25 protein-coding genes and 1 pseudogene are annotated in these 42,805 nt (G+C 68.6%); 12 read left to right on the top strand and 14 right to left on the bottom strand.

All coding sequences use genetic code 11. The features are described 5' to 3' along the window. Positions 1–178 (bottom strand): DUF6262 family protein (locus tag ACWDKQ_RS18725; RefSeq protein WP_450140006.1); only part of this gene is annotated, 178 nt, incomplete at its 3' end. A 526-nt stretch (positions 179–704) separates the two neighbouring features. Here ACWDKQ_RS18725 and ACWDKQ_RS18720 point away from each other — a divergent pair. Beyond that, positions 705–947, top strand: coding sequence for a hypothetical protein (locus ACWDKQ_RS18720; protein WP_450140002.1), 243 nt, complete (start codon positions 705–707; stop codon positions 945–947). Next, positions 947–1,129, top strand: a complete 183-nt coding sequence (locus ACWDKQ_RS18715; protein ID WP_450140001.1) for a hypothetical protein — start codon at positions 947–949, stop codon at positions 1,127–1,129. Before ACWDKQ_RS18720 ends, ACWDKQ_RS18715 begins: the two co-directional genes overlap by 1 nt. 105 nt (positions 1,130–1,234) lie before the next feature. Here the strand turns inward: ACWDKQ_RS18715 and ACWDKQ_RS18710 are convergent, their stop codons facing one another. Next, positions 1,235–1,393: a hypothetical protein gene (locus tag ACWDKQ_RS18710; protein WP_450140000.1), complete on the bottom strand. Its 159-nt coding sequence runs from the start codon at positions 1,391–1,393 to the stop codon at positions 1,235–1,237. Between the two features lie 74 nt (positions 1,394–1,467). Here ACWDKQ_RS18710 and ACWDKQ_RS18705 point away from each other — a divergent pair, with 74 nt between their 5' ends. The 8 genes from ACWDKQ_RS18705 to ACWDKQ_RS18670 all read left to right on the top strand — a co-directional run bounded on the left by ACWDKQ_RS18705 (position 1,468) and on the right by ACWDKQ_RS18670 (position 19,425). After that, positions 1,468–2,235, top strand: coding sequence for an aldo/keto reductase (locus tag ACWDKQ_RS18705; protein ID WP_450139999.1), 768 nt, complete (start codon positions 1,468–1,470; stop codon positions 2,233–2,235). 329 nt (positions 2,236–2,564) lie between these two features. Further along, positions 2,565–3,215, top strand: coding sequence for an EndoU domain-containing protein (locus tag ACWDKQ_RS18700; protein WP_450139998.1), 651 nt, complete (start codon positions 2,565–2,567; stop codon positions 3,213–3,215). Positions 3,216–3,348: 133 nt separating this feature from the next. Further along, positions 3,349–3,930: a hypothetical protein gene (locus ACWDKQ_RS18695; RefSeq protein WP_450139997.1), complete on the top strand. Its 582-nt coding sequence runs from the start codon at positions 3,349–3,351 to the stop codon at positions 3,928–3,930. 507 nt (positions 3,931–4,437) lie between these two features. Beyond that, positions 4,438–15,819, top strand: a complete 11,382-nt coding sequence (locus tag ACWDKQ_RS18690) for an amino acid adenylation domain-containing protein (protein ID WP_450139996.1) — start codon at positions 4,438–4,440, stop codon at positions 15,817–15,819. Beyond that, the gene (locus ACWDKQ_RS18685; protein WP_450139995.1) at positions 15,816–16,019 is read left to right on the top strand and encodes an MbtH family protein; all 204 of its coding nucleotides are present in this window, start codon (positions 15,816–15,818) and stop codon (positions 16,017–16,019) included. The genes ACWDKQ_RS18690 and ACWDKQ_RS18685 overlap by 4 nt, the downstream gene beginning before the upstream one ends. Positions 16,020–16,208: 189 nt before the next feature. Beyond that, positions 16,209–18,068 carry a class I adenylate-forming enzyme family protein gene (locus ACWDKQ_RS18680; protein WP_450139994.1) on the top strand — a complete coding sequence of 620 codons (1,860 nt, stop codon included), beginning with the start codon at positions 16,209–16,211 and terminating at the stop codon, positions 18,066–18,068. Positions 18,069–18,070: 2 nt separating this feature from the next. Further along, positions 18,071–18,616 carry a cupin domain-containing protein gene (locus tag ACWDKQ_RS18675; RefSeq protein ID WP_450139993.1) on the top strand — a complete coding sequence of 182 codons (546 nt, stop codon included), beginning with the start codon at positions 18,071–18,073 and terminating at the stop codon, positions 18,614–18,616. Positions 18,617–19,224: 608 nt separating this feature from the next. After that, positions 19,225–19,425 carry a hypothetical protein gene (locus ACWDKQ_RS18670; protein WP_450139992.1) on the top strand — a complete coding sequence of 67 codons (201 nt, stop codon included), beginning with the start codon at positions 19,225–19,227 and terminating at the stop codon, positions 19,423–19,425. A gap of 194 nt (positions 19,426–19,619) precedes the next feature. Here ACWDKQ_RS18670 and ACWDKQ_RS18665 read toward each other — a convergent pair whose 3' ends face one another. The 3 genes and pseudogenes from ACWDKQ_RS18665 to ACWDKQ_RS18655 form a co-directional block, all read right to left on the bottom strand. After that, positions 19,620–20,225 carry a class I SAM-dependent methyltransferase gene (locus ACWDKQ_RS18665; RefSeq protein WP_450139991.1) on the bottom strand — a complete coding sequence of 202 codons (606 nt, stop codon included), beginning with the start codon at positions 20,223–20,225 and terminating at the stop codon, positions 19,620–19,622. A gap of 499 nt (positions 20,226–20,724) precedes the next feature. Further along, positions 20,725–23,049 (bottom strand): ATP-binding protein, encoded by a 2,325-nt coding sequence (locus ACWDKQ_RS18660; protein WP_450139990.1) that lies wholly within the window; start codon positions 23,047–23,049, stop codon positions 20,725–20,727. 69 nt (positions 23,050–23,118) lie between these two features. After that, positions 23,119–23,784: pseudogene (locus ACWDKQ_RS18655) on the bottom strand (FAD-dependent oxidoreductase); the annotation flags it as partial. Positions 23,785–24,267: 483 nt separating this feature from the next. Between ACWDKQ_RS18655 and ACWDKQ_RS18650 the strand changes: the two are divergent. Further along, positions 24,268–24,693, top strand: a complete 426-nt coding sequence (locus ACWDKQ_RS18650) for an SsgA family sporulation/cell division regulator (RefSeq protein WP_450139989.1) — start codon at positions 24,268–24,270, stop codon at positions 24,691–24,693. A gap of 639 nt (positions 24,694–25,332) precedes the next feature. Here ACWDKQ_RS18650 and ACWDKQ_RS18645 read toward each other — a convergent pair. From ACWDKQ_RS18645 to ACWDKQ_RS18605, 9 genes are all read right to left on the bottom strand, one after another. Continuing rightward, on the bottom strand, positions 25,333–25,821 hold the full coding sequence (locus ACWDKQ_RS18645) for a hypothetical protein (protein ID WP_450139988.1): 489 nt from the start codon (positions 25,819–25,821) through the stop codon (positions 25,333–25,335). A gap of 523 nt (positions 25,822–26,344) precedes the next feature. Continuing rightward, on the bottom strand, positions 26,345–27,262 hold the full coding sequence (locus tag ACWDKQ_RS18640) for an NADP-dependent oxidoreductase (RefSeq protein ID WP_450139987.1): 918 nt from the start codon (positions 27,260–27,262) through the stop codon (positions 26,345–26,347). A 397-nt stretch (positions 27,263–27,659) separates the two neighbouring features. Next, entirely contained in the window at positions 27,660–28,472 is an 813-nt protein-coding gene (locus tag ACWDKQ_RS18635) for an urease accessory protein UreD (protein WP_450139986.1), read from the bottom strand. Continuing rightward, positions 28,469–29,170, bottom strand: coding sequence for an urease accessory protein UreG (gene ureG, locus ACWDKQ_RS18630; protein ID WP_450140005.1), 702 nt, complete (start codon positions 29,168–29,170; stop codon positions 28,469–28,471). The genes ACWDKQ_RS18635 and ureG overlap by 4 nt, the downstream gene beginning before the upstream one ends. 13 nt (positions 29,171–29,183) lie before the next feature. After that, positions 29,184–29,843 (bottom strand): urease accessory protein UreF, encoded by a 660-nt coding sequence (locus tag ACWDKQ_RS18625; protein WP_450139985.1) that lies wholly within the window; start codon positions 29,841–29,843, stop codon positions 29,184–29,186. 10 nt (positions 29,844–29,853) lie between these two features. Continuing rightward, positions 29,854–31,785, bottom strand: a complete 1,932-nt coding sequence (gene ureC, locus ACWDKQ_RS18620; RefSeq protein ID WP_450139984.1) for an urease subunit alpha — start codon at positions 31,783–31,785, stop codon at positions 29,854–29,856. After that, positions 31,775–32,332 (bottom strand): urease subunit beta, encoded by a 558-nt coding sequence (locus ACWDKQ_RS18615; protein ID WP_450140004.1) that lies wholly within the window; start codon positions 32,330–32,332, stop codon positions 31,775–31,777. Before ACWDKQ_RS18615 ends, ureC begins: the two co-directional genes overlap by 11 nt. 2 nt (positions 32,333–32,334) lie before the next feature. Then, the gene (gene ureA, locus ACWDKQ_RS18610; RefSeq protein WP_450140003.1) at positions 32,335–32,658 is read right to left on the bottom strand and encodes an urease subunit gamma; all 324 of its coding nucleotides are present in this window, start codon (positions 32,656–32,658) and stop codon (positions 32,335–32,337) included. Between the two features lie 785 nt (positions 32,659–33,443). Further along, a complete protein-coding gene (locus ACWDKQ_RS18605) occupies positions 33,444–34,691 on the bottom strand; it encodes a cytochrome P450 (protein WP_450139983.1) in 1,248 nt (415 codons plus the stop codon). 253 nt (positions 34,692–34,944) lie between these two features. Between ACWDKQ_RS18605 and ACWDKQ_RS18600 the strand changes: the two genes are divergently transcribed. After that, a partial coding sequence (locus ACWDKQ_RS18600) for an SDR family NAD(P)-dependent oxidoreductase (protein WP_450139982.1) occupies positions 34,945–42,805 on the top strand: 7,861 nt, incomplete at its 3' end.

Below are 42,805 nucleotides of genomic sequence, written 5' to 3'. Positions count from 1 at the left end.
TAGTGCTGGTCTGGTGTCGGTGGTGTTCGATGACGGCGCGGAGGGTGGGGTTGCGGTAGAGGGTGGTGCGGCCCAGTCCGGTGCGAGCGGCAATGACGGTGAAGGTGACGGCGTGGCCGTCGTGGATGAGTTGGGTGCAGGCGCGTTCGACGTCGTTGAGGGTGCTGGTTTTGGTCATCCTGCTTGGGCCTTATTGATCAGGGTGTCGAGTCGGGCGATGAGGCGTTGGTGTCGTTGGATTGCGGCCCTGACCGGTTGGAACCACGCTGGACGCCCCGGCCTGGATGCGATGCCGCACTGCTAGGGGGCAACAGGCCACGGCGCAGCCGTTGTGCAGGGTTTGCTCGATTGATCCAATTGGGCGACGTTCGCGTGAAGTCCGCCTGGGGCTGGCCGCATTTCTCTAGCCTCCGGGCCGACCACGTTTTGATCTCAGGAGGAACTGGGCCTGTGGGGGCCGGATCCCGCGTCGATCTAGCTGCGCGAGACGCGGCGGACGGGGTGTCCGGAACGCTGGAGCAGGTGAGCCGCCGCAAGGTCAGCGACATCGACTGCGACAAGGCGGCAAAACCTCGCCAAAGACGCGCAGGAGATCTCCGGGCGGCTGACCGAGTGCGTCAAGTCGTAGGAGAAAGTGGATCAAGGGGCGCAAGCCCGCTTGGACCAGATCCTCCAGGGTGGCGGTCCCGATCCGGCGGGCGGTGATGGCGGAACTCGGCGAGACCAGCGACCCGAAGGCCCTCGTACCGGGCAACACCGACAGCATCCACAAGACCGCCTGGTCGATGACGATCTACGGTGATCTTCTGCACAGTGTCGGCATTATCGGAGTCAGCGGGCATCCCTGGCTTACCGACGGCCAATACAGACGACCGATTCTCGCGTTCAGCAACAACGACGAGGCTTCGGTGAAGCTCGACCTGCAACCGACTCCGGCGGTGATCTGATGCCCCAGCCGCCGGGCACTGGCACGCTCGCCGAGCACTTCCGTGCCCTCGAAAGCCGAATCGACGAGCTTGCACGCGGCAAAGCCAAGCTCCCCGCCTGCGTCGTCCGGCTCACCAGCAACGTCAACCTCGCCGCGAACGTGGACACCTGGTCGGCCTTCTCCGGGATGGTGCACGAGTAGTGCTGCCCCGTCCACTGGTCACCGCGCTCACGATCCTGATTTCCCTCGTGTGGGCCGGAAACGTCGTCGTCGGGTTCGTCTTCCCCGATCGCCACGACCCCACTCTCAGGCGCGATCTTCGCCCTGGCGGCCGACCTCTACCGAGAATCCAGCTACCGCGAATGCCGCTACTTCCGCGAAGCCGCCGAATACCTGCAAGAAGTCCGCAGGATTCAGGTCCTGCGGATCGACACGACACACCTGAATTCGCCCGATGTGGTTCACGTCGTCATGGACGAACTGAAGGACCCCGCAGACGCCGACTTCGAGCCCGAGATCGCTACGACCATGGAGCGCCTATGACGGCCACCGACACTGACATCTTCCGTCTTGGTGGCGAGCTGCCGGTCCGTCGAATCGGGCTCGGCACGATGCAGCTAACCGGGCCGGGGCACTGGTTCCACCCGGCCGACACGAACGCTGCCAAGGCACTGCTCCGGCGCGCAGTCGAACTGGGGGTCAACCACATCGATACCGCCGACGCTTATGGCCCCCACACCGCCGAGAACCTGATCCGTAAGGCACTTCATCCGTACCCAGATGATCTCGTGATCGCCACCAAGGGCGGGATGACCCGGCAAGGCCCCAACCAGTGGGCGCCCGTCGGGCGGCCGGAGTACCTACGCCAGTGGTTCGAAATGAGCCTGCGGCGACTGGAATTGGAGCGGATCGACCTGTACTACCTGCACCGCATCGATCAGCACGTGCCGCTCGCCGACCAGCTCGGCGTCCTCGCTGACATGCGCGAGGAAGGCAAGATCCGCTTCATCGGCCTCTCCAAGGTCACGGTGACGCAGCTCAAGCAAGCCCGCGAACTCACCCCGATCGCGGCCGTCCAGAACCGCTTCAACGCCGACGACGGCGACATCGTGGCCTTGAACTACTGCACCCAGACCGAGACCGCGTTCGTTCCCTACTCACCTTTCGGGCAGGGACAACTCCTCACGTCCGGGTTGCCTGCCCAGGAGGCACTGGCCTGGTTGCTGGACCTCTCGCCGGTCGTGCTGCCGATCCCAGGCACCGCGTCGATCAAGCACCTGGACGAGAACGTCAGCGCCTCCAGGTAGCCATGTGGCCCGGGCGGGCGGGATCGAACATCAACCCGGCCGCCCGAGACCGCACGACATCGCAGCAGTGAAAGGCCATCGCGGTACACGCCGGAGCGATCAGCTAAACGCTCCGACTGGGCCGCTCAAGCAGCCCGCATCGAGCCGTAGATGACCAGCTGGTCTGCTGTAGTGGCCTGTAGCCGTCCCGCTACAGCGCCTCGCCCCATCGAGCGCAGGAGGACCATGATCTGGACGAGGCGCTACAGAACAAGGAACTCTGCAACGAAAGGCGGGTCTGGGCGTAAAGAAGCGCGTCGGCGCCGGGGGCCTCGGGCACGATCATCGCTATGTCTGCCGTAGAGGACGTAGACAAGGCACTGAGCTTTGTGCTGGGCAAGCTCGCCGAAGCGACAGAACAGCTCAGTGCGGTGCAGGCCGCCCTGGAGGAGAGCGGCACCGATCTCTCGGTGCTCAACGGCACCAACGACGACGAGGCGCAACAAGCCCTTGCGTACCACGCAGAAAGCGGCGACCAGCTCACCCACGCCCAGCAGGTCCTGCGCCGCTGTACCGAACAGATCAAGCAATACCAGCCCCGCGTTGCGACGAGCTCAACGCCAAGTACCCCGCCGCGGGAGTCATCCGCCCGACCTGACGGCAGAACGCGATCATCCCTTCCACCGCCACCCCAGCCGGGGAAGACACAACCCACTGCCTGGGACAAGGTCGAAGGCGAGAAACCGAACCCGGCGGACATCCATACCCAGGATCTTGATCGGATCCACATCCTCGACGGCGAAGGCAACGGGAAAGGTGGCCACGTCGCAGGAACCGGAAACCCTGGCAAGACGGAGTTCCCCGAGTCTTGGGACGATGACCAGATTATCGAGGTCATTGAAGATGTTGCGAAAAACCCGGACCGGCCGCCCACTCTGGAGAGAGTGGGAACTACAAGTTCAACGGGACCAGAGACGGCGTGGAGATCGAGGGTTACGTGACACCGGAGGGCCAGGTCCAAACCGGCTACCCGTTACGTGGCAAAGGCGTCATGAAGAACGACGAGCTCGGCAATCCGCACCCGGTACCCTGAGCTAGGTGAGTGGAGATCACACGACGATGGATACAGCTCATGTGAACGAGGCGGTACGCCAACTGCTGGAGCAGTTCGCCGACCGGCTGCCCAAGCGTCGTCTGGCGTCGTACCGTGCCCTGGGTGAAGCGGGCGATTCGGCGTCGTTGCTCAACGAAATCTGCAAGATGCTGGTCGCCCGCCACACCGAAGTGACACCGGCGGAAAAGGAAACGCTGACCCGGCTACTTGATGCGGTTCCCGTCGGCGACTACGACTACATCAACAACCGTGAGCAGACACTTGCCGCAATCCAGGTCGCCGATCAACCGCGAGTGGTGACCAACGCCGACCTGAACTGGCTCAACACCAAATCCCAGGAGCTGTTGGAGCGATTCGCTGACCGGCTGTCGCTACACGATCTCGACAGCAACCGCACCCTGAACTTCGCCGGGGAACAGGCGATCATGCTCGACAATCTCTGCGCCAGCCTGGTCAAGGGTGAAATCCCAGTGACCCCGCAGGAGCAGCAGACTCTGACTGAGCTTCTGAACTGGTTCCGCCCGGCCACCGTTACCGACCTCCCGTACCTCCGCGACCGGGAGAACACGCTCGCCTCGCTGAACGTCACCGAGCAGCCCTGAGCGGCCTGGCCGCAGCTGAACCCCCGGCGCGCGCCGCTGCGCCGGGGGTTCTCGCTGATCGAGGCCCTCCAAGTTTGTGATCTTGTGTGGCCGATTGGGGTGGCTGGATCGTGCCCGCACTCAGGGGTGTGACCGGAAACATCACCCGGGAAGTCCAAATTGCGCCAATTGAGTGTTTTGGGTCGACTCGCGTGTGGGCGTGTGTAAGAGTCGGGCCGTGCTTGAGGAAGATCACCGCCCGCGAGGCGGTAGCTGCGGCGCGCGAGAACACATCTTGCGCAGGACCCGGGCTCGTGGCCTGGCCGTCGGGGTATCCGTCGGCCGCGGCGAGCTCCCGCCGAAGATCCGCTGATGCCGGTGAAGTGACACCCGGCCCGGGCGCAGCGCGCCACCGCGAACTTTGCTCGTAATCCGACGAAATCCACCGCGCCCGGTCGCGCCGCGAGGCGACCGGCGCCGATCGACGCTGTCAGGCGCGGGCTACCCCCTTGCCGGTGAGGACTGCCGATGACCTCGTACGACCAGGCCACCGAACTCCCCGTCTCCGAAGCCCAGCTCGGGATCTGGCTGGCCGAGCAGGCCGGTTCCCCGAGCTCCTCGCCGTACCTGTGGGGCGAGTACGCCGAGATCACCGGGCCGCTGGAGGTCGGTCTGCTGTCCACGGCGGTGCGGCTGGCCGCGCGCGAGGCCGAGGCGGTGAACGCCACCTTCACCGAAGGGCCCGACGGTCGCCCGCGCCAGCACCTGCGCCAGATCGAGCCCGTGGTAGCGGTGCACGACCTCAGCGGTGCGGACGATCCGCACGGCGCGGCGCTGGGCTGGATGCGCGCTAAGCTGGACCGGCCGCTGGAGCTGCGGGACGGGCCGGTCCACGGCGCGGTGGTACTGCGCCTGGCCGCGGAGCGGCACCTGCTGTTCCAATGGGCGCACCACATCGCCCTCGACGGTGTCGGCATGACGATGCTGACCACGCGGATCGCCGAGATATACAACCACCTGCACCGCGGGCTCCCCGTCCCGGCCGGACAGTGGGGCGGCCTGGCCGCGTTGCTGGCCGAAGAGGATTGCTATCGAAGTTCGGTGGAGTTCGACGCCGACCGGAGGTGGTGGCACGAGCACCTCGCCGATGGTCCCGGTTTCCTGAGCATGGCCGCCCGGCCGGCCGCTGCCGCGGCGAGTTCGCTGCGGCTGACCACCACGTTCGGCGAGGCGGAGTTCGCCGAGCTGCGCGCGGCTGCCGACCGGTTCGGCTGGCGCTGGTCGCGGCTGGTGATCGCGGCGACTGCCCTGCACACCCAGGCGATCTCGGGCAGCCGGGAGGTGGTGCTGAGCCTGCCGGTGCCGGGACGGTTCAGCGGGTTGAGCTGGACCGTGCCGTCGATGTCGGCGAACGTGCTGCCGCTGCGGTTGCGCCTGGACCCGGCGGCCACGGTGGCCGAGCTGCTCGGGCAGGTCTGTGACCGGGTGCGGTCGGTGCTGGCCCACCAGCGGTACCGAGGCGAGCGGCTGAGCCGGGAGGCCGGGTATCCCGAGGACGGTCGCAGGTTCTTCGGGCCGGTGGTCAACGTGCAGAAGTTCGCCTACGGGCTGAGCTTCGGCGATGGAACCGCGACCGTGCACAACGTGGCGGCGCCGCCGTCGGAGGACTTCTCCGTGGTCGCCTACGACCGAGGTGATGGGCAGCTGCGCTTCGACTTCGACGCGAACCCAGCCAACCACGACCGCGAAGTGCTCGCGGCCGCCCGTGACCGGTTCCTGCACCTGCTGGAGCAGTTGGTGCGGGCCGAGCCGGGCACCCAGATCGCGCGCCTCGAGACGACCGCCCCCGCCGAACGGTCCCGGGTGCGGTCCGCGGGCACCGGGGCGGCGGGGTCCGCTCCCGCACAAGACGTGGTGTCGCGGTTCGCCGAGCGGGTCGCCGCCGCGCCTGAGGCGTTCGCGGTGCGCTCACCCGCCACCGGTGAGCGGCTGACCTACCGCGAACTAGACGCCCGCGCCGAGGCACTGGCCGCGCGGCTCGTGGCGGCCGGGGCAGGTGCGGAGTCTCCGGTCGGGCTGCTCGTCGAGCGCTCGGTGGGCCTGGTGGTGGCGGTGCTGGCGGTGGTGCGGGCCGGGGCGGCGTATGTACCGCTGCACCGGGCCGACGGGGCGCACCGGTTGCGTTGCATCGCGGACAGGGCGGATCTCGCGCTGCTGATCACCGATGAGGCCACCGCACAGGACGGGTTCACCGACTGGTTCCGCGGCACCGGGACGGTCGTGGACGTGGCAGCGGGCGGCGGCACGGCCCAGCTGCCCGCTGCGGTGATCACGCCGGAGGGGTTGGCCTGCGTCATGTTCACCTCGGGTTCCACCGGCACGCCGAAAGGCGTCGCGATCACGCACGAGAACGTGGTGCGCTTGACCGAGGACCGGTGGTGGGCCGAGGGCGCTGCCGAGCGGGTGCTGCTGCACTCCCCACATGCCTTCGACGCGTTGACCTTGGAGCTGTGGGTCCCGCTGCTGACCGGTGGTGAGATCGTGCTCGCCCCGCCGGGCGAAGCGGATCTGCAGGTGCTGGGTGAGGTGGTCGCCGGGTCCGGGGTGACCGGGCTGTGGTTGACGGCGGGGTTGTTCGACGCGGTCAGCCAGGAGGCCCCGGGGTGGCTGCGCGGTGTCCGGCAGGTCTGGACCGGCGGCGACGTGGTCCCGGCGGCGGCGGTGCGCCGGGTCCGGGCTCTCGCCCCGGAGCTCGTGGTGGTCAACGGCTACGGCCCGACCGAGACGACCGTGTTCGCCACCCGCCACGTCGTTGACTCCGAGGACGCCACCGCTGTGCCCATCGGCGCGCCGATCGACGGCAAGCGGGTGCACCTGCTCGACGCCGCGCTGCGGCCGGTGCCGCTGGGCGCGGTCGGGGAGCTCTATCTGGCCGGGTTCGGACTGGCTCGCGGTTACCTCGCCGATCCGGTCGCGACGGCGCAGCGGTTCGTGGCCTGCCCGTTCGGGGCGCCGGGCGAGCGGATGTACCGCACTGGTGATCTGGCGCGATGGAACCCAGACGGCACGCTGCACTTCGCTGGCCGCGGCGACGGCCAGGTCAAGTTGCGCGGTCACCGCATCGAGACGGGTGAAGTCGACGCCGCGCTGGGGCGGGCCGCGGGTGTGCGGCAGGTGGCGACGGTGCTGAGGGAGGGGGAGACCGGGCGTCGGCTGGTGTCCTACGTCGTTGCCGAGCAGGCGGATCCGGCCGCGTTGCGGGAGCACGTGGCCGCGCTGCTGCCGCCGTTCATGGTGCCCTCGCAATTCGTGGTGGTGGCGGAGTTGCCGTTGAACCGCAACGGGAAGCTGGACCGCGCCGCGCTGCCCGATCCGGCCGAAGACTTCGCGCCGCAGGAAACGCTCACCGAATCCCCGATCCCGGCGTCGGCGGCCGAGGAGCTGCTGGCCGAATTGTTCCGCGAGGTGCTCGGCTTAGCCGAGATGCCGCCGGACCGGGACTTCTTCGCGCTGGGCGGTGACAGCATCAAGGCGATCCAGCTCGCCAGCCGGGCCCGGCGCGGTGGCCTCGAACTCGGCACCTCCGACGTGTTCCGCCACCCGACCGTGGCCGCGCTGGCCAGGCGGGTGGGTGCGGCCGCACCGGCGCTGCCGGGGCCGGGCGCTGCGGCCGGTCCGCTGCCCTTGACGCCGATCATGCACTGGCTGCGGGAACGCGGCGGCGCGCTGGCCGGGTTCGCCCAGTGCGCGACGCTGCGGGTACCCGCCGAGCTGGGGGAGCAGGGGCTGCGGTCGGTGCTCTCGTGGCTGGTGCGGCGGCACGACGCGCTGCGGTTGAAACTCACGGCCACCGGTGGGCTGTGGAACCTGCAGGTCGCGGCGCAGGCCGGGTTCGACTTCGCACGGGTGGACGTGCGCGAGCTCGCCGAGCAGCGCAGGCGGGAGCTGGCGGGGCAATGGGCGCGGCACGCGCAGGCGCGGCTCGACGTCGAGACCGGCCCGGCGGTGAGCGCGGTGTGGCTCGATGCCGGTGGCGAGCCGGGCACGCTCGTGCTCGCGGTGCACCACTTGGCCGTGGACGGGGTGTCGTGGCGGATCCTGCTCGACGACCTGCGCGAGGCCGGACAGGCCGTGCTCGGTGGGAGGTCCCCGCGCGCGGAGACCGCGGGGACCTTGTTCGCGCAGTGGGCGCGGGCGCTGCCCGAGCACGCGCGGGAACCGGGAACGCAGGCGGAGTTCCCGCAGTGGCGACAGGTCGCCGAGGTCAGCGGGCACTCGGCGCAGCCGGGCGCGGAGTCCGACCGCGGTCACCTGTCGTTGCAGCTGCCCGAAGAGATCACCGCCGGTGTGCTGGAGCAGGCAACGGCCGTTTTCGGCTGCTCCGCCGACACGCTGCTGCTGAGCGCCTTCGCTCTCGCGGTGGCTGACGGGCCCACAGTGCTGGTGGACGTGGAACGGCACGGGCGCGAGGAGTTCGGCGGGCTGGACCTCTCGCGCACCGTCGGTTGGTTCACCACGCAGTTCCCGGTGCAGCTGCAACCGGGGGCGGCCTGGTCGCAGGTTCAGCAGGACCGCCGCCTGCTCGGCGAGGTGATCGAGAACGTGCGGGCCGCGCTGGCTTCGGTGCCGCGCAACGGTTTCGGCTACGGCCTGCTGCGCTACCTGAACCCGCAGAGCGCCCCGGTCCTTGCGGGCGGGACGCGGCCGCGGTTCGGGTTCAACTACCTCGGCAGGTTCGACGCGGGCAGCGATGCGGACTGGTGCCCTTGCCCGTGGGCGCCGGTGCTCGGCTCGTCGATGCCGCAGGACATGCGGATGGTGCACCTGGTCGAGCTGGATTGCGCGGTCACCGACGAGCCCGGCGGGCCGCGGTTGACCGCGAACTGGTCGTGGGACGGACAGCTGCTCGGCGAGCGCGAGGCCGCGGTCCTGGGCGAACGTTGGCTCGCGGTGCTTGGCGCGATGGCCGAGTACGCGCGGGAGGGTGCCGGGCAGCGGGCGGACACGGTGCTGCCGCTGCCGCCGCTGGCGCAGGGGCTGCTCTTCCACTCGATGTACGACGCGCAGGCAGCCGATCCCTACCTGGTGCGGTTCGTCTTCGAGCTCACCGGGGAGCTCGACGAGCAGCGGCTGCGTGAGGCGGTGCACGCGTTGCTGCGCAGGCACCCGCAGCTGTCGGCGGCTTTTCGCCACGACGCTGAAGGAGTGCCGGTGCAGGTCTGGCCGGCGAGCTTCACCGTCGAGTGGACGCGGCGCAAGGAAGCCTCGGCGCAGGAGGTCCGGCGGTTCCTCGACACCGACCGGTCGCGGCGCTTCGACCTGGCCGAGGCCCCGGTGTGGCGGGCGGCGCTGCTGGGCGCGGGCGCGGACCGGCACGTGCTGGTGCTCAGCACCCACCACATCGTGATCGACGGGTGGTCCACGCCGATCCTGATCAACGACCTGCTCGCGCTCTACGCCGGAGCTGCGCTGCCCGCACCCGCCGACTACCGGCGGTTCCTGGACTGGACGCGGGACCGCGACGGCGCCGCGCACGAGGAGGTCTGGCGCACGATCTTGTCCGATGTGGACGGTCCGACGCTGGTGGCCCCGGCGGCGGGTCGCGGCGCCGAGGACCGCGGCCGGGTGTTCGACCGGCTCGATGCGGCCGACACCGCCGCGGTGCGGCGCACCGCGCAGCGGCTGGGTTCGACGGTGAGCACCGTGGTGCAGCTGGCGTGGGCGATGCTGCTGGGCGCGCTGACCGGTCGCGATGACGTGGTCTTCGGAGCCACGGTCTCCGGCCGCCCGCCGGAGCTGCCGGGCGTGGAGGAGGTCGTCGGGCTGCTGATTAACACTGTTCCGGTGCGGGTGCGGCTCGATCCGCGGCGCACCGTCGCCGAGGCGCTGGCGGCACTGCGGGACCAGCAGCTCGCGGTACTCGAGCACCAACATGCGGACCTGACGCGCCTGCAGGCCATCGCCGGGCACGGGGAGCTGTTCGACACCGCGGTGGTCTTCGAGAACTACCCGTTGGATGACTCCGGCCCCCATCCGGTGCCGGGGCTGCGGGTCACCGGCGTCGAAGTGCTCGACGGCACGCATTACCCGCTGTCGCTGATCGCGGTGCCCGGTGATCAGCTCGGTTTCCGGCTCGACCACCGCCTTGACGTGCTCGGCGAGGCCGCGGCGCGACGCCTGCTGCGGCGGCTGGCCGCAGTGCTGGCCCGAATCGGCGCAACGCCGCACTCCCGCCTCGGCGAGATCGGGCTACTGCTGCCCGGTGAAGACCTCGACGCCGCAGCGATCTCGCCGCCCGGACCGCAGCACGCCGCGCTGCCGGAGCTGTTCGAGGCGCACGCCGCGGCGCAGCCCGAAGCCGTCGCGGTCTCGTTCGGGCCGGAACGGCTCACCTACGGCGAGCTCAACGAACGGGCGAACCGGCTGGCGCGGCTGCTGATCGCGCGCGGCGCCGGGCCGGAACGGCTGGTGGCGCTGGCGTTACCGCGTTCGCCGGAGCTGGTGGTGGCGTTGCTGGCGGCGCTGAAATCCGGCGCGGGGTACCTGCCGCTGGACCCGGAAAACCCGTTGGAGCGGATCCGGCGCACCACCGCCGACGCCGAGCCGGTGGTGATCGTCTCGGTGCGCGCGCTGCGACCGGCGCTACCGGCGCAGCCCGGCGTGCTGCTGCTCGACGATCCCCGAACCAGAGCCGAGCTGGCCGCCGCCGGGGCCGACGCCCCGCGGGTGCCCATCCACCCGGACCACGCGGCCTACGTGATCTACACGTCCGGTTCGACCGGTGAACCCAAGGGCGTGGTGGTCTCGCACCGCAACGTGCTGCGGCTACTGGAGGTCACCGACGATCTCTTCGGGTTCGGGCCCGATGACGTGCACGCGTTGTTCCACTCCTGCGCGTTCGACGTGTCGGTGTGGGAGCTGTGGAGCGCGCTGGGCCGGGGCGGGCGGCTGGTGGTGGTGCCGGGCGAGGTCACCCGCGCGCCCAGGGCGCTGCGGGAGCTGCTGGACGCCGAAGGGGTCACGGCGCTGTCCCAGACGCCCTCGGCGTTCTACCAGCTCGCGCAGGAAGAACCCGGCGGCGGACTGCCCGCGCTGCGCCACGTGGTCTTCGCCGGGGAAGCGCTGGACCCGGCCCGGCTGCGCGGCTGGCACGGCCAGCAGCGGCCGCGACTGGTCAACATGTACGGCATCACCGAGACCACGGTGCACGCCACCTGGGCGCTGCTGTCCGACCCGGCCGAGACGCGCAGCGTGATCGGGACGGCGCTGGCGGATCTGCGGCTGCACCTGCTCGACCACGCGCTGCGCCCGGTGCCGCCGGGATGTCCAGGGGAGATCTACCTGGGCGGGCCCGGGGTGGCGCGCGGATACCTGGGGCGGGCGGGGCTGACCGCCGCCCGGTTCGTCGCCGACCCGTTCGGGCCCGCCGGTACGCGGCTGTACCGCTCCGGCGACCTGGCGCGGGCGCTGCCGGACGGGTCCTTGGAGTACCTGGGGCGCGTCGACCTGCAGGTGAAGGTGCGCGGTTTCCGCATCGAACCCGCCGAGGTGGAGCACGTCCTCGAACTGCACCCGTCGGTGGCCCGCGCGGTGGTGCTCGCCCAGCACGACGACACCGGCGGCGGCCGGCTGGTCGCCTACGTAGTGCCCACCACCGAGGTCGATACCGCTCAGTTGCGGGAGCACGCCGCGACGCTGCTGCCCGCGCACATGGTTCCCGCCTTCGTCGTGGCCGTCGCCGAAATCCCGCTGACCGCCAACGGGAAGCTGGACCGCGCGGCGTTGCCGGAGCCCGGGAGCGGGCGCGCCGCGGGACGGGCACCCAGCGGGGCGGTGGAGCGGTTCTTGTGCGAGGCGTTCGCCGCGACGTTGGGCATACCGGAGATCGGGGTGCAGGAGAGCTTCTTCGACAGTGGTGGGCACTCGCTGCTGGCCACCCGGCTGATCAACCGGGTGCGTTCCGGGCTCGGCGTGGAACTCGACATCCGCACCCTGTTCGATGCGCCTACCGTGGCTGAACTCGCCGGCCACGTAGCCCACGCCCGCACCCGCGACCGGCCCGCGCTGCGCCCGGACCGGCGGCCGCAGCGCGTACCGCTCTCACCCGCGCAGCGGCGGATGTGGTTCACAAGCGGCTTCGACGAGTTCGCGACCACCTACAACATGCGCTTCGCGGTGCGCCTGGACGGGCCGCTGTCGGCCGCCGCGCTGCGCGCTGCGCTGAGCGACGTCGTGGCCAGGCACGAGAGCCTGCGCACGGTGGTCGCCGAATCCGAAGACGGACCATGGCAGCAGGTGCGCAGCCCAGAGCAGCTGCGGTTCGAGCACATCCAGGTCGCCGAGGCCGACCTAGCGGCGCGGCTGGCGGCGGACTCCGCGCACCGCTTCGACCTCGCCGCCGAGCTGCCGATCCGCGCCACCCTCTACGAACACGGTCCCGACCGGCACGTGCTGCTGGTGCTGCTGCACCACATCGCGGTGGACGGCTGGTCGCTGGCCCCGCTGGCCCGCGACCTGTCCACCGCCTACCGGGCCAGGTCCACCGGTCGAAACCCGCGGTGGCCCACCAGCGCGGTGCGGTACGCCGACTTCACCCTCTGGCAGCAGGCGATCGACGCCGAGCCGCAGCTGCGGCACTGGACGAAGGTACTCGCCGGTGCCCCCGAACTGCTCCCGCTGCCCACCGACCACCCCCGCCCGCCGGTCTCGGCGCACCACGGCGAGACGATCGAGGTCGCCCTGCATGCGAAGCTGCACGCGGCCGTGCTGCGGCTGGCCCAGGACCACGACGTCAGCCCGTTCATGGTGCTGCACGCCGCGTTCGCCGCCCTGCTGTGCAGGCTCGGTGCCGGTGAGGACATCCCGATCGGCACCCCGGTGGCCGGGCGCAACGACGCCGCGCTGCACGACGCGGTGGGCTGCTTCGTCAACACCGTCGTGCTGCGTACCGACCTGTCCGGGAGGCCGAGCTTCAGCGAACTGCTGCGGCGGGTACGGGCGGCCGACCTCGACGCCTTCGACCACCAGGAGGTGCCCATCGAGCGGCTGGTGGAAGTGCTCAACCCGGCCCGATCGCTGGGCCACCAACCGCTGTTCCAGGTAATGCTGGCTTTCCAGGACACCCCGCCACAGGAGTTCGACCTGCCCGGCATCAGCACCGAGCAGGTGGCGCTGCACGGCGAGTCCTCCCGGATGGACCTGCTGCTGAGCCTGCGCCAGAACCACACCCCGACCGGAATGCCCGGGGGCATCACCGGGGTGCTGGAGTACGACACCGAACTGTTCACCCCGGACACCGCGCAGAAGCTGATCAGCCGCTTCGAACTCTTGCTGCGCGCCGCGACGGAGGCGCCTGGCACACCGATCGCCGAGCTCCCCGTGGTCTCCGAGCAGGAGCACCACTGGCTGGTCCACGGCTGTAACGACACCGCCCGCCAGGTCCCGTCGACCCCGTTGCACGAGCTGTTCGCCGCGCAGGTCGCCCGAACCCCGCACGCCGAGGCGGTGCTGCACGATCACGGAGCGCTGACGTTCCGGGAACTCGACCAGCGGGTGCGGGAGATCGCCGCGCAGCTCACCGAGCACGGCATCGGTCCGGGAGCGCTGGTGGCCTCGGCCCTGCCCCGCACACCCGACCTGCTCGCCACGATGCTGGCGGTGCTGCGCACCGGCGCCGCCTGCCTGCCCTGCGAACCGGACTGGCCCGCCGCTCGCACCGCAGCGGTGTTGGACGACGCCCGGCCCGCGCTCGTCGTCGGCACCGACGCGCGCGGCCAGCTGAGCTTCACCCGCCCCGGCCGATCACCCGCACCGATCGCGACCGGTACCGCTTATGTCCTCTACACCTCCGGCTCCACCGGCCGCCCCAAGGGCGTGGTCGTGGCGCACCGCGCGGTGGTGAACCTGCTGGCCGCGCTGGCCGAGCTCCTGGAGGTCGGCGCGGGGGACCGGGTGCTGGCCACAGCCCCGGTGGGCTTCGACATGTCCGTGCCGGAGTTCTACCTCGGCGCGCTCACCGGCGCGGCCGTGGTCATGGCGGACCGCGACACCACCCGCGATCCCGATGCGCTGATGGAGCTGGTCGAACGGCAGCGGGTGACGGTAATGCATGCGACACCGTCGCTGTGGCGCACCCTGGCCGCCGACCGGCCGCGGGCGCTGCGCGGTATCAGAGGAGTGATCGGCGGCGAGGCCGTGCCCGGCCCGCTGGCTGAGCGGCTGTGCGGACTCGGGGTGCGGCTGCTGGCCTGCTACGGCCCCACCGAGACGACGGTCTGGTCCAGCGCCTGCCCGGTCGAAGGCCGGCAGCGGGAGGTGGTGCCACTGGGTCGTCCGTTGTGGAACACCGCCTGCCACGTCCTCGACGATCGGCTGCGCCCGGCACCGCCGGGCGCCGTTGGCGAGCTCTACATCTCCGGACTCGGCGTGGCCACCGGCTACCTGCACCGAGCGGCGCTGAGCGCACAGCGGTTCGTCGCCGACCCATTCGGCCCGCCCGGCACCCGCATGTACCGCACCGGCGACCTCGCCTCCCGCACACCGGAGGGATCGCTGCGCTTCCACGGCCGCGCGGACGAGCAGGTCAAAATCCGCGGCCACCGCGTCGAACCGAGCGAGGTCGAGGCCGCGCTGCTCGGGCACCCGCAGGTGCGGGCCGCCGCGGTGACCGTGCACGCGCACGACGCCCACGACGACAGGCTCGTCGCGCACCTGATCGCACCCGGCGTGGATCTCGCCTCGGTGCGTGAGTACCTCAGGGGGAGGCTGCCCGAGTACCTGATCCCGTCGCGGCTGCTGACCTGCGACGAACTGCCCCTCTCGTCGAACGGGAAGCTGCTGCGCGACAGGCTGCTCGCCCCGGCCGAGGACACCGCAGCCGAGCAAACCGCAGCTGACCAATCCGCAGCCGGGGAGCCGGATGTGGCGGCGCCGGTGCGGGTGCTGTGCGAGATCTTCGCCGAAGTGCTGGGGACCGCCCGGGTGGGACCGGAGGAGAACTTCTTCGAACTCGGCGGGCATTCGCTGATCACCGCGCCCCTGATCGCCCGGATCCGATCGCGGCTCGGCCTGCGCGCGAAGGTCCGCGACGTGTTTGAGGCGGGCACCCCGGCGGCGCTGCACCGCGCGCTGACCGGTCCCTCCGCGGCAGGAGGACCCCTGCTGCCGCTGCGCTCCGGCGGTCAGGCCGCGCCGCTGTGCTGCGTGCACCCGCTCAGCGGCCTGGGCTGGGCGTACGCCGGGCTGCTGGCCCACCTCGACCAAGACCAGCCCGTCTACGCGCTGCAAGGTGACGCAGGCGCGCATCCGCCGGGCAGCATCGATGAGATGGCCGAGCGCTACCTGCAGGAGATCCGCTCGGCGCACCCGCGCGGACCGCTGCACCTGCTCGGCTGGTCCTTCGGCGGCCTCGTCGCCCACCGCATGGCGATCAAGGCGCGCGACCGGGACCTGCCGGTCGGCCTGCTGTGCCTGATCGACCCACCGCTGGGCGACGAGCCCGTACCGATCGACGCGCAGCGGGTGTACCGCATCCTGCTCACCGGCATCGGCCACGACGATCAACCCGAGGGGGAGCTGACGTTCGAGGCGGTCTCGCAGCTGCTGCGCCGAGACGACGGCGCGTTCGCCGCGTTCACCGAAGCCGACATCGCCCGCACCGTGGCCACCGCCCGGCACCACGCCGAGCTGCTGCGCGGCCACCGACCGGGCCACTACCCCGGCGACGCCGTGCACATCGCGGCCAAAGCCGGTCCAGGAGCCCGCGCGTGGCGCGCGCACGTCGGCGGCGAGTTGGCCACCTATCGGATCGACCTGCCGCACGACCGGCTCATGCAACCCCAGCACGTCGGCGAAATAGCCCGCATCGTGCGCGACCACCTCACCGAGCAGAAGGGCTGCAGAACCCCATGACCAACCCGTTCGACGACGAGGACGGCACGTTCCTGGTGCTGCGCAACGAGCAGGCGCAGCACTCCCTGTGGCCGGCGTTCGCCGCGGTGCCCGCGGGCTGGGAGGTGGTTTGTGAGGAGACCAGCCGTGCGGCGGCGCTCAGCTACGTCGAGCTCAACTGGACCGACCTGCGCCCCGCGAGCCTGCGCGAGACGCCCTGAAATGCTCTCGCCCGCGCTCCGCGAGATCGCCTGGCCGTGCGCGGCGTCGCAGCTGTCCTCGCCAGCGGACCGCGAACCCGGCGGAGTTGCCGGTGGGCGTTGCTGGCCACCGGCGCCGCTGGGAACGAGACGACAACCCCGTGTACCGCACAGGCGTGGGCACCGCCAACGACCAGGAGGTAATCACCGGTGAATCACCGCAACGAACTGGCCGACCTCCCCGCCGGGGCACGGGTGGTCATCCGCCTTCCCAGCGGCCCCGGGCTCGCTTCGGCGCTGCTGGAGTGCTTCGAACGCGAACTGGTCGCCGTGCCAATGGCACCGCGGGCTGGGGATGCGCAGCTCGAGGGCATCGTGGACCGAGTCTCGGCCAGCGCGGTCGTCGACGGCCGGGGCTCGACGAGCTCGCTGCGCCGGACCGGGCTGCCCGTCGAGCACCCCGACGCCGCGGGCCTGGCGCTGATCATGTTCACCTCGGGCTCGACCGGCACCCCCAAAGGCGTCATGCTCAGCCGCCGCGCCGTGGTGGGCAACGCGACTAAGACCGCCGCGCTGCACGGCATCGGACCCGGCCGCCCGCACGGAACGTGCCTGCCGCTGCACCACTGCAACGCGCTGGTCATGTCGCTGCTGGGCACCCATCTGACCGGGGCGCAGCTGGTGCTGCACCCGGCCGCGGACCCGACGGGTTACTTCGCCGCGCTCGAGCAGGCCGGGGCCCGCACCGCATCGATCGTGCCCGCCCTGTTGCCGGACCTGCTGGAAGCCGCGCCGCCGTGGCCCGACGGCCTCGACTACCTGATCACCGCCGCCGCCCCGCTGACCGGCGACCTCGCCCGCCGGTTCCACCGCACCTACGGGCCGCGGCTGCGCCAGGGTTACGGGCTGACCGAAGCGGTCAACTTCAGCGTCACCATGCCCGCACCCGACGAGGCCGGGTTCACCGAGCACTACCTCGACCGGTTCCCGCCGGTCGGACTGGCGCTGCCGGACACGCGGCTGCGTCTGGAGGGTGGCGAGGTCTGGATCAACACCCCGGACCTGATGGACGGCTACTGGCAAGACCCGGCTGCCACCGCCGAGGCCATGACCGCCGACGGCTGGCTGCGCACCGGCGACCTCGGCGAATTCCGCGGCGATCTGCTGGTGCTCAAGGGCCGCACCAAGGAACGCATCGACCGCGGCGGCGAGAAGCACTACCCGCTCGACGTCGAACGTTGCTGGCGCGAAGATGGCCTTTCCGGCCGGTTCGCCGCCGTCGGCGTCACCGAGGCCACGCTCGGCCAGGAGATCGGCCTGGTCGCCACCGACCAGCCCGTCGACCGGCTGCAGCAGTTGTGCGAGCGTACCGAGCTGCGCCCGGCGGTGCTGCGCATCGGCGACTTCCGCGCCACCGCCACCGGGAAACCGCAGCGTTCAATGATGGGCGCCACGCTCGTCGCCCGCCGCGAAAGCCCCTCCCGCTACGAGCGCCTGCTGCGCTACGCCGCGGCCACCGCGCATGAACTGCTGCGCGGCACCCCGCACCCGGACGTACCGCTGCAGAAGGTGCGCGCCCTAGCCGAGCGCGTCCCGGAACCCGACTCGCTGGAGCCGACCGGCGAACCGGTCTACGAGGCGTTCGACTCGCTGCGCCTCGGCTGCGACGCGGATCCCGAGCGGCGCGCGGCCGACCGGGCAGTGCTGCGGGCCAAGCTCACCGCGTCGTGGCCACTGTCGTCGTACGCCGAACTGGCCGCAGCCGTGGCCGAGATGCAGGGCGCACCCGGGGTCGCGATGCCCTTCGGTGTGGAGACCACGCTCGACGACCGGCGACTGGTGCTGCTGCCGCACGCACCGGCGGCAACCGCAGGCGGCCTGCCGTGGGCGTTGGACCTGCTTTGGACGTATCTCAACGACGGAAGAACCGGCCACTGCGCCGACCGATGGACCCGGCTGCGCCGGTTGCGGCACGACGGCTTCGCCATCGCGGGTTTCTCCGCGTTGCGGGCCGGCCGCCACGACCTCGGCGGAGTCATCTGGGCAGCCCGCCCCACCGAGGAGGAATAACCATGCCGCACAACGACCTGCACATCGCGACCTGGGCGAAGAGCTCGATCGGCCCCGACCACACCGAACTGCGCGTGGACCACGGGGAGCTGGCGGTGCCCATGCACGGCACCGCCGCGGCCAGCGGTCAGGAACTTGCCACCAACGGCGAGATCGGCGCCGACCTGATCCGGCTGCCGGCCGGGCAGGGTTTCGTGCCGCACACCCATCCCGGCCACCACGTGCTGACCGTGGTGGCCGGGACGGGGACCATCACCTACGGCGGGCGGATCCACGAGACCCATGCCGGGCAGACCTTCCTCATCGAAGGGCAGGTGCCGCACGCGGTGGGCGCGATCACCGATCACCTGATCGTCGCGGTAGGCGCCCCGCACAAGCACATCGACTCCACCGACCGCATGACGCCGGTGCCCTATGAGGAGATCATCGCCGACGGCGGTGAGCTGACCTGCATGATCTGCGACAAGACCGCCGGGGCTGCGCGCTACCTGCACTCGGCGGACTGCCGGCACTGCCCGTGCCGGGAGTGCGCCGGGATGCCGGGCTGATCCGCGCAGCCACCGGACATTCGCCAACCACACCGAGTCGTGTCCGGTCACCCGGCGAAACCGCCAGCCGACCTCAGCGCAGGCGCTTGGTCGCGGCGAAGACAGCCTCGCCCCAGCCTTGATCCACCGCTGCGTGCGGCAGTCAGATCAAGGAGGCTCGACTGACGGCCGCCCAGTGGTTGGTGAGACTGACGGCTCGGCGGCTTTGGCCAGAGCCAAGGCATGCAGGGCGGGATGCCGGTAGTACAGGCTGATCCACGCCGGCTTGGCCAGGGATGCGTACTCGACGTTGACGACGTTGGACCTCAGTGCTTCCACGGGGTTGGGTTCGGGGCGTAGTCAGAGCGCCGCTCGACGGTCAGCCAGTCGGTTTGGATGGACAGGCGAAGGTCAGGAGATTTCTTCGAATGTGTCGCTCACGCGCGACATCCTCACTTTCGCAGTGGTGATCTTCAGGTGGTGTGGTGCTAGAGGGCCTTGCGGAACTCATCAGCCATCGTGCCGACCTCGGCGTCTCGAGGATCGGGTGAAGTGGTAGCAGGAAGTGTTCTGCGGGAGACGTTTTCTGCGGAAGGGAGCTTGCAGTCCGCGCCGTAGAAGGGGACCTTGTGCAGCGGCCGGTATCGGAAGCTCGTGTCGATGCCGAGTTCCAGCATTTGTTGCGCTACCTGGTCGCGGATCTGCGGAGTCGTCTGGACCCAGTAGAAATCGTGGACGATGCCACCGCGCAGGCGGTGTCCTCGATGAGCACGAGGCCCTTTTCACGGCAGAAATCGGCGATCGCGGTGACTTCTCCCGGCAATCGCTAGACGACGCTGCGGGCGCAGCGGCGGTGGCCTCGCCGCACAGTGCCCCGTAACGGCCATTGTGGACGGAGAGACCTTCGCCCGCGTCCAGCAGCGGCTGTCCGACGACAAGCGGTTCTCTTGCCGCAACAGCAGAAACCCGTCCCTGCTGCCTCTTCGGCCCGTTCTCCTACGGGCGTGGTCAGCTGGTCAGGCGCTCATAGTCCGTGGAGGAGGGCTACGAGGAAGCTCGAGTCGTCGGTGAACGGACGCAGGTCCCAAGTGGACAGCAGAAGGTCGGGCTCGAGTTCTGCTGCCGCCGCGTCATCGAAGAAATCGGTGAACTCGTAGCCACGGCCGGTGCCGAAGCCGATCGCGACCCGGCCACCCGGCGCGAGGTGCGCGCGGAGCCGTTTCAGCACGGCCCCGCGCGTGCTTGGTGCGAGGAAGGTCATAACGTTCCCGGCGCAGATGATCGCGTCGAACGGTGCGGTGATGCCCCGGGCGGGAAGGTCGAGTTCGGCTAGGTCGCCAACCATCCAGAGCGGCCCCGGGTGGTCTTGCTCGGCGGCCTCGATAAGTACAGGGTCGACGTCGACTCCGACGACGTCGTGGCCGGCTTCGGCCAACAGGCCGCCGACTCGGCCGGGGCCGCAGCCGGCGTCGAGGATGCGGGCGTGGCGCGGCACCATGGCGTCCACGAGGCGGGCTTCCCCGGCGAGGTCGTCGCCGGCGCGAGCCATGGAACGGAAGCGTTCGATGTACCAGGCGGAGTGCCCGGGGTCGGCGGTGACCTTCTGCATCCAGATGCTCTGCTCAACCATGCCTGCATTCTCCCGGAGTCCAGTGCGGGCAGTTGCCACAGGCCGATGATATGACCGAAGTCATGAGCCGGGTACCAGCGGCGCTGGGCTAGTCAATTGGGGCGGGTTCTTGTCTCCGGGCGGTACACGTCCGACGGTTCCGAAAAGCTTGATGTTGCGGGACGGTCGAGACCCGGCGTTCCGGCCTTGGGGATCCATGCGGTGAGGGGCGGCGGGTTTCTCTAAAGCCGACGTCGCGCAGGACAGCGATGGCCGTCATCCAGCGACTTGAGCTCAATTCTGCCCTCGGCACGGGCTGCGGCCAGCTCACGCGCTTCGCGCAGTGTCGGGGCGAAGGACTTCGCCTTGACCACATGCACCCCGGCGTTCGGTGGCGGAACCGATTACGTCACCGCCCGCGTGATGGGGCACGGCGATCCCGATGAACTCCAGCTACTCGCCGGCCAGACTGGTCGGTAACCTCGTCGATGCGGTACACCCACACCCTGAGCGGTTGTTACTAGCTGGCGTGCGAGGTGCTGTCGTTCGCGGAGGCCCAGGCTGCGATTTGGGCGCGTGAGGTGAAGCCGAGTTTGACGAGAATGTTCTCGACGTGGGCTTCGGCGGTGCGTTGGGAGATGACCAGGTGGCTGGCGATTTGCTTGTTGCTCATGCCTTGGCGCACGAGTTCGGCGATTTCCCGCTCGCGTCGGCTAAGGCGTGCGCGCGGCTCCTGCCGGGGAGCGGGCTCGGTGCGTGGCGGTTTGCCGCGGGCGTAGGCGATGGCTTGTTCGAGGCTGACGTCCGCGCCTTGGGTGTACCGGCGGCGGTACTGGTCGTCGCCGAGAGCGTGGCGGGTTCGTTGTTCGCATTCGTCGTGGTAGTCGCTGAAGAAGGTCAGCAGTGGTGCGCCGGCTTCGCGGCGGATGGTTTCGGCGGTGCCGAACAGCTGGGCGGCATCGTCGTAGCGGTTTTCGCTTGTGGCGACCCATGCGAGCGTTTCGGCGCACAGTGCTTTGCAGTGGTGGTCGTGGAAATCCTGCTGGAGCTCGAGGCTTTCGCGGGCGAGTGTGCCGGCTCGTTGCGGCTGGCCTTGCCGCCAGGTCTCGACGCCGAGGCCCCAGAGGGCGTAGGAGCAGCGCCAGCTTTCGCCGTGTTCGCGTGAGAGCGCGAGAAGTTCCTCGTATGCGACGGTGACGCGTTCTGAGTCGCCGTGCAGTGAGGCGCAGACGCCTAGGAGTACTAGCCCGGTGGAAAACCAGGGCAGGTCCCCGGAAAACCGCAGCCTGGGCATCACTTCTTCGCAGAGCTTGACCCCGGTTGAGAAGTCGCCTTGCAGTGCCGCGTTGAGGGCTTCGGCAACCCATAGCGGTGCGGCTGTGTCGCCGTCGTGAGCGGCAGTGAGCGTGCGGGCCTCGCTGATGAGGGTGGATGCTCCGGGTACATCGCTTTGCAGAAGGGCGAGGTAGCTGGCACTGATTAGCAAACGCAGCCGGTGGCCGTCTTTCTCGGTACCATGCTGGAGGATTCGGTCGCACCAGCGGCGGCCTTCACTGGTGAATCCGCTGACGCGCCAGTAGTCGCGGAGGGCGTCTGCGATGCGTGTTCCGGCGACAGTACCTGTCGGCTCGTTCAGGCAGAATTCGAGTGCGGTGCGAATGTTGGCGTGTTCGGTTCGCAGGCGTGCAAACCAACGGGCTTGATCGGGGCCGAACCAGTGCTGCTGCATCTTCTCGGCCAGGTTAAGGCACCAGTCACGGTGCCGTTGGCGGACCGGCGTCTCCTGGCCGGAATTTCGCAGCATGTCGCGGCCGTACTGCCGGATGGTCTCCAGTAGCCGGTACCGGGCCCGGCCGCCACGGTCATCGCGGGTGAGGATCGACTTGTCCACCAGTCCTGCCAGTGCGTCAAGAACGTCTGCTTGGGATAGGTTTTCGTCCGCGCAGACCGCCTCGGCACCGTCGAGATCAAAGCTGTCGGCGAAGACAGAGGTACGTGCCCACAGCTCCTTCTCGTTGCTGGAGCACAGATCGCAACTCCATTCGATCAGGGCGCGCAGCGTCTGATGTCGCGGCAGCGCGGCCCTGTTGCCGCTAGTGAGCAAGCTGAACCGGTCGTCCAGCCGCCGCAGGACTTGCTCGGGGGACAGCGCTCTCAGGCTCACCGCCGCCAGTTCGATTGCCAGGGGAATGCCATCCAGTCGTCGGCAGATGCCGGAGACGACTTTTCCGTTGTAGTCGTCGAGGACGAATCCCGGCAGGACCGCTTTCGCACGGTCCGAAAACAGCGCTATAGCTTCGTAACTGGCCAAGGCACTGGGCCCAACACCGCTGTCGGCATCCGGGCATTGCAGGGCGGAGACCGGCAGGATGGACTCGCCGGCGATGCCGAGCGCCTGGCGGCTGGTGACCAGGATCCGCAGTTCAGGACACCGTTCGAGCAGGGCCGCCACGGTGAGCGCGCAGGTGTGGAGCACATGCTCGCAGTTATCGAGCACCAGTAGCAGATGCCGGTCCGCGACACGCTCGGCTACTGTCTCGGCGGTCCAGCGTGTGGACTGATCGTGGATGCCCAGTGCGGACACGATCGCTTGTGGAACGAGCCCCTCGTCTTCCAGACCCGCGAGTTCGACCAGCCAAACACCGTCGGGGAAGGCTCGCCGCATGTTCCATGCGGCGCGTGAGGCCAGCCTGGTCTTGCCCACGCCGCCCACGCCGGTCAGGCTGACCAGCCGGGAGGCGGACAGCGCCTGTCTGACCTGGCTCAGCTCTTTGCGCCGGCCGACGAAGCTGGTGAGCTCGGCCGGCCATCTCCCCTGCAAGCGCTGCGTCAACACGTCGGTCATAGCAGTTCCAGGCTAGCTCGGCGGCCCGTGAGAAACCGGCCGCAAGCACGCAGGCGGTCTGCATGCTGGTCAGCCGTGCACGTGCAGCGGTTTGCCCGCCAGGGCGAGGTGGCCCTCGCCGAGGGCTTCGGTCTGGGCGGGGTGGGCGTCCATTGTAAATTAGCCGGGCTTCGCCGACGAGTTCACCGACGCGGTCGCCGACCAGGTGCGGTCCGAGGACCGGGCCGTTGGCGGCGCACACGAGCTTGACCGCACCGGCGGTCTTGAGGATCTGGCTATTGCCGTTCCGGCTGGGTCGTAGGTGAAGGTCCGCACCTCGCCTACTGCTCCTTGGCGGCGATCTTGGTGAGGCGAGGCGCCCTCGGGGTGGGAGTAGGCCACGCGCGGGATGCCCGCCTCGTCGATCGGCTGCGGGTTCAGGCCGGCGATGTCCTCGGGCGATGAAGATGCCCTGCGGGAAGCTGGGTGGGCCAGCTGCGAGCCGGGGACGATGTCGCCGACGGCGTAGACGCCGGGCAGGTTGGTGCGCAGGCGGCGTCGCTGAGCACGAAACCGCGGTCCATCTCCACCCCGGCTTCCTCGAACCCGGCCCCGCCGTGCTCGGGCCGCGCCCAACCGCGACCAGCAACACCTCGGCGTCGTACTGCTCGCCGTTTCCAGGCTGACCGACCTGCCCGAAGCCGTCTGCCGCGCGCCGGCGAACCTCGCCCCGGTCTTGAACTTGATGCCGCGCTTGTATGGAGATGTTCCTAATCAACCGGCTGGGTCTGCCGCCGGCGCTGCTCACCGCGCTGGAGCCGTTCTGCTCCGCCCGCCGGCTGGTCTCCGCGACGCCCGAATGGCACCTATCTGGTGTCGGCCGAACAGCAGCGCTCGTGGTTGTCGTGGGAATGGCTCGCTGCGGTCGCTGCTGTTCGACGTCGCGGTAGAGCTGGCCCCGATCGCAGGGGAGATCTACTTCGTCGGTCGCCTCGGCGACACGTCGCCCCTGGCGCTGGGGTCCCTGACCGCGGGGTTGCTCGGTGGGTACGGAGGCGCCGACTCCGCACCACGGCGGGTTGCAAGGCGTGCTGGCGCAAATGACGCACTCCGGCACCTCGCCCCGGGGCCTCGGCGTTGCAGGGCGAGCCGGCGCCTGAAGACTTCGTGAAGAAGGCATGAACCCGGGTTGGGCATGCTGGTGTCTCGGAAGCAAAGCCGATGCTTGGGAGTGCGGACATGATGGCAAACGATCACGGCAAGGTGCTCGCCACCATGGTCTTCAACCTGGTAGCCCCGGCGGGTGTGATGACGCCGGTCGGCGTGGAATTGGGGTACGACAGCCGCAACCCGTACGAGATCTCCATGAAGCTCAACGTGGGCACGGACGGTGAGGTGGATTGGGTGATCGCCCGCGAGCTGCTGGCCGACGGGCTGGTAGCTGAGGCGGGCGAAGGTGATGTGCGAATCGGCCCTCGACTGGGCTTTCCGGGGTTGCTCGTTATCGCGTTGAGCTCGCCGTGGGGGCAGGCGACCTTCGAAGTGAATGCCGATCAGCTTGTGGAGTTCCTGAACGACACCTACGACGTGGTCGCACCCGGTGACGAACACCGTTGGATGAACGTCGACGAGGCACTGAGCCGGCTGCTCTCGCACAACCTGTAGTGCCCGGCTCTCCCGAAGCGCCGCACGCCAGGCGGCCGGCCGCAGGAGCTGGCGGCGTGGAATATCGGGGACGACGAGATCGTGGTGTCCCTGCTCGGCGAGGTGTCTGACGTCGGCGTATCCGCCAACGTACTCGTCGGCGACGACTGAGAGGTGCGACGGGGCGCCTGCATCGGAAGACGGACACCAGCGCAACATCGCTGTCTCCGGCGACGGGTGGTCACTGGTCGATGAGGGAGTCGGCGAGAATGAGCCCGTCAACACGGCGGCCGACGAAGACCTAATGCGGGGGAATCTGGACTTCATGCGGCTTTACCGCGATCGGTGCTGCTGTGCAGCGCGCCGCAGGGCATCGTCAGCTTGGGTGAATACCGGTTCTTTCGGGGAACTCGGCCAGCACCAACCGAGCCGCGGCCACGACGACCTGCGAGCTCGTAGAGACCGGGACGGGATCTAGTGGCGGCCTTGGGCGGGGTGCCGGTGCGCCGAACTCCATACGGCGGGCCACGGAAACGGCCTGGTCAACGAAGGGCAAACCGGGCCAGCAGAGCCAGGTAGACCGCGGTGGGGTCCCGTGCCGCCATTCGGCGTCGGTGATGGTGGTCATGACCTGGGTGCGTAGGGCGTCGAGCTGACCGTTCAGGCCGCAGCCGAGGCGGAATTCTGCGCCTGCACACGGGCTCGGCGGCTTTCGTGCGCAGCGGCAAGGCTGGCTCGGCAGGTCCGGATGACCTGCCGGGTCGCCGCGGTCTCGAGGCTCTGGCGGCACCGCGTGCACACCACGGTCACCGATCCGGTCACCTCGTCGACCGCGACGGACGCCTCGGCCTCGCAGCGGCGGCACCAGCGGTGTCCGGTGACGGGGATGACGTGCATCGGCGAAGCGATGCATTCGTGTGCCCAGCGACGGTGAACGTGGCAGGTGATGCGCTCGTGAGCCGAAATCTCCTCGCGTTCCTCCATCGCATCCTCGAGGATCAAGGTGTGTGCAAGGCGCGGGTCACGGACGTCCGCGTAGCGTTCGCCGTACCGCAGTACCTCCGCGGCGCTGGGCCGGGAGGGGTACGACGAACGTCGGGGCCGCGGCGAATCCGGTTCGATTCGGTCGGGGTGGGACAGGGGGAGCATGGTCCTTACCTTGAACGGATCTATTGTCGGGTTGACATCAAGTGTCTTTAGTCCCGAACACGCAGACATCGGTGGCACTACGTAGGTCGCTGCGTATCTATCCGAAGGTACGTACACGGCGATCGAGCTGGCGGCCTTGCTCGGTTCCGGGTCGCCGCACCGCAGCCGTCGCTACCGCGCGGTTCAGGCATGACCGAAGGTCTGGCTTCCATGTCCCGTCGCCGCGGTGACAACGAGGGCAGCAGTTCGGCAAGTCTGTCTCGTAGACCACGCCGACGCCTCCCCGGGCGGGGGGTGTACGGGTACCGCCCTGGTGGTCCCGTTGCGGCACGCGCCTCTCTGAACGCACCAACTGCCCAGTTAGCCCAGGCCAACGGCTAATTGATCTAGGTAGCCCGCTGCGAGAGTGAGGGCCGGTCGCGCTGATCGCGACCGCTATCTAATTGATCAAGCATGATTTCGCGCCGCCGCGCCATTTCGCCTTTATCGGCGCCCCCAAGGACCGGTGGCTGTCCCAGAGTCCTCACGGACGAACGCGGATGATCGTCTTCCCCTCGCGTCGCTCGGTCGGATTAAGTGCCGCGACGGCGTCGTCGAGGGCCGCGACGTTGCCGATGTTCGTCCGCAGTCGTCCTTCCCGCACTCGCTGCACGATCTCACCAAGTTGGCCACGATCGGACTCGACAACAAAGTCGACCGCCAGGCCGTCGGTGGGCCGCGCCTCAGTCGGCCCGACGACGGACACCAGCGTTCCTCCGGCTCGAATCAGGCCTGCGGACCGCCTCTGGATGTCGCCGCCGATGACATCGAACACCAGGTCGATGCCGCCGACGTCTTCCAGGGCGTCGTTGCCGAGGTCGACGAACTCCTGCGCGCCGAAGTCGAGCGTCTTCTGGCGGTCGGCGGCGCGTCCGGTGCCGATAACGTATGCGCCGAACTCACGTGCGAGTTGCGTCACCATCGTCCCGACTGCGCCGGCCGCGCCATGTACGAGGACGCTCTGCCCCGCCTGAAGGTGACCGTGCTCGAACAGCCCCTGCCATGCGGTCAAGCCCGAGATCGGCAGGCTCGCGCCCACCGTGAAGTCGACGTCGCCCGGCAGCGGCGCGAGGTTGCGTGCCTCGACGGCCACGTACTCCGCCAGGGTGCCGTCACGATGCCAGTCCGCGAGGCCGAACACCCGCTGTCCCACCGACAGCCCCGTCGTGCCGTACCCGACAGCGGCGACCACTCCGGCCAACTCGTGCCCAGGGATCGACGGTGTCCGGTCACGGCCGGCGCGATCGGCCCAGGTCGAGGGCCACGTCAGCTCAGTCGGGACGAACCCCGACGCATGAACCTGAACAACGACGTCATTTATCGCTGCCGGCGACTCGGGCCGCTCCACCAGCGTCATCCCGGCCGTTCCCGCAGCCTGGTCCGTCACCACGATCGCCTTCATGGGAATTGTCTCCTCGGTCATTTGGCCTTGGTAGAAATGTTGCATCGCCGCGCGCGTGTCGCTCACGGACGAACGCGGTTGATCGTCTTTCCCTTGCGCCGCTCGGTCGGATTTGAAGTCGGCGACGGCGTCGTCGAGGGACGCGACGTTGCCGATGTTCGTCCGCAGTCGTCCGTCCCGCACCCGCCAGACCGCTCTAGCACTGGGACACCCGACCCACCACGCGACGCCTCAAATGACCCAATTGCCGGAGCCTTTAAGTCGGGGAGGCGAAAGCATGACGGATGCTGCCGCGTGCCGGTGGCCCCGCAGCCCGGCGGCCGCACCGAGCGTGGCAGGTGGCCGTTCACCATGCGGTGTCGAGCACGTCGGCGAAGCGCGACGAAGTTGGCCGGGGCTATGGCGTGTCGGTGAGCCCAGCCAGGGTCAAGCCTTTAGCCGAGATTCGGGTTGCTTCCTCCACGTGCTTGGCTAGCACACTGATGAGCAATGCTGGGCCCGCTGCCAAGGGGAGTAGGCAACTACCTGGGGCCAGTAGTTGCGCTGGTACGTCGTGTGTGGCGCCGTGCCACCACAGGTTGGGGCGGACGAGCAGGGTTTGTTGCAGGACTTGGGCTCCAGCGGTGATGGCGGGCCCCATGCTGCCGGGGACCTCGTATCCGAGGGCAGTTTCTTGGTCCCACAACGGTTTTCCGTTGAGCGTGACCCTGATGTGGGAGACAGCCATGGCCGGGAGCTTGCCGTGCAGGCCCAGCGCCAGTGTCTCCCGGTAGATGAGGCTGGCGCCATCGCGGAGCTCAATGCTGGTGCTGGTGTGGTGACGACTACCTCCGCCGTAGATGGTGGGTTGAGGTGCCCACAGGAGACGTCCGCCGGTATCAACATGGATGTGCGTTGCGATGTGAGAGGGGTGCTGGTCGGAGGAGGGCAGCGCGACGGCGGCTGCGGCACTGCCGAACTCCAGGACCGCACCGCGTCCCACGTCGACGTCGACGGTGTAGTGGTCACCGCCCAGCGGGCCGGCGCAGGAGCCGCTCATGAGCACCCGGAGTGGCACGGTGTCGGCCCGGCCGACCTGCTGAAGGTGGTATGGGGGTTCGCCGAACATCTGCGTTGGCACGGTCAGGCCCCGTTTTCCCTGCCGGACGGTGAGACGGGCCCGCGCACGAATGCCGGTTCGCCCCACGGTGGGAGCAGCAGAGCGGGTCATGATCCTCCGAAACGGACTGGTTGCCGTGCGTCCAGCAGATGCCGAATCCAGTCGACCACGTGCGAGGCCGCCGGGTCCTGCTGCAGGGAGTTCATGACGGTGGGGCGGCCTTCCCTTCTGGCTTGGCCGTCATGGATCATGCGCTCGGGGTCGGCACCCACATAGGGCGCCAGGTCGACCTTGTTGATGACGAGGAGGTCTGCGCTGGTGACCCCCAGGCCGCCTTTGCGGGGAACGTCGTCGCCGCCGGCGACATCGAGTACGAAGATCCAGGCGTCCACCAGCCCCCGGCTGAAGGTCATGGTGAGATTGTCACCGCCGCTTTCGATGAGCAGCAGGTCCAGCGGCTCGCCGTCTTGGGCCCGCGCTTTCCTTGCCAACTGCTCGGCGGCTTCCAGGTTGGCGGAGATGTCGTCGCGTACGGCGCTGTGCGGGCAGGCCCCCGTCTCCACGGCGACGATGCGTTCGGGTGGGAGTGCGCCCCGGTTTTTGAGGTAGTCCGCGTCCTCGGTGGTGTAGATGTCATTGGTCACGACACCCAGTCGCAGCTGTTCCCGTAGCTGTTCACAGATCGCGGCCACCAGTGCGGTCTTGCCGACTCCGACCGGACCACCGATGCCCACCCACAGGCCCCGTTCGGCTGGGTCTCCCGGTGGGGCCGCGACAGGGGCGCTGACCGTTCCACCACCCCAGTGCAGATTATGGTTGTCGTCACGATGCAAAGAGATGCACCTCCATGGCGGCGTGTTGTTCGGCGTAGACCTCGAGCAAGGGTGCGGCCCCAGACGGCAGCGTCCCGGCGGCGACGAGCATGGCCGCGTTGTCGGCGACGGCATCCGCCGCCCCCGACAGGGCCGCCAGCACCCCGGAGACTTGGAACGGGTCCAGGCCCAGGAGCCGGAGAGCGGCTGCGGCCGGAGTGGTGATGGAGTCGACTGCCGCCAGCAGCGCTGCCTCGCGCGGGGTGAGTTCGGCCGCGGCCGACAGACATCCCAGGACCACGGGGTGGTGCGGACCGTCTGGGGTGTTTGCAGCCGCAGCCAGCCGCTCGGACCACCACAGGTTCCGTGCTGTGCGCAGCATCTGCCGGCCAAGCCGCCGGGAGATGGACCGCAGCGTCGGCGAAGGCGTGCGGGCATCCGCCTCGGCGTCCAGATGCGCAAGGTCAGCGCCGCTGGCGGCGGCTGCGGCCAGTCCCGCCGCAGTGCTGCCGGTGGTGTGCAGCCGGCCCCGGCAGAACTCCCGCAGTTCGTCAATGGTGCGTACCACTCCGGTCGCGACCGCTGTCTCGACTCCGCCTGAGTGCGCGTGGCCACCGGTAGGCAGTCGGCCATCAGCCAGCAGAAGCGCTGCTGCGTGCAGGATGGGCATGCGACCGCTCCTAGAACAGGGAGTACCGTTGCGTCATCGGAATATGGTCCGGCGGTGATGCTGGCGCCGGATACTCCTGGTCGTCGATGGTCACGATGTAGGAGTCTTCGGTGTTCTGTTGTTTGTTCCCGACGTGAATCGTTGGCAGGGTAGCGTTTTTCTTCATGTTCTTCTTGTTCAGTTCGCCGGTCGGTTTGATCGGCACCCACGGCGTTTCGGTTCCGAGGGCGTCTTTGTTGGATTTCGCCACCGGAGAAACGAACACGCGCGTGCACGAGGTCACCGCCTTGCCCGAGCTGCCCCAGTTGATGCGTCCCCAATAAGGCTCCGGCTGTGACACGGATGCGTTCGGGTCACCACAAACTGCCCAGACCTGAACTCCGGCCTGCAACACCATCTCAGAGCGGACTCCGAAAAACCGCGGATCCCAAAGCACCAGGTCCGCGTACTTGCCGACCTCAATGGACCCGATGTCGTCGTCCATGCCTTGGGCGATTGCCGGATTGATGGTGTACTTGGCGATGTAGCGCTTGGCACGCTCGTTGTCGTGGCGCATGTCCATGTCGCCAGCCTGATCCCGGTCCGGGAACTGCCCCTGCATGGTGTCGGCCCAGTACTGCTTCATCACGTGAGCCGTCTGCCAGGTGCGCATCACCAGTTCCCCGACACGTCCCATGGCCAGCGCGTCGGAACTGGTGATGGACAGCGCTCCGAGATCGTGCAGCACGTTCTCCGCGAAGATGGTGTGCCGCCGGACCCGGCTTTCGGCAAAGGCGATGTCGTTTGGGTCTCGCGAGTTCAGATGGTGCGCAAGGATCACCATCCATTTGGCCTCGGCGGCGGTGTTCCTCGTCAATGGCAGGGTCGGATTCGTCGATGCCGGAAGCACTTTCTCCATAGATGCCAACTGCAGGATATCGGGAGCGTGTCCGCCGCCGGATCCCTCGGTATGAAAGCTGTGAATGCTGCGGCCACTGTTTCTGATGACATGCGCTGTGCTTTCGTAGAACCCAGCTTCGTTGAGGGTGTCGGAATGCAGTGACACCTGCAGTCCGAACTCGTTCGCTGCGGCGAGCGCGTCTCTGAGGGCTACGGGGGTCGCCCCCCAGTCTTCGTGGATCTTCAGGCCGCAGGCGCCCGCCTTTGCTTGGCTTTCCAGCGCCTTCCACGCCTGTTGGCCGCCGCCTGCGCTGCCTTTGCCATGCAGACCGATGTTGAGCGCAACGGTGTCCATCGCCTTGATCGCCTGTTGAATGTTCCAGGCGCCAGGGGTTGCGGTCGTTGCCAGACTGCCGGTGGCCATTCCCGTGCCGCCACCAACGCAGGTGGTGATACCACCGCTTAGCGCATGCGCGGCCAGCTCAGGCAGAAGGAAGTGCACGTGCGTGTCGATCGCCCCGGCCGTGAGGATCTTTCCGTTCCCGGCGATGATCTCGGTCTCCGGGCCGATCACAAGATCGCTCACCGGATCATTTGTGTGGGTCCTGATCGGAAGACCCGCGGCCCGCACATCGCTCATGCACTGGGGATTACCTGCTTTGCCGATGGCGTAAATCTTGCCATCCCGCAGCGCTACGTCCGCCTTGACGATGCCCCACCAGTCCAGGATCAGCGCGCCGGTGATGACCGTGTCCGGGGTGCCTTGCTCACGGGACGAGGAGGCTTGGCCCATCGACTCGCGGATGACCTTGCCGCCGCCGAACACCACCTCGTTGCCGCTGCCGTGCTGGCCCCGGCTGTAATCCTCCTCCACCTCGATGCAGATGTCAGTGTCGGCGAGCCGGACTTGGTCGCCCTTCGTGGGGCCGAAGCTCTCGCAGTAGACTTGTCGGTCAATCGTCTTGACCGGGGCGGAGAACCCAACGGGTTGATCCGTGCCGTGAAGCCGTTTCAGGGAGTCGGGAAACTCCCGCGAATCACGCCCGGTTTCCTCACTCTTCATGCGTCTCCCCGTCAGTGTCAGAGCCACGCACGGCATCCCTGCCAACAGAAGCCGACTGAAAGGTCTCGACGTCGTCCGAGTCTTGCCCCTGCGCTGGGTACCAGACCCAGTTCTTGAGGCTTCCACGCGTGCTCAGCCCTGTTACCGTTCCCTCCCCGGCGAGCGCTACGAGGGGCACCTCGTAGGTGCATCCCGGTTCGAATCGCCACGCTGTCCCCGCCCGGATATCCAGTCGGTACCCGACGGTCAGTTTCCGTTTTTCTTCCTCGCTGACCGGATCCCCTTCTGCGTCAGCAAGAACCGCGAGACCGCCTGGCTCATGCACCGCTGGACCGACGTTCGCCGCGGTGCCGGACCCGGTGTTGGCATACCCGGAGTTGGCCTCGTAGAAGTGGAAGTGCGACCCTACCTGAATGGCGCGGGTTGCGAAGTTCTTGACCCACACCGTGCGCCGCCACGGCATACCCGCTGGGCGGGGCGGAGGCGGGACGGGTTCGTCGTTGAAGGATACGGGCTCGTCACCGGGGATCACTTCGCCGGGAACCATACTCAAACCGCCACCTCGTCCTGTTGGATGGGCTTTTGCAGCACGACCATCTTGGTGCCATCCGGAAATGTCGCTTCGACGGCGAGGTCACGCATCATCTCGGGCACTCCTCCCATGCATTCGCTGTGCCGCACCACCTTGGTGGCGCTGTCCATGAGTTGTGGAACGGTCTGACGGCCGGCTCGGGCTTCTTCCAGAATGTAAGCAGTGATGATCGCCATCGCCTCGGGGTAGTTGAGTTGAACCCCTTGGGAACGCCGCGTGCGAGCAAGCTGGGCGGCAACATGCACCAGCAACATTTCACGATCTTTCGGGGACAAACGCATGGAAGGCGCCTCCGCTCGAATCTGGTTCAGGCGCACGCGCGGACGCGTGCTGCGCTTCAGGAATGGTCAATCGGCTTGTAGGGACTTGCGCCCCAATCAGAGCGACACGCACGGGTATGTCTCAAAGCGCCGACACCGGCGCTGTGCAGTGTCGGTTTGTCGCCAGAGGAGCGGGGAGACACCATCACCACCGTCCGCGTCCGGTACAGCTGGATAAAGCCGCAACACTGAGGGCGTTCGATGGGCACAATTCGACCCTAGAGCAAGAGGGGGCAGCCCTTGCTCCGGCAGAAGCATGAAAGATCAACCCATTCGGGTGGTTACATGCTGCAACGCATGCCTCGAAACGGGGCATGGAAAGTCCGCCGACCAACAGCACCGTTCACCACGGTTCACCATGAATGAGTACGCTGAATGCCGTTGCCAGGAAACGACTTCCGATGCGATCGTGTGATGGTTGGAGATCATGTGCCGGATGATCTCGCAGAAGCGCATCGAGCTGGTGGTGTTGCCGCCGGGGCTTGTACGGCTTGCCAATTTCCCGGGCGCCTGCGGATAGATGACAAGCCGGAGGCGTATCTATCTCTCACACCGGAGATGCGCTGCGCCTAGTAGAAGTACTTCCATAGTGGACATTGGTTACCCGTTGATTTCCGTTGTTGGATTGGGCATTTTGCATGCTGACGGAGCCCGCGCCGGCCGACCATACGACGGTGATTGCGACAACCGTGACGCGCACTGATGAACAGGTGAGGGTCGAAGGAATCCGGGTTGAGAGCGGTTCGCTACGCGCTGGGTCGTAGCTTGTAGCGGATGGGCAGGTGTTTGAGGCCACCGATGAAATTGGTGGCGAACAGTTCGGGCCTGCCGGCGAGCTGGACACTGTCCAGCCGGGGCAGCAGCTCGGCAAAGAACGCGCGGGCTTCCATCTTCGCCAGGGCCGCGCCGAGGCAGTAGTGGACGCCGAAGCCGAAGGCCAGGTGCCGGTTTGGCGTACGGCGGATGTCGAAGCGGAATGGTTGTTCGAACAGGTCCTCGTCGCGGTTGGCTGAAGGGTAGGACAACAGCAGGGAGTCACCCTTGCGGATGGTGGTCCCACGCAGCACGTAGTCCTCGGTGGCCGTGCGCAGGAAGCATTTGATCGGTGTGACCCATCGGACCATTTCGTCGATCGCGGTAGGCAGGAGGGTGAGGTCGTCCTGGAGTTGCCGCAGCTGCTGGGGGTTCTCGATCAGGGCCTGCAGGCCGCCCGCGATCGTCGCGCTCGTGGTGTCGTGGCCCGCGGTGGCGATCAGGACGTAGTAGGAGGCCGCGTCGAACTCGGACAGCAATGCACCGTCGATCCGGGCGTTGGCGATGGCCGAGGCGAGGTCTGCGGTGGGGGTGGCCCGGCGGGCGGCCGTGAGCTCGTTGAAGTAGGTGAGCAGCTCCTGCTGGACGGCGACGAAGCCCTCTTCCCCTCGGCCGCAGTTGATCTCCTGGTCGGCGTTGCCCAACAGCTCCTTGGCCAGCGAGAGCAGCCTCGGGAAGTCCGATCTGGGCAAGCCGAGCAGGGAGAGGATGACGTCCAGCGGGTAGTGCACGGCGATGTCGATGACGAAGTCGCATTCGCCGTCGAATTCGAGCATCCGGTCGACGTAGTGCCGGGCGAGCTCGGTGACACGGGTCTCCAAGCGACGCAGCGCGCCTGGTCCGAACCAGTCGGTGCCGATGGCCCGGACCTGCCGGTGCTCGGCGCCGTCCATCGACACCAGCGTGCGGAAGTTCGTGCCCTGTGCGGCTGTCCGTTTTTCCATCGCGTCGGGGACCAGTATCGGGCGGGGCGCGTTGCGGAACAGGTCGGGCTGACGTTCGATCTCCATCACGTCGGCGTGCCGTGTGACAGCCCAGAACGGGCGGTACCCCGGCGCCTCGACCCTGTGCACGGGAGCTTCCCGCCGTAGTAGTGCCAGCGCCTTGTGTATTCGGTCGTCGTTCGCGTAGGCGGCGGGGTCGGCCAACGCCCGGCCCGCGCCCATTAATCTGATGTTCACGCCAGGGCACCCTGCCTCGTTTCGATGGCGACCCGAAACCTTACCGCGTCAATTCCGCGCACGGAAGGATTAGTCGGGGCAGCGGCGATATTTTCCCTTTTGTTCAGTTCCACTTGCCAAAAAGTGCAGTTTTGGTGTTCTTCGATTGTGGGTGACGGGAAGCGGCTGGTGTGGCGATGTAAAGTCGCGCCGTCGTGTGTGGACAATCCATACTGGATGTGGCAATGCGCAGAGTTCGAAGTGCGGGCGCCTGATGGCGTCGTATGAGCCTTCAGATCCGGAACAGCTGATAGCCGTCGTCGGATTGTCCTGCCGATTACCGCAAGCCGCGGATCCCCGCGGATTCTGGGATCTGCTCACCGGTGGCATGAGCGCGATCACCAGCGTTCCGCAGGACCGCTCGTACGCAGCCGCACGTTTCGACGCGGAACTGTCCGAGCGGGGGAGCCTGAGCACCGTTCGTGGTGGTTTCCTCACCGGGGTCGACCAGTTCGACGCCGCCTTCTTCGGGATCTCCCCTCGTGAAGCCGCCGAACTCGACCCCCGGCAGCGGCTCACGCTGGAGCTGGGCTGGGAAGCGTTGGAAGACGCCGGGATCGTCCCGGGTGCGCTGCGCGGTGAGCGGGTCGCCGTGTTCGTGGGCGCGATGGGGGACGACTACGCCACGTTGAGCTTCGCTGATGGCGGCTCCCAGATCGGTCACCACACGGCGACCGGTGTGCAGCGGAGCATGATCGCCAACCGTTTGTCGTACGTGCTCGGTGTGCACGGCCCGAGCCTGGTCGTCGACTCCGGTCAGTCGTCCTCCCTGGTTGCTGTTCACCTCGCCGTGGAGAGCCTGCGCCGCGGCGAGTCTTCGGCCGCCCTGGTCGGCGGGGTCACCCTGAACCTGGCTGCGGAGAGCATGGCCGCCGCGGCCAGATTCGGCGCGCTTTCGCCAGACGGGCTCTGCTTCACCTTCGATGCACGCGCGAACGGCTACGCGCGCGGTGAAGGCGGCGGTTTCGCCGTCCTCAAGCCGCTGCCCCTCGCGCTTGGCGATGGCGACGACATCTACTGCGTGATCCGCGGGACCGCCATGAACAACGACGGTGGCGGCGATGGGCTGACCGTTCCGAACGAGCGCGCCCAGCGGGCGGTGCTCGCGGAGGCGTACCGGCGCGCGGGAGTGGACCCGGCTGAGGTCCAGTACGTCGAGCTGCACGGCACCGGCACGAAGGTGGGGGACCCGATCGAGGCTGCCGCGCTCGGCGCAGTGCTGGGAGCCGGACGGTCCGCCGGCAACGCGCTCCTGGTCGGCTCGGCGAAGACCAACGTCGGGCATCTGGAGGGCGCGGCCGGGATCGTCGGACTGCTCAAGGCCGCGCTCGCCGTCAAACACCGCTGGCTCCCGGCGAGCCTCAACTACGAGCATCCGAACCCCGCCATCCGCTTCGACGACTGGAACATGCGGGTCGTGCGGTCGTCGCAGCAATGGCCGGAGTGCGACGGGCCAGTGCTAGCGGGGGTGTCATCGTTCGGGATGGGCGGCACCAACTGCCATGTCGTGCTCTCCGGTGCGCCCGAGCCGGTGCGGGAGCCCAGCCGGGACACCGGAACCGCCGAGGTCATCTGGACACTTTCGGCGAAGACACCGGCGGCGCTGCGCGCACAGACCGCGGCGCTGATCGAGCACGTCGAGGCCCATCCTGGCTTCCGGCCCGCTGAGCTGGCCTCTTCTCTCGCGACCACGCGAACCGCGTTCCAGCACCGCGTCGCGGTCGTCGGCGCCGACCGCGACGCACTGCTGGCCCGGCTACGGCCGTTCGCCCGCGGCGAGTACGCGGACGACGTGGTCGAGGGAATTGTTCTCGCCCAGCCCAAGGTCGCGTTCCTGTTCGCGGGCCAAGGCAGTCAGCGGGCCGGTATGGGCCGTGAGCTGCACGCCCGGTTCCCAGCGTTCGCCGCGGCCTTCGACGCCGTGTGCGCGCGGGTCGGTCTGGACGTGCTCTCCGCCGACGACGAGACGCTGGCGCGGACCGAAGTTGCCCAGCCCGCCTTGTTCGCGCTCGAGATCGCACTGTTCCGGCTGCTCGAGTCATGGGGGATCACTCCGGACTTCGTGGTGGGGCATTCGATCGGCGAAATCGCCGCCGCGCACGTCTGCGGTGTGCTGTCGCTCGACGATGCCTGCGCCATGGTGGTGGCGCGCGGCCGATTGATGCAGGCATTGCCCACCGGCGGCGCCATGATCGCAGTTCAAGCCTCTGAAGCCGAGGTAGTAACGCTGCTCGACGAACAGCCGGCGGTTTCGCTGGCGGCCGTCAACGGCCCTTCATCGGTGGTGCTCGCGGGAGCTGCAGTCGACGTCGAGCAGGTCGCTGCCACCTTGGCCGCCGCAGGGCGCTGGACCCGTCGGTTGCGGGTCAGCCACGCGTTCCACTCGGCGTTGATGGCCCCGATGCTTCACGAGTTCCGTCAGGTCGTGGCCGGATTGACCTTCGGCGAGGCGTCGATTCCGATGGTGTCCACTCTGACCGGTCAACCAGCCGGCGAGCTCTGGCGGACCCCCGGTTACTGGGTGCGGCATGCGCGCGGGACAGTGCGGTTCGCGGACGCGGTCAAGACACTGCGCGCCGATGGCACCGAACTGTTCGTCGAACTCGGGCCGGACGGGGTGCTCTCGGCGCTCACCAGGGACATCGTCGAAGACGAACCGGTCGGCGAGGTCGTCGCGGTTCCTTTGTTGCGTGCGGCCGGCAGCGAGGAGACCACGGTGCTGACCGCGCTGGCACAGCTGCATGTTCGCGGAGTCAGTCCGGAGTGGACGGCCTTGTTAGGGGACCACGGCCGCGTGCCGCTGCCGACCTACGCCTTCCAGCGGGAGAGCCATTGGCTGCCGGGCCGCGAGCCCGCTCCGGTGCGGCCTGAGGAGAATCCGGTCGAATCGCCCCGCTGGACCGGGGGAACCCTCGAACTGGTGCGTACCCGCCTGGCGACGGTGCTCGGGTACGCCGCTCCCGGCGGGATCGGGTCCGCGGAGACCTTCCGTGAGCTCGGCCTGGATTCGGTCACCGCGGTCGAGTTCCGCAAGGCACTGGCAACCGCGACCGGCCTGCGCCTGCCCACCGGCCTCATCTACTCCTACCCGACTCCGGGCGACCTCGCCCGTTACCTCGATGCCGAGCTCTCGGGCGCGGCGGACCCCGCGCGCCCGGCCGGGCGCGACATTCCCAGCGCCGAAGATCCCGTGGTGATCGTCGCGATGGGCTGCCGTTATCCGGGCGGAGTGAGCTCACCCGAGGAACTCTGGGACCTGCTGGCCGAAGGCGGTGAAGCGCTCGGCGAATTCCCGCTCGACCGAGGCTGGCAGCCCGATCCCGCGTACCCGGCTGTCGGCGGCTTCCTGCCCGGGATGGCGGAGTTCGACGCGGCCTTCTTCGGAATCTCACCGCGCGAGGCGACCGGGATGGACCCCCAGCAGCGACTCCTGCTGGAGGTGGCCTGGGAGACCTTGGAGCGGGCCGGGATTCTCCCGGAGTCGCTGCGTGGCACCCGGACCGGTGTGTTCGCCGGCTTGGGCCACAACGGTTACGCGGGCAGCGCCGAGACGGGCAGCGTCACCAGCGTCGCCTCTGGCCGCGTCGCCTACATCTTCGGCCTCGAAGGCCCGGCTGTCACGGTCGACACGGCGTGCTCGTCGTCGCTGGTCGCGCTGCACCTCGCCGCGCAGGCTGTGCGGTCCGGAGAGTGTGAGCTGGCGCTGGCCGGCGGGGTCACGCTCATGGCGACCCCGGAGATCTTCGCTGACTTCGCCCGGCAGCAGGGTCTCGCCGCGGACGGCCGTTGCAAGGCGTTCTCCGCCGGCGCGGACGGCACCGGCTTCGCCGAGGGCGTCGGCCTGCTCCTCGTGGAGCGTCTCAGCGACGCGCGTCGCAACCGGCACCCGGTGCTGGCCGTGGTGCGCGGCACCGCGATCAATTCCGACGGCGCATCCAACGGTCTGACCGCGCCCAATGGGCTTTCCCAACAGAAGGTGATCCGTCAGGCACTGCTCTCCGCCGGACTGGCGGCCACCGATATTGATGTCGTCGAGGCACACGGCACAGGTACGCGTCTGGGCGACCCGATCGAAGCCGAGGCCGTGCTGGCGACCTACGGCCGGGATCGCGCGGACCGGCCGGTGCGACTGGGCTCGGTGAAGTCGAACCTCGGGCACACTCAGGCCGCGGCCGGGGTCGCCGGGGTCATCAAGATGGTTCTTTCGATGCGCCACGGAATCCTCCCGCGCACACTGCATGCGGACGAGCCGTCGCCGTTCGTAGACTGGTCTGGCGGGTCAGTCTCGCTGCTGACCGAGAACGTCCAGTGGCCGGCCACGGGCCGTCCGAGGCGGGCTGCGGTGTCCTCGTTCGGGATCAGCGGCACAAACGCGCACGCCGTCTTGGAACAAGCTCCCGTCACGAACCTCGCCGAGCAGCCGGTTTCGGAGGTAGAGCAAGGTGTCACGGCATGGGTGCTGTCGGCGAGAACCAGGGCAGGAGTCCGTTCGCAGGCGGCCCGATTGCTGTCTCATCTGAACGAGAACGCGTCGCTTGGACTTTCTGACATCGGTTGTTCGCTGGCCACCTCGCGGACTTCCTTCACGCACCGCGCGGCGGTGGTCGGCGGGGACCGCGCCGGACTGATCGCCGCGCTCAGCGCTCTGGCTCAGGGCGCCCCGGCAGCCGGAGTGGTCGAAGGTATGGCACGAGAGGGTGCCAGAATGGCGCTGCTGTTCGGCGGCCAGGAAAGTCAGCGCCTGGGCGTGGGGCAGGAGCTGCACGCTCGGTTCCCGGTTTTCGCCGAGGCCTTCGACGCCGTCGCCGCGCGCCTGGGAACGGCACTGCCCGGTGGCAAAGACTCGTTGGCGCGCAACGGCTTCACCCAACCCGCGTTGTTCGCGCTCGAAGTCGCCTTGTTCAGGTTGCTGGAGTCGTGGGGGATCGCGCCGGATTTCGTGGCAGGCCATTCGATCGGTGAGATCGCGGCCGCCCACACCTGTGGTGTGCTGTCTCTCGAGGACGCTTGCGTACTGGTGGCCGCCCGTGACCGGTTGATGCGGGCGTTGCCGTCTGGTGGCGCGGTGGTGGGGGTTGAGGCCTCGGAGGAGGAGATTTCGCCCTTACCGGAGGGCGCTTCGCCGGACCCGGTACTGGGAGAGTTCCGCACCACCGTCGAAGGCCTCGAGTTCCGACGACCGTCGATCGCAGCGGTGTCTGCGGTGACCGGCGCGCTGGTGACCGACGAGTGGAGCACGCCGGAGTACTGGGTGCGCCAGGCGCGGGAGACGGTGCGGTTCGCCGACAGCCTGCGCGCTCTCGAAGCGGCCGGTGTCACCACGTTCGTCGAGCTGGGATCCGGCGGCGGGCTATCGGCCATGGTCCGGGACGCCCTCGTCGACGCGGTGGCCGTTGTGGTGCTGCACGAGGACCGGGGCGAGGAAGAGGCCGTGGTCAGCGCGCTGTCCTGGATGCACACCGTCGGCGTGCCCGTGGCGTGGAGTGCTTTCTTCGCCGGCTGCCACCGCGTCGACCTGCCGACCTACGCCTTTCAGCGCGAGCGCTACTGGGCGGCGAGGCAGCCTCACGACGTAGTTTCGCTGGGGCTGCGGCCCGCGGATCACCCGCTGCTCGGCGCCGGTGTGGACATGCCCGAAAGCGGGGGGTACGTGTTCACCGGCACCCTGTCGATGGGAGCACTGCCGTGGCTGGCCGACCATGTCGTCGGTGGTTCGGTGCTGTTGCCGGGCACCGCTTTCCTGGAGCTGGCCGTCCTAGCCGGCGACGAGACCGGGTGCGATCGGATCGAGGAACTCGTCCTGGAAGCGCCGCTGATCTTCACCGGGCCGGACGAGGTCGGCGTGCAGGTCGTGGTCGGTGGTGTCGAAGCCGCGGGCGGCCGGTCGCTCGGGGTGTACTCGCGGTCCGGGATCGACGGACCGTGGGTTCGTCACGCCACCGGTGTGCTGGGCGTGCGCGATGCGACGACGGCCGAGACTGTGCAATGGCCGCCAGCTGGAGCCGTACCCGTGAGCCTGGAAGGGTTCTACGAGCATTGTTCCGAGGACGGGTTCGACTACGGCCCGGCGTTCCAGGGGCTGAAAGCGGTGTGGCGGCGAGGCGACGAGGTCTTTGCCGAGATTGCCGCCGCGACTGACTCGGACGCCTACCGGCTGCATCCCGCTGTGCTCGATCCGGTGGTGCAGGCGACCAGATTTCTCGGTATCGACGAGCCAGGAGTCGGCCGGGTGCCGTTCTCCTGGAGCGGGTTCTCCCTGCATGCCGCCGGCGCTTCAGCGGCGAGGGTCCGGCTGGTCCGGACCGGAGCGGACACGGTGTCCTTCACCATCGCAGATGCCTCCGGTCTGCCAGTGGCTTCCGCTGACTCCCTCGTCCTGCGGCGAATGTCGCCGGTCGACGTCTCCGGTGCGCGTGACGCCCTGTTCAGACTTGACTGGTCGCCGCTGGCCGGCCCTCTCGGAGACGCGGCCTTCGTCGAGCTGGACACCCTCGAGACCGACGCACCGGTGCCCGCCACGGTCGTGGCCAGAGTGCTTCCCCCGACCATCACCTCGGTGCCGGCGGCGGTACGCGAGGTAACCACGGCGGTGCTGGAGCTGCTTCAGAACTGGCTGGGGGACAACCGCTTCGATGACTCCCGATTGGCCGTGGTAACCAGGCACGCCGACCGAGACCCCGCGCTCGGCGCCGCCCAAGGTCTGGTGCGATCGGCGCAGTCGGAACACCCGGGCCGGTTCGTGCTGGTCGACCTCGACGACGAACCGGCGTCCGAGGTCGCGTTGTCATTGGCGTTGGCCTCCGGTGAGCCCCAGCTCACGGTGCGGGAGGGAGAGGTCTTCGTCGGCCGGTTGGCAAGGTTCGCCGTTGCGCCCGCTGCGCGGCCGTGGAACGCCGATGACCACGTGCTGATCACTGGTGGGACCGGCGGCCTAGGCGCGCTGCTGGCCCGCCACCTGGTGTCCGGAGGTGGTGTGCGGCGCTTGTTGCTGCTCAGCCGCCGCGGCGAGGCCGCCGACGGTGCGACCGAACTGGTCGCGGAGTTGGCCGCGCGTGGTGCTGAAGTTCGGGTGGTGGCCTGCGACGTCGCCGACCGCGGCGCGTTGGCTGAGGTGCTCGGGTCGGTTCCGGTTGAGCATCCGCTGACCGCGGTGATCCACGCCGCGGGGGTGCTCGACGACGGCGTGCTCAGCGCGCTGACTCCGGAGCGGTTCGACGCGGTACTGGGGCCGAAGGTCGACGCCGCCTGGCATCTGCACGAGCTCACAAAGGGCATGGAGCCCTCCGCGTTCGTCGTTTTCTCCTCTGTAGCCGGGATCTTCGGCAACCCCGGGCAGAGCAACTACGCCGCCGCGAACGCTGCCCTGGACGCGTTGACCCGCTATCGACGTTCGCTCGGGCTCCCCGCGCTGTCACTGGCCTGGGGCGCCTGGGAGCTGCCGGGCCTGGCACGCGAGGGCATGTCGTCCCAGGCGCACCGGCGGCGGATGACGCGCGCCGGGCTGTTGCCGCTTTCCGCTGAGCTGGGGCTGTCCCTGTTCGACGCGCTGGTCGGTTCGGCCGAAGGAACCGTCGTGCCGGTACCGCTGGACTTCGCACGCCTGCGGAGTTCCGGCGAGATCCCATTCGTGCTGCGAGGCCTGGTAAGCGGGACTGTGCGCCGCGCCGCCGCGAGCGCGATGGCGACACCGCTGGCCGGGCAGCTCCGCGAGTTGCCCGACGGCGAGCGCGGTGACGCCGTCGTAGCGTTGGTGCGCGACCGGATCGCCGCTGTGCTGGGTCACACTGGCGCGGACGCGATCGACCCCGCGCTGCCCTTTATCGAACTGGGCGTCGATTCCCTCACCGCGGTGGAACTGCGCACCGTGCTGGCCACGGCGACGGGGGTCCGGTTGCCTGCGACGTTGGTGTTCGATTATCCGACACCGCTTGTGTTGGCGGAGTTTTTGTTGTCTGAGTTGGTGGGTGGGAGTTCTCCGGGAGTGGTGTCCACGGCGGTGGGTGTGCCGGTGTCGGATGATCCGGTTGTGATCGTGGGTATGGCGTGTCGTTATCCCGGTGGTGTCGGTTCGCCGG

It is taken from the genome of Saccharopolyspora sp. NPDC000995, assembly GCF_053599315.1.
This window is presented reverse-complemented; position numbering and strand designations above follow the sequence as displayed.

Excerpts from the sequence above, each read along its gene's own strand:
- ACWDKQ_RS18675 (WP_450139993.1), top strand. The coding sequence starts at position 18,071 with ATGCCGCACAACGACCTGCACATCGCGACCTGGGCGAAGAGCTCGATC.
- ureC (WP_450139984.1), bottom strand. The coding sequence starts at position 31,785 with ATGAAGAGTGAGGAAACCGGGCGTGATTCGCGGGAGTTTCCCGACTCC.
- ACWDKQ_RS18720 (WP_450140002.1), top strand. The coding sequence starts at position 705 with ATGGCGGAACTCGGCGAGACCAGCGACCCGAAGGCCCTCGTACCGGGC.
- ACWDKQ_RS18685 (WP_450139995.1), top strand. The coding sequence starts at position 15,816 with ATGACCAACCCGTTCGACGACGAGGACGGCACGTTCCTGGTGCTGCGC.
- ACWDKQ_RS18625 (WP_450139985.1), bottom strand. The coding sequence starts at position 29,843 with ATGCCCATCCTGCACGCAGCAGCGCTTCTGCTGGCTGATGGCCGACTG.
- ACWDKQ_RS18660 (WP_450139990.1), bottom strand. The coding sequence starts at position 23,049 with ATGACCGACGTGTTGACGCAGCGCTTGCAGGGGAGATGGCCGGCCGAG.
- ACWDKQ_RS18700 (WP_450139998.1), top strand. The coding sequence starts at position 2,565 with ATGTCTGCCGTAGAGGACGTAGACAAGGCACTGAGCTTTGTGCTGGGC.
- ACWDKQ_RS18615 (WP_450140004.1), bottom strand. The coding sequence starts at position 32,332 with ATGGTTCCCGGCGAAGTGATCCCCGGTGACGAGCCCGTATCCTTCAAC.
- ACWDKQ_RS18665 (WP_450139991.1), bottom strand. The coding sequence starts at position 20,225 with ATGGTTGAGCAGAGCATCTGGATGCAGAAGGTCACCGCCGACCCCGGG.
- ACWDKQ_RS18645 (WP_450139988.1), bottom strand. The coding sequence starts at position 25,821 with ATGCTCCCCCTGTCCCACCCCGACCGAATCGAACCGGATTCGCCGCGG.
- ACWDKQ_RS18690 (WP_450139996.1), top strand. The coding sequence starts at position 4,438 with ATGACCTCGTACGACCAGGCCACCGAACTCCCCGTCTCCGAAGCCCAG.
- ACWDKQ_RS18640 (WP_450139987.1), bottom strand. The coding sequence starts at position 27,262 with ATGAAGGCGATCGTGGTGACGGACCAGGCTGCGGGAACGGCCGGGATG.
- ACWDKQ_RS18635 (WP_450139986.1), bottom strand. The coding sequence starts at position 28,472 with ATGACCCGCTCTGCTGCTCCCACCGTGGGGCGAACCGGCATTCGTGCG.
- ureA (WP_450140003.1), bottom strand. The coding sequence starts at position 32,658 with ATGCGTTTGTCCCCGAAAGATCGTGAAATGTTGCTGGTGCATGTTGCC.
- ACWDKQ_RS18650 (WP_450139989.1), top strand. The coding sequence starts at position 24,268 with ATGATGGCAAACGATCACGGCAAGGTGCTCGCCACCATGGTCTTCAAC.
- ACWDKQ_RS18705 (WP_450139999.1), top strand. The coding sequence starts at position 1,468 with ATGACGGCCACCGACACTGACATCTTCCGTCTTGGTGGCGAGCTGCCG.
- ACWDKQ_RS18715 (WP_450140001.1), top strand. The coding sequence starts at position 947 with ATGCCCCAGCCGCCGGGCACTGGCACGCTCGCCGAGCACTTCCGTGCC.